Source organism: Legionella adelaidensis, assembly GCF_900637865.1.
Classification (GTDB): domain Bacteria; phylum Pseudomonadota; class Gammaproteobacteria; order Legionellales; family Legionellaceae; genus Legionella_A; species Legionella_A adelaidensis.
Window position 1 is genome coordinate 57,672 of the sequence record NZ_LR134422.1, and the last position, 57,430, is coordinate 115,101.

The window sequence follows — 57,430 nt, forward strand, 5'->3', positions numbered from 1 at the left end:
TGCAGGCAATGGGTTTAACAGCGCTTGCTAAAAAGAAATTTAAAGTCACTACTGATTCAGAGCATAGTTTGCCTATCTATAAGAATCATTTAGGACGCGATTTTTCAGCTACGGCTATTAACCAAAAATGGGCATGTGATATTACCTATATCCGCACCCTAGAGGGTTGGTTGTACCTTGCTGTAGTAATTGATTTATATTCACGCGCAGTAATTGGTTGGTCCATGAATAAGCGAATGAAAAAGAATTTGGTATGCGACGCACTGTCGATGGCTTTATTTAGACGTAAATTTCCGATAGGAGTTATTGTTCATTCTGATCGTGGCAGCCAATATTGCTCATTGCAATATCAACAAATGCTCAAGCAATATCAACTCATTGGGAGCATGAGTAGAAGAGCTAACTGTTGGGATAATGCTATCGCTGAAAGCTTTTTTCATACGCTAAAAGTAGAATTGATTCACAACTATAGTTATCAAACCAGGGAACAAGCTAAGCTTAGTGTATTTCAATATATTGAAGGGTACTTTAATCAGCAGAGAATACATTCTGCACTTGACTATAAAGCTCCATTTGAGTTTGAATGTGCAGGGTAAATTTTCAGAGAACAGTCTCCATTAAATCGCGGTAAGATTAAAACTAGAACGAGATATGGTTCGTATTTATAAGGGATTAGCGCATTTTTTTTGGGAAAACGGGAAAGAAATTGTGATCCTCATTGACCGGACTGGATATTGTAGCAAAGGGTTCCATGCACTTGAAGCAAGTGTTGTGGAACATGGGCGCTCCATACCGATTTATCATGAAGTGCATTCAGAATCAGATTAAGAAAATGATCAGGTTACTCTTATAAAGAGAAATTGTCGAAGAAAGTGCGAAAAAGAAAAATAAATATCCTTCTCATGATAAAGCTCACTCTGAGTATTACAAGAATGGGTTTTTCCGCATATCTAGCCCAAACTGGCAATGACATGACTCAAGGACTTACTACGGGAGAGCAATCGATCTATTCGTTATAATTTTCTACACAAAAGTATGCCTTGTCCAATAGGTACTACTAAAGAATCAACCCTTGCATCTTTTAGTGCATAATCAATCATTGGCTGAAGATCCGATTTATGCGAAATAACATTATCTGCCATTAATATTCCACCAGACACCATATTGCGAATGACGATGTCATAGCAGTCGGCATAGAGTTCTTTTTCGGTATCAAGGAAACACAAAGACAGATCCTGATAATTTGTCAAATAATCAAATACATTCCCTTCAACTAGCTCAACATATTGTTCAACCTGAGCTGAAGCAAATGTTTTCTTTGCTAAAGTAATTTTTTTCGGATCTAATTCAAAGGTTGTTATTTTAGTTTTTAAATGCATACATGCCAACGTTAACCATAATGTCGAATATCCTGCACTTGTACCTATCTCTATCCATTGCCCCTTCGGTGAGGTCGCTGCAAGTAAACTAATGAATCGCCCTGTTTCTGGTGGTATCTGGCGTAATTTATCAAAATGCTGCATTTCAATCTGACCGGACATTTCTTCACGATCTCTATCTTCCAAATCGTTCATTCGCTCTAAGATTGCAGACGATATATTGTGAAACATTTAAACCCCTTGTTTGATTTATCAATAATTGCTTTTAGCGACAAATACTTATCATAACCCAAACTGCTTTCGCTATCACAGCGTTAAAGACAAAAAGCTATTGCCAAAAACATCCATATTTTATGCGGCAATTTTAAGGATGGATGCAATATAGGCATCAGCAAGATGGCCAATGTTTCCAAGAGTATCACAGAAGATTTTCTGAAAAATTTTGTAAACTGGTACATAAGTCTTGATAATATTAATGCAGCCAATCAAAGCATTCTTGATCTGCTTGGCAAGCTATCATTAGCCAGCATCTATCATTACATACATCCAGCGACGGGCGAAAAGTCAATATGATTTTACTCCAAATATTTAAGAATAGGATATGTTGTTCAATATGGAGAAAATATTAGCACTAAAAGTGCATAGGACATAATTGCTACACCATTCTATGAAAAACTATTCATTTCAATTTGACACCCGTAACGTTATTGGTTACAATTGAGGTGTGTGTGAAGCGGAATTTTCATGATAAAAACAATAAAACATAAAGGGCTGGGTCGATTTTATCACACGGGTAGTCTCTCAGGGATACAGGCCCATCATGCAAGACGGTTGCAATTAATACTTACACGGCTTAATGCAAGTACTTGCCCTGAAGATATGGATTTACCAGGATTACACTTACATAAATTGAAGGGGCAGCTTAAAGATTTTTATTCTGTCACAGTGCAAGCAAATTGGCGAATTATTTTCCGATTTGAGAGCGATAATGCTTATGATATCGATTATGTTGATTATCACTAGGGAGGTTAAAAATGTTTAATCCAGCGCATCCAGGTGAGGTTATACGTGAATTATGTATAGAGCCTTTGGGATTAACTGTCACAGAAGCTGCAAAAGCATTAGGTGTTACTCGGAAAACGCTTTCAGAGTTATTAAATGGTCATTCTCGTATTAGTCCTGAAATGGCGATCAGGTTGAGTATTGCATTTAAGACATCTGCAGAAAGTTGGATAAATCAACAAGCTAAATATGACTTATGGCTTGCAGAAAAAAATCGCAGCCAACTTAAAGTGAAATGTCTTGTGAATCACGCGGCTTAAGACCTGTTAAATTGTCATTACCAGTTTGGGCTGGATATGCAGTAAAACCCAAAATTCCTTGGTTTTATTAGAAAAAACGGATGCAAATCGAGCAACATTCAAGGATGTAAAAAATGAGCAGTTAGGCCTAGGGTTGCGACGAAATTTATCTTCAGGAAAACACGTGTTAATATGCTTTTCTTTCTTGCCACTTTATTAATTATAATCGCTTGGTGGTTTGGTCTTATGATTGAAACACTCCGCAAACACCGTTCTTATCAGGCTAATACAATAAAAAATAAACGTGCTCGATCTTTTATTCACCTTGCCAGAATGGCTTTTAGACATGAACCTCAGTTATTAAATTGGAATATCTTTCGAAAAGTGATGAGTGATTTGCAATCACAATATCACTCATTTCACGTTGCATCTAATGAATCGAGAGTGCCTAAGGCCCAACATCATAGATGAGATCTTTTGTTAAAACTGCTTGCCGATAGAAATACCTGCAACCCATTCACTCTTTAGTGCTTCAACCGTATCAAAATTAATGTTGGGGGTAACTTCAATATCATTCGCAACTAAGGTTATGTATCCCAGATTCAATCTCCCCATCGTTTTGGTTGAGTGATTTTTTTCAAACTTCAAACCAGGACCAATGCCTGCGGTAAAATGGTTTAAAAAGTTCCACGTCATTAACGAAAATATTTCTACTTCATGATTTTTATCTTTATTGGGGGTATCTTCCATCTCTAAAGTAATACCCAGTGGAAAAGTTAAAACGCGGTGGTATTCAACCCCATAAGTAAAATAGCTTTTATTTTCAATAAGCGAATTGCCAAAAAAACTGTTTACTACATTTTTTCGTTCTTCTGCTCTGGGATGTATGTTTTTACTGTTTTCCGCCTTGCAAAGCGAAAAAAACAAAAGAATGGTAATGAAAAGAAATACCTTTTTATTTTTATGAGGTGCACCCATTATTATTTAATAAACCTATGCGAAGTGGCCTAATTTTCTTCGCCAATGTTAGAATCAAAATTCAAAGCTTCCAAATTTGCAGCGTCTTTTTCTTGATCAGGGCGATATTCTGGAAGATTTTGAATTATTTCTTTTGCTTTTAAAATAGCATCATAAAATTGATGACGTAAGTCTCTTAAATTGGCAGTTTTTGCATTAGCTTTATCTAAATAAGTTTCTAATAACTCTTCAACCGATTTTCGGTGGGCACTAAAATCTAAAAGCACCCCACTTAATTTTTCTTTAGAAGATTCGCTAAGTGTTATTGATAATTGTTGGCCAAAAATATCCCAAAAAGAAGAGTTTTTAGCAAACATATCTCCTTCCTCACCCCTATACATTACAAAGGAGCGGCTAATAGCTGCAGTGATTTCATTAACGGGTTTGCTCGTATTTTCTTGATTTAAAATTTGTTGAATCTTCTGGGTGGCTGATTGAATAACGGCTTGAATTTCTGCCGCATGTTTAATAAAACTATTTTGGCTTTCCGCAATTAGCTTTTGTTGCTCTAACTCCTCTTTGCCAAACTCCTCCCCCAAATGAATAATAAAATTTGAATGCTCTTTTAGTTCGTCTCGGGTAGCACTACCGGGAGAGTTTTCATCTTTGTCATTTTGACCGGATAATAAAAAATCAATGAACAATTTTTGTGCGTACACTTGGTAATCATGAACCTGCTGCAATACGATTCCATTAAAGACATTTTTTAAGGGAACTCGCAACAGCTGATAGTAAATGCTTCGCGGGTTATTAATTGCCGCCAACAATTCATCATTTTGCAAACGAATTTTAAAACCTTCAAGAATACGTTGTGCGGTAAGGAATCCATAGGTGGAAAACCACCCTGACATTTCAGGCTCTTTTACTTCTTCACTCATATTGTTAATCCATAACAAAAAATTCAGGGTGATTTACTATATTTAAGGTCTACTTGCGTGCGTGTGCTCAACGGTCATATCAAAACGGCCCGTTAGAAATGCCATCATTCCATCGTGAGGATCATCGCGCAACGCTGCAAATCTTTCTTTAGTAAGTACTTCATTGGTATCTTTATGGACGAATCGATTTGTTTTTTTACCTGTTGTGTCGGCTTCTGGTTTAAAGCCCATCTGGTTGAGCCAGGCCACAATTCCTGCTACAAATGTTTCTTTGTCTTTAACATCTAACGCTTTGCCATCAGAAGTTTGTAGACTTCTATCTAAAGCATGTAAATCAAGCTTATTGTCGTCAGTAAACTCCATGGTCCCTTTTAAGCTGGGTATCGGAACATCTTCTGGAACTTTACCAAACTTGTCTGTAATCCGGTCTTTAATGTCATATCCCACTTTTAATAATAAGCCTTTTACGGGCTGGACGACCAAGTCAACCAGGCCACCTAACACGGCCTCAGGGCCAATTTGTACAAATTTTAGCTGCAACACTACGACAGAGCTCATGGCAGAAACCCAGGTATCATAACCGCGTTGACCTTCTTGAATAATTTGCTCAGCCGCGTCGTAATAGGCTTTTTCTCTCTCCGCCACTTTATTTAATTCTTCCTGTCTTTTGGCTTGCGCTTCTTTTGCTCTCAGCTGCCGCGATTTATCGCGCATCTCTTTGTAGGTTTGTTCTCGTATGTGATCTCGAATTTGGGTGTCTTTATCCACAGGCATTTTCAATCCCCTTTAATAAGGTCAAAATAAAAACCATTTGCTTTATCATAACACAATACATGGGGGTTGTCATCCCAATCACTTAGTATAAATTGCTTATAGGTGCCGTTATTATGCAGCCTTAATCCGGGTTGATGGGTATGTCCATGAATAATTGTTTTGGCATTAAATTGATCCATATGTTTAATCATGCAATCTGGAACAATAGCTAATTTTTCATAGGATTTGGAACGATTTATTTGGCTACGGGTACGCACTGTTTGCACCATTTTTTTTCGTATAAAAAAAGGGATAGCTAGAAATACAGTATAAAATATACGATTACGCGTCAGGCACCGTAACCATTGGTGGCTTTTATCATTAATACAATACCTGTCACCATGGGAAAGAAGAACAGAAGCATCACCTAGTTGCATCACATAAGGATCTTTAATTCGTTGCACTTTAGCTTCTGTAAAGAATTTTTTGCCCAATAGAAAATCCCGATTTCCGGCCATTAAGTATATTGGCATCGTTTCACTTAGAGATGCCAATGACTGCGTAATGCTTTGGCTCCAACTATTTAGTGCCTCATCACCAGGCCACACATGTAAAAAGTCCCCGAGAATATAAAGAGACCGAGTATTTTCTTTCGCCCATTGGATAAAGGTATTGAAACGTTGTGTAATCAACACATCGTCAGGGCTTAAATGCAAGTCAGAAATAAAAACTGCTTCAATCATAAGCGTTCTATTTGTATGCGATCATCTTGAATATAAACTTGGCACGGACCATTTATTTTCTCTATTGCATCACTTAAACGGTAAAATCCTGCAATGGAAACTAATTCGGCATCTAATGACTGGCAAAAAATTCGCGCTTGTTTATCTCCGGCAATGCCGGCTAATGCACGGCCTCTTAGTACGCCATAAACATGAATATTTCCATCTGCCAACAATTCAGCCCCGGGGCTGACAGAAGCATTGATGATTAAATCTGTTTTACTCACTACCTGTTGTCCGGAGCGGACCGGTGTATTGAGTAACTTTGATTTAAGAATGGTACTATTATTTATTTTCGGTTCTGTTCTTTTCTCGATTATCTTTTTGTCTTGGGCAGCTGAAGCTTTAAGAATGGCAAGGCCAAAGTGATGGGCCAATTTTTCTAATTTTGCATTGGCTCCTTGCAACCCCACAGGAATTAACCCTTGATTACGAATAATCTTGCAGAGTAAGCCTAAGTCAAATTCATCATTTTTTATTGCAGAACAATCCAAAACAACTGGGGTATTCGCAAACAACTTGGGCGCCTGTGTTACAATTTCCTCTAATTGTTGTGCAAATGAAAAACTATCTGCATTTAACAGGGAAATTACAGTCAGCGTGTAAAGTCGACCTTTCAGTTTAAAAGCTTGTGTTTTCAATACATTCTCTGTCATAACTGCAATATGAACCGATATAGTTTTTGAATTTCCTTGGGTATATACTAGCACGCTCCCAATAATAACAGAAGGTTTATAAAGCGTGGATAAACTGTGGTTGCAACAATATCAGCAAGGTGTTCCCCATGAAATCAATATCAATGAATACCCTTCTCTTGTTGCTATGTTTATTGAAACTTGCGATCGTTTTAAAGACAAGGAAGCATACGTTAATATGGGGTGTGCCCTTTCTTTTCAAGAGATAGAAGAATTAACGCGCGATCTCGGTGCTTATTTTCAAAGCCTGGGTTTAGAGAAAGGAGCAAGGATTGCCGTAATGATGCCAAACCTGTTGCAATACCCTATTGCTATCTTTGCCATTCTAAGAGCAGGTTATGTGGTCGTGAATACCAATCCACTTTATACTAGTGACGAAGTAGCTTATCAATTAAAAGATGCAGGAGCTGAAGCTATTATTATTTTAGCGAATTTCGCTAAAACTTTAGAAAATGCGCTTTCCAGGCTCCCGCAATTAAAACATATTCTTATAACTCAAATTGGCGATTTTTTTCCTTCCCTCAAGCGCCACATTGTCAATTTTGCTGTAACTCATATAAAGAAAATGGTTCCAGACTATCACCTCCCCCAAGCGATTAGCCTACGTTCTGCCATATCCAAAGGGAATGCCCTACCATTTGCACCTGTTGAGCTAAATCATAATGATATTGCTTTTTTGCAATACACGGGGGGTACTACCGGCGTTTCTAAAGGTGCGATGCTTAGCCACGGCAATATGGTCGCGAATGTTTTGCAAGCCACTGCCTGGATTAAACCGGAAGGTTTAGGGGCTCAAGATATAATTGTTACCGCGCTACCGCTTTATCATGTCTTTTCTTTAACTGCTAATTGCCTCACATTTTTTAAAGCAGGAGCAAAAAATATCCTTATTACCAACCCGCGTGATATACCCAACTTTATAAAAGAAATTAAAGATTTAGGCTTCACAGCAATTACGGGTGTTAATACACTTTTTAATGCGCTTTTAAATCACTCCCATTTTAAGGAAATAGATTTTTCCAAATTAAAATTAGCACTAGCGGGCGGCATGGCGCTACAGCAAAGTGTTTCGCAACGCTGGAGAGAAAAAACGGGGTCAAAAGTACTGGAAGCCTATGGACTAACTGAAACCAGTCCAGCAGTTACGATTAATCCTCTTTGTTTAGAAGACTATAATGGAAGCATAGGCCTACCTATCCCCTCTACAGAAATTTCGATTAGAGACGACGAAGGCAACGAAGTGCCTCTAGGGGAAAAAGGGGAACTTTGTGTGAGAGGTCCACAGGTAATGCTCGGTTATTGGAAAAAACCCGAGGAAACCGAAAAAGTTTTTTGGCCTGACAGGTTTTTAAGAACCGGGGATATCGCCACTGTGGATAAACAAGGCTATGTATTCTTGGTCGATCGTAAAAAAGATATGATTTTGGTTTCTGGTTTTAATGTCTACCCAAATGAAGTAGAACAAGTCATCAGTATGCACCCAGGCGTTATGGAGGTGGGAGTTATAGGGGTTGAAAGCGAAGAATTTGGAGAAAAAGTAAAAGCTTGCATAGTAAAAAAAGATGAGAAACTCACTAAAGAAGAAATAGTTGCCCATTGTCGTCAACATCTGACAGCTTATAAGGTACCAAAGATTGTTGAGTTCTATAATGACCTTCCTAAAACCAATGTAGGAAAAATTTTACGCAGGGCTTTAAAGTAAAAGTCGAAGATAGATGGCCCAAAGGCCATCTATCCATACAAGTCAGCAAGGTAGAGCCTGGCTGAGAGCTTTTTCGTAAAAATAATGTAAAATTTCTAAAAAATAAAAATTAATAACCCAACTACTTGCATAATCCCTTGCTTTGCAGATTTAATGGGTTTTTATGAAAAAAGACAAAATAGTACCTAATTCCATATCAATTACAGAAGCTGAACCTGCCATCTCTTCAGCTACTATCACTTTACAACTCCTTGCCAAAGAAAAAGAAAAAAATAAAGAAGCTGAAAAAAAAGAGGTTGACGAGGAAAAAGCAAGAGTACGTTGCAAGGTTTGTTTTAGAGAGGTAGCACCTAAACGTCTTTGTTCAGGACACGGCAGTGGTGGTGGTGGCGGTAGTGCCGTTTCCGATAAAACTTCTGATAAAAAATTTGCCGAAGCCCAGTCGCTTTCTCAACCACACAAATTTGTGGAGGCCGAGGATGAGATGCTAGAGCAATATAGTCCAGAAGCTTTGTATTTAGAGTCTGGTTTTGATCCAGAGATAATTGCCGAGCTGATTGCCAAAGGATTATTGTTAGTTGATTGTGACCGCGAATCAAAGACTATTACCATTAAATTACTTTGTGAACTAAAAGTATTAACTAAAGAGCAAAAAGAAGAACTAAAAAAGTTCCTAGAGGCGGTTATAAAAGAATTTCATACCTTTCAAAAAGAAAATAATCTGGCGAATGATTGCATAAAAACAATACAAGACAGAGAAGGGAACACCCACTCTCTTCGTATCACTCTGCCTACATTAATTTTGTTCGATGCATTCATCCAACGGCTGGCGACTAATTTAGTTCCAATACCAAGTTTGAAAGCACAGTCAAGAGATGAGGTTACGAAAGATAGAAGCCATTCTCCAAATCCTTTTTCGATGGAGCCTCAACTAGCCCCTCAACCGGCTGAACAAACAGCAAATAAAAAAGACGAGCAAAGTATTTTTAACCCATCTCCTTTTAATATAAAACCTTGGTAAAGAGCCAAGGGCTTAGAGGTGGATGAGGTCAAAACAAATTCTGGGTCAACTGCTTCATAATGCGAGCAGTTGCCCCCCATACAAAGTAGTTACCAGGGATATAACGACAGCTTTCAAAACTCCTTCCATTTTTTTCTAAAAAAATGGAACAATAGTTATCCATCTTCTTTACTTCCTGCATAGGTAAAAGAATTACTTCATCTACTTCGTTTTTATTCATCGCATACGGTTTTATGTTTGCTATGGAGGCCAGCCAAGGATAGATAATTACGTTATTTAAAGTTATTTCCGGTTGTAAATGATCAATTAATTGCACTCGTGTACTATCAATCGCCAACTCCTCTTTTAATTCTCTTAGTGCGGTAAACCATAAGCTAGAGTCTTGCGCTTCCCATCGACCTCCCGGAAAACAAATTTCCCCCGGATGATGATTTAAGTGCGCACTGCGCTTGGTAAGCACAATGGAGTCAGTTTCTTGATCGTGTAAGACAATAACAGCAGATTGCGTAGACATAAATATTAATCATTAAGAAACGCTGCAATTTTAGTATAGCATTCTTCGTATTCTTGCTCCCATTCCGAGTCTATAACAATTCCCCCTCCCGCAGCTAAATACATTTTACTCTCATGAGCGATGATAGTTCTTATCGCTATATTAAAATCAAAACGGGGATGGTTTGAAAAGTATCCTATTGCCCCACAATAAACCCCTCGACTATATTCTTCCATCTCGGCAATAACCTCCATCGCTTCTTTTTTTGGGGCGCCGGTGATAGATCCTCCTGGAAAACAATTTAAAAATACTTCCCAGGGAGAAACATTTTTCTCACATTTTGCTTCGATATGACTTACCAGATGGTGAACAGAATTATAACTTTGTAATTGTAATAATTGGCCAACATTGACTGAACCGGGGATAGCAAATTTACCTAAATCATTACGTAGTAAATCAACGATCATTATATTTTCTGCTTTATTTTTTGTTGATTGTTCTAAAGCTTGAGCCAACTGATGGTCTTGGTCTCGGTTTTGGGAGCGCGGGGAAGAGCCTTTTATGGGCGAAGTTAAAACGTCACCATGATCATATAGTAAAAATCTTTCTGGGGAAAAACTGAGTATATGGTATGGATGGCACTGCAAAAAGCTTCCATAAGGCACTCGATTAATACTAATTATTCTTTGATAATAATCCCAAAGGCTCCCTTCATATTCCGCAAGAAAGGGCTGCGTAAAATTAACCTGATACACCCGCCCTCTTTGGAGATAGTTTGCAATCTTATTAATTTTTTGCTGATACATTTTTTTACTAATGATAGCAGTGAATTTTTCTTTGAATAATCCTTTCGTTTTTTCAAAAACCGGTTGATTCCATAAGGCGATAGCTTGGCCTATTAAATCTTTTGTCTCTTTGTTTTGATTGGCATTAACTACTAACACTTCCTTTAACTGATGATCCACAATGATGCCCCAATCGTAATACTTCATATCAAGCAGAGGCATTTTTTCCAAGAGCGGATGTGGCTTTTTATAAATTCCAGCGCACGCAGCGCCAAAATCATAACTGACATACCCAATTGCCCCGCCTTGAAAGGGAATATTAAAATGAGAAGTTTGGTTAGCCAGCGTTTGTTGTATTTTTTCAAAAGCGGCACCGGAGTGGGTAATATTCTGATCTACTTTCAATTCATCATAAGGAAAAGCACTCAGAATATCATAACGCCCTAACTCTTTATTCCCGCTTTGAAGCAATACAAAGCCTGGTAAAGAATGAAGTGCACTATAATGCGCTAATAAATTACGCGGGTAAGGTAATTTTTGAATAGAAAGATTCAAAGTTTATGCAAAATTATAAAAGATAAATTATAACGTAGATTGGCTCTAAAGGGTCAATAATCCTTTGCGAAAACATTTATTGGACCTACCGGCGCGAGCCTGTATGAAATATCCTAAAAATTTTGTTGCTAACGATTGTAAAGCATAGGAATATGGTATGACTTTTTTCATGGAGAAATCGTTGTGACCCAAATTGTTGCTCGATTCGAGATACCTTTTGTACAAATTCTCGATTGTCATGGTGAACTTTGTAACCCTCTTCCCGCTTTTGCCAATGATGGCAATACTCTTATAAAGTTATATAAAACTATGGTTCTTACTCGTCTATTTGATAAAAAGGCCATTGCATTGCAGCGAACCGGCAAAATGGGTACTTATGCCCCTATTAATGGACAAGAGGCCATTTCCACAGCAATTGGCAACGCCTTGCGCAAAGAAGATGTACTTATCCCCTATTACCGAGATTATGCGGCGCAATTTCAACGCGGCGTAAAAATGTCCGAAATCCTTGCCTATTGGGGAGGCGATGAACGCGGTAGTCAATTTGAATGCGATTCCGAAGATTTACCTATTTGCGTTCCAATTGCCTCACAATGCTTACATGCCGCAGGAGTAGCTTTTGCCTTTAAGTACCGGAAACAAAAAAGAGTGGCCATTGTCTCTATAGGAGAAGGTGGAACCTCGGAAGGGGATTTTTATGAGGCCATGAATGTAGCCGGCGTTTGGAATTTACCCGTTGTTTTTGTAGTAAATAATAATAAATGGGCTATATCCGTCCCAATTCAAAAACAAACGCATACCAAGACCATTGCTCAAAAAGCAATAGCCGCTGGATTTAACGGTATTCAAGTAGATGGAAATGACATTTTAGGCATGCGTCAAGTTGTCGGGGAGGCGTTAGAAAAAGCAAGAGCAGGGGAAGGTCCTACGCTCATTGAAGCAATTACCTATCGCCTCTGTGATCATACTACCGCTGATGATGCAACACGCTATCAACCCAAAGATGAAGTGGAAAGTGCGCAACCGAATGAACCGATTTCACGATTCAAAACATACCTTGAGAAACAAAACCTTTGGGACAGCAGTAAAGAAGAGGATTTATTAAATACTTGCAATCAGGAAGTACAACAAGCTGCTGAGGAATATTTAAAGCGCGAAGGTCAGGCGATTACCAGTATTTTTGATTACCATTATGCAGAGCTGCCTGATTATTTAGTGGAGCAACGCGCCACCGCAATAGAGGAGACTATACGTGCCTGACATTACTTTAGTTGAAGCAGTAACCCAAGCACTCGCCTATGAATTACAACATGATGAGAATGTCGTTGTATTTGGAGAAGACGTGGGTAAAAACGGCGGAGTTTTCAGAGCAACCGCAGGTTTGCAAGATCGCTTTGGTGAGCATCGTGTTTTCGATTCCCCTTTAGCCGAATCCATGATTGCTGGTTTGGCAGTGGGAATGTCTGTACAAGGGATTAAACCTGTAGCAGAATTTCAATTTATGGGTTTTATTTACCCTGCCATGAATCAAATTGTTTCTCATGCAGCTCGTATGCGCAATAGAACACGTGGCAGGCTGCACTGTCCCATTGTTTTTCGCGCACCTTTTGGAGGTGGAATCAGGGCCCCCGAGCACCATTCCGAGAGCACTGAAGCTTTATTTGCCCATATACCCGGTCTACAAGTAGTGATTCCGTCTTCTCCTAAAAGAGCGTATGGATTGCTTTTAGCAGCTATCCGCAATCCTGACCCTGTCATTTTTTTAGAACCCAAAAGGATATACAGATTGGTAAAACAAGCAGTTGCTGATGATGGGGAAGCATTACCCTTAGGTAAATGTTTTACTTTACAAGAGGGTGAAGATGTTACTTTAGTGAGTTGGGGAGCCAGCATCCATGAAACGATGCAAGCAGCTAAACAATTAACCGAAGAAGGTATTTCTTGTGAAGTCATAGACGTAGCAACTATTAAACCTTTAGATATTGAAACCATTATTACTTCTGTAGAAAAAACTGGTCGTTGTGTGATTATTCATGAAGCGGCTAAGACTTGCGGCGTAGGGGCAGAAATATCAGCGCAAATTATGGAAAATTGTTTCGATATCTTAACGGCTCCCGTACAAAGGGTAAGCGGCTATGATACGGTCATGCCTTATTTTCAACTAGAAAAATATTACATCCCTAGTGTAGCGCGCATTAAGGATACTGTTTTAAGTATAATGGAGTGATCATGAATATTTTTAATTTACCCGATTTAGGCGAAGGTTTGCCAGATGCCGAAATTCATGAATGGTATGTAAAAGAAGGCGATACCGTTAAAGCAGATCAGCCCTTAGTATCTATGGAAACCGCTAAAGCAGTTGTAGATGTCCCCTGTCCACAAGATGGGACCATTGTTAAATTCTATGGTAAACCAGGAGATGTTATTAAAACAGGTGAGCCATTGGTGGCTTTTTCCGCAGAAGGAAATGTAACAAAAGACAAAGGGACAGTAGTTGGTAATTTGGAAGAAAGCACAGAAATTAGTGAAGACAACTTCATTATCGGCTCCGCTCTCTCTACTGGTCGAATAAAAACAACTCCTGCCGTACGCATGCTTGCCAAGAAACTTAATATTAATTTAGCTACTGTACAAGGCTCTGGAGACCATGGAGTTATTACCAAAGAGGATGTAGAGCGCGCAGCCGGCCAAAAAAATAAACTAGGAGAAGGCTTTGAGCCGCTTCGTGGTGTTAGGAGAGCGATGCTTCAAAGTATGGTTCAATCACATCAAGAAGTAGTACCTGTTAGTATTTTTGATGAAGTGAATATTAACGCCTGGAAGCCACAAACTGATATTACAGTCAGGTTAATACACGCAATTGTTGCTGCCAGTGAAAAAGAACCCGCATTAAATGCGTGGTTTGATACAGCAAACAGTGCCAGAAAATGTTTTTCCGAGGTTCATTTAGGCTTGGCAATGGATAATGAAGAAGGGTTATTTGTTCCGGTGATTCACAATGCTGGCAGCTACTCTGATAAAGAATTACGAAATATTATCAATACATTCAAAGAACAAGTCGCCGAAAGGACAGTTCCCGCAGAGAAATTAAAAGGCGCCACTATCACGCTTTCTAACTTTGGCAAATTTGCAGGTCGATTTGCTAGCCCTATTATAGTACCACCCATGGTTGCTATTCTTGCTGTAGGTAGACTATATGAAGGTGCAGTAACCATACATGGCAAAATAGAATCACAACGGTTATTACCATTATCTTTAAGTTTTGATCACCGAGCCGTAACAGGTGGTGAAGCCACACGCTTTTTGGGAGTGGTTATTAAAGAATTGGAAAAATCCAATTAAATGCAAGTTGGGCCTGCCGGCCCAATACGATTAAGCAATGTAGCCCTGATGAAGCGTTAACGTAATCAAGGTTTCATTCTTCAAAATTAATTGGATCATCTGGCTCCTTGATTACGCTTCGCGCAAGCAAAGGTTACTTGGGATGTGGCTCTCACAGCCAACCGCCCTCTAACCATCACTCAACTCAACCATATGTTCTCTTTGCATCAACTTTGCGTCAATTCCATTAAGAACAGAAGCTAAGCGACAGCCTGCGAGACTTATACGCTCTTCGCTTATGTTTTTTACAGTTTGTTGATATTGAGAGGAGGGGATTTCACCTACCCCTAATTGATAGGCTACCTCTTTGGCAAGTCTATGCGATTCATCCCCCCAAAGTTTTGCCGACTTTGACTCTTGATTTAACTTTGCGCAAGGCCATTTGCGTTCAATTTCCGCTACAAACGTTTCAAATTGGTGATTGGAATAGTGCTGACTTAATAACCCTCCTCCTTTGTCCCAATAAGAATGGAGGTTATCCGCTACTGGGTTTTCTCCTAAGTGAAATAAATTCCCACCTAAATCTCCTTTCGGATGCTCTTTACTGACTAACGTTGCACTATGAAGTGGCTGATGTATATCGCCCACGACATGAAGAAGAATACGTAAAGCTAAACCTTTGTCCTGGGCATTTGCTCTGTTGCTCAAAAGGGTATGTTTGGCTTCATTAATTCCCCAAATTGCATTGATATAAGGTACAGACGGCAGCGGAGTCTCATCATAAGCAAACGCTAAATCGCAATAATGAATGGTATTAAACCAATTACTATCGTGAAAACGTAAATCATCAAGCCAGGTTGCCGCATTTACTAAAGATTGGTATTTCTGATCAGTATCTAATGCTTGATTAAATGAAGCAAACGTATGTTTAGCATGAGGTGTTAAATGATGCATTGCAATTTGAACAATGGCTCTATGTCCTAAAGCATTCCATGAAAAAATTTGAAAAGTAATTAAGAAAAGAACCACTGTTAACGCTACTTCGAAAAAAGTTTTTGTCTTCAATTTTATTCACCGTAGCAAAAATAGCATCAGCGCATATCACCCCAAATAAGGTGACCATGCAGGTTCCTGCACATCTCCATCCTTAGAAGGTAAACGCATCTTAATACGTCCATCAATAGAGACAATAGCTAACACCCCTTTGTCATTTTCGTGGGTAGCATACAAAATAAGTTTACCATTTGGGGAAAGGCTGGGAGATTCGTCCATAGAGGAGAAAGTTAAAGTGGTAATATGCCCGGAGTCTAAATTTTGTACTCCAATATTAAAATTTCTGTCTTCTCTGTGTAGCATAACTACTTGTTTTTGATTGGGAGTAAAAGAGGCCCGCGCATTATAGTTACCTTCATAGGTGACTCTGGAAACAGAACCATCTGCCAGAGTTAGACGATAAACTTGTGGCCTACCGCCCCTTCCTGAGGTAAATAAAATATATTTACCGTCTGGAGAGTATCGTGGTTCTGTATCGATAGCATCGCCAAATGTTAGTTGTTTCATAGAACCATCTGCCAGGCTTACGCTATAAATTTTTGGCGCACCTCCTTTAGATAGTACTACGGCGAGTTCTTTTCCATTAGGAGACCAGGAAGGCGCGCCATTAATTCCGGGGAAATTAGTTAATAAACGCCGCTTTCCCGTTTCTACGGAAACCGTAAAAATTTGTGCACGTTTCTTCTCGAATGAAACATATGCGATTTGGCGTCCATCAGGTGACCAAGTAGGCGACATGATGGGTTCTGAAGAGACTAAAAGGCTTTGCGGATTATAACCATCCACGTCAGCTATCTCTAATGAGTACCGCGTTTTTTCCCCATTTCTTTGCACAACAATATAGGCAATACGCGTAGAAAAGATTCCCTTTTCGCCAGTTAACTTCTCATAAACTTCATCGCTAATATGATGGGCTAAATCCCTTAATTCATTTGTGGAAATCTGATAGCTTTTGGTTAATAGAGGTCGTTGTGCGGCCGCATCCATCAATTGATAGCTCACATCCAACTGATTTCCTCCTAAAGAATTTACTTTCCCGGATAATACGCTATCAGCCCCCGCTTGTTTCCACATGCCAATAGGCATCGATTCGCCCCCTTGCGGTGCAACAAGTCTAAACTGGCCTGAAAATCGCAAATCATTTTCAACAATCGATTTAATAGCTTGTGAAGGCTCCCCTCCGCCAAAAGAATTTATCCCTATAGGAAGAGCAGCATTAATACCTTGAGTCAGCTCTAAGTCGAGCGCATTAGCCGCGCTACAAAAAAAGAAAAATAAAAGTACGAATAAACGATTTATCACAATATTACCCCCTCGCATTTTCTGGCCGTACCGTTAAGCTAATGTCCCGAAACACATCAAACATTTCTGGATCTTTAGGTACGGGCAAAGGCGATGCCTTATATATTGCAGCTTGGGCAGACCTATCTAATATAGGATCTCCGCTACTGCGGGTTAAATTTACTTCCAACACCGCTCCATTTGGAGCTAAGCGAATACGAAATTGGCTTGATACGCCACTATTAATATTCTCGGGTAAAATCCATTGTCTGCTGATGGCGCTGATAATAAGCGCTTTATATTTATCTACTTCCCCCGCAATTCTAGCGTTCCTTTCATTATCAATGGCTGCTTGCTGTAAAGCAGCTTGACGTTTTTTCTCCAATTCAGCTTGTTCGCGCGCAAGCTGAGCCGCTTTTTCTTTTTCCAATTTTTCTTTTTCTAATTTCTCTTTCTCAGCTTTGGCTAGCTCTTCCGCTTTCTTTTTCTTTAGTACTTCTAATTTTTCCGCTTCTTCTTTCTGCTGCTTTGCCAACTGCTCTTGTTTCTGTTTCATTTCAGCAAGGCGTTTCTCCTCTTCCTTTTTCTGCTTGGTAATTTGTTCCAACCTTGCCTTTTCTTCTGCTAACTCTTTTTCACGCGCCAAAGCAAGTTTTGCCGCTTCTTCTTTAAGTTTTTTAACTCTGTTTTGTTCTTCCAAACGTTGTTTTCGGGCATTCTCTGCTTGTTGTTTTAAAGCCTGTTGTCTTTTTTGTTCTGCGTGTTGTTTTTCTATTTGTTCTTGTTTTAAACGATTAACCGTTTCCATAATTTCGGTATTATCGACTGCGACCGCTTTAATGGGTTCTTCTTGGGGTTCAACATCCAAAGGCAATGCCTGGCTAGACTCTTTTTCGGCGGTTTGCATAACTAAGGGTTGCTGACTGCTGGGGTCGATTAGCAATAAAATGGCAATAGCTATATGAAAAGCAAATGCTATTCCGAAAGCAGTCCGATAACTACGATCCTGCATCATCCCACATCTCCTGTGTCTTCACTGGAGTCAGTAATTAGTCCCACCGTTTCAGCGCCAGCTTGTTTTAAAAGACTCATGGCAGTAACCACTTTCCCATAATTAACACCTTGGTCGCCTTTCACTAATACGTTGAGTTTTTGATGGTTTTCTTTGGATAACTCAAGTTCGGCAGCGACACGAACCATTAAAGCTTTCGGGGCCATTGGAGTATTCGGTGCATCACTGATATTTAAAAAGTACTCGCCTTGTTGATTAACCGATACAATAATAGGTTCCCTATCTGTTTCTTTAATGGTTTCACTAGCGGCTTTTGGTAAATCAACGGTTACTCCCTGCGTCAGCATAGGTGCCGTGATCATAAAAATTACTAGTAGTACTAACATAACGTCAATGTAAGGCACTACATTAATCTCAGCGACGGGCCTTTCCCGAACATTTTTCTTTTTTAACATATAAATTAACCTCGCACCGTATTACTGGTTTGCTGGGCTATTAAAGAAATAAATTCCTCCTGAAATACTTCATACCTATCTAATAATCCGTTAGCGCGGGTAGTATATCGATTGTATGCAATAACAGCAGGGATAGCAGTAAACAGGCCTAAAGCCGTGGCTACTAATGCTTCAGAAATACCCGGGGCAACCATCGCAATAGTTGCTTGCTGTGCATGCCCTAAAGCTTGGAAAGAAGTCATAATCCCCCAAACCGTACCGAATAAACCTACGTAAGGCGCGATAGAGCCTACGGAGGCAAAAAAGGGCAAATGCTGCTGTAAACGCTCTGCCTCTTTGGCATTACTAATTTGCATCACCCTTTGTATAGGCTCCAATGCAATCTCACCTAATTTGCTGACACGCAAGAACTCTCTAAATCCCGAATGGAAAATGGCCGCCAAACCCTCTCTGTCATTCACCTTACTGTCTAAATCCGTAAACAAACGACTTAAATCGGTGCACTCCCAAAAACGCGTACTAAACGCGTCGTATTGCTGTTTTAATCTTTTAAAAAACCAGGCGCGCTGAAAAATGAGAGTCCAAGAAATAATGGATGCGGCAAGTAAAATCAGCATAACTGTTTTTACTACAAGCCCAGCTTGCATAAAATAACCTAATACACTGGCATGATTCCCCACTTAATTTCCTCCAATAAATTCTTTCGGCAAACGTTTTGGCTTTAATTCATTATTCACACAAACAACCCGAACAATGGCCTCACACAATAAATTTCCTGATTCATTATGTATGAATTGATTAAATACCAGAGTTGAAGCCCTAATATTCTCACAGCTCGTTTTAATAGTTAATAGATCATCCAAACGCGCTGGAGCATGATATTTCAACTGTACTTCATGAATGGCGAAGTGTGTACCATGTTTTGCCATCATAGTCAAAGATAACCCAGCATTGCGAAACATTTCTGTACGTGCTCGCTCAAAAAAATAAAGATAATTGGAATGATATACAATACCCATAAGATCAGTATCTTCCACATATACCCGAAATGTTGCAGCACTCTCTGTAGCTAAAAATTTATTCACTAACATTAAAAACAAAACCAAAATGTTGATAAGCCGATTGCGTTGCCGTACGACCGCGTGGTGTGCGCATTAAATATCCTTGTTGGATTAAATAAGGCTCTAACACATCTTCTATTGTATTTTTTTCTTCACCAATGGCAGCGGCAATACTATCAATACCAACAGGACCACCGTCAAAACGTTCAATAATAGCAAGCAATAACTTCCGGTCCATTACATCAAATCCCAAGCGGTCTACATGCAGCATCTCCAAGGCACTTTTTGCTATAGCAGCAGTGATAATTCCATCCCCTTTAACTTCCGCATAATCCCGCACCCGTCGTAATAAACGATTAGCAATCCGCGGTGTCCCTCGCGATCGCTGTGCAATCTCGTGCGCACCCTCCTCATCCGTTTTTACCCGCAAAAGTCGGGCAGAACGGTTTACTATATGAGTAAGTGATGCTATCGAGTAGAATTCCAAACGTTGAACAATACCAAAACGATCGCGCAAGGGAGAGGTTAAGGAACCAGCTCGTGTAGTAGCCCCTACTAAAGTAAATGGGGGTAACTCAAGTTTAATGGAACGCGCTGAAGGCCCCTCACCTATCATTATGTCCAACTTGTAATCTTCCATTGCCGGGTAAAGTATTTCCTCGATGACAGGGCTCAAACGATGAATTTCATCAATAAATAACACATCATTTTCTTGCAAATTGGTAAGAATAGCAGCAATGTCTCCTGCTTTTTCTAACACAGGACCTGAAGTCTGCCGTAAGTTCACACCCATTTCATGGGCAATTATATTCGCTAAGGTAGTTTTACCAAGGCCTGGTGGGCCAAAAATAAGAACATGATCGAGCGGTTCAAATCGTTTTTTCGCTGCATCAATGAAGATACGCATTTGCGTACATACTTCCTCTTGACCAATATACTCTGCTAAAGATAAAGGTCTAATCGCACGATCGAATGCCTCTTCCGAATCAATAGTCTGCGTGCTTATCAAGCGATCACTTTCCAACATTATAATTATTTTTATAGAGATGAATTTCGCAATTTTACCACGGGTTTTCTTGTGTCTCTAATGAATTTGTTAGCATCTTAAATTTCCTTGATCACGCTTGGTGGCATCAAGGCTGCCTATTCAGGTATTCTTAGTATCAGTTTTAGACGAAAGATTGGACGGCAAAGGGGCGAGATAAGTGCAGCATGATGCGGGGAAGCCTTAATTTAAGCTCCTGGTTTTTTATAATTATTTGCCTTAATTTGTATATTTCTGTACAATTTGTTCACTAATGGTCACCTGGTTTATGATGGATCCACTCTCTAAAGTCTCACGCTTAATATCTCTCGATGTGTTTCGCGGGTTGACTGTATTTTTAATGATTCTGGTAAATAGCCCAGGTAATAATGTTGCCTATACTTGGCTTGAGCACTCAGCGTGGAATGGTTGTACCCTGGCCGATTTAGTATTTCCTTTTTTTCTCTTCATAGTAGGCGTATCTTTGGTATTTGGCTTGTACAAAAACAGGGGTTCGAAGCGCCCCGCCCTTCTCATTTTTAAAATTCTTAAACGTACTCTTTTTATATTTTCCCTCGGTTTGTTATTAAATTTTTATTCTGCCCATTTTGAATGGGAGCAGATACGATACTTTGGAGTTTTACAGCGTATTGCTGTTTGTTATGGGGCCGCCGCACTCCTTTTCTTAACTTGTACCATGAGAACACAAATCATAATAACAGGCGGAATCCTCTTAACTTATTGGCTCATATATCTATTATTCCCGGATTTAACCCTTGCAAATAATCCTGCGGCTTATGTGGATCGATGGTTTTTTTCTTCACAACATTTGTATGGAAAAGTATATGATCCAGAGGGTATTTTAAGTACACTCCCCGCACTTGCCACTACGTTAATAGGCGTGTGCATTGGTTATTGGTTAATTTGCATTACCAACGAAAAAGACAAATTAACAGGGTTGGTATTATTTGGAGTCTGTCAGTTAGTATTAGGATGGCTATGGAGTTTTTCATTTCCATTCAACAAAGCCTTATGGACTAGCTCTTATGTATTATGGACTGCAGGTATGGCTACACTCTTGCTGGCCACCCTCTACTGGTTAATTGAAATTAAGTCTTGGCGATTTTGGACAGCCGGCTTCATCTTGTTAGGTACGAATGCGATGTTGGCGTATGTTCTTCATGTATTTTTTCTAAAGCTACAGAGCAGAATATACCTCTATCCTGATGTTAACTTAAAAAATCACCTCACTAATCAATTATTTGGATGGGCAAGTCCACTAAATGCTTCTCTTTTTTATGCACTCAGTTACACAGTGTTTTGGATTATAGTCTTGTCTACTTACATCCAAATTAAAGTAGGTTGGTGCCGACAGCCCTACAAAAGATGTTAAGAAGGAGTGTTAGGTCGGTACCAACCTACATTTTTCACATTTCATGATTGACTATAAGATGCAATTTTTTATTCGTTTCCAGGGTTATCTGGTCTAAAAAAATAACTAGATTTTTTCTCTTTTTATCCTTTTTTAAAGTTAGCAATAAAAATAACCCACATTCAAAACTAATACGGGCCTTACTGAACTCCATAAATGGCTTGTCATTTGCAGATAAAACCCATTTTTTTCCAATATATTGTAGTTTTTTATAATGATAAGGAACTTTATCTTTGATTTGAATGAAAAAATGATAAGAAAGAAAAATGGTCCATAAAAAGGTAATATAACCGGGAAAAGAAGAACAGATTAAACTGTATAAGCCTAATATATAAACTACAAAAATAATTTTAATATAATCTTTAGAGAGGTTAAAATCTATGCAAAGCTCGGACGGTATTGACAATTTCCGCTATGACCTCGTCATCAGGCTCTTCCTGTCCCATTAACCAAAAATATAACTGTGGATCGGAATAGGTTAGTAGTGTTTCAAAATTAATTACTTGCTCGTCGGAAAGCAAAGCAAAACCATCGTTTAAAAATCGATTAAGAATTAAATCCAGTTCCAGCATACCTCGACGGCAGTTCCATTTAATTTTGGCCTTTTGTTCGGGTGTAATCATAGTTCAACTCAAAACATTTTTTTGGGATTATAGCTATATCGAAGAAACTAGAAAATAACCAAATTAAGGCAGGGTGTTAATGCACAATATTCAAGTAAATGAAAGAATCTATACCAGCTATACAAATACGGTTGAGGAATTTAATTTCCTTCCGTATAAAAACTATTTATTTGAAATTCCTTACTTAGGGTTAATCAATGTAGAAGGTGATAAGTCTAAAGATTTTCTGCAAGGCCAATTATCATGTGATCTTCGAAAGGTAACCACAGAGCAGATGCAACATGGTGCGCTCTGTGATTTAAAAGGACGGGTATTTGCCTTACTGGATGTAATAGCACCTAATTCGCAAGGAGTGACACTTGTTTTAGCAAATGATTTAATCCCGGCGACCATACAAACATTAGCGAAAGCTGCGGCATTTTCTCGGGTAAAATTAAGCCCCGCAAACGCTAAAATTTATGGCTTTTATTTACAAAATCCAAATGATATTTTTCCTTCCCTAAACCATTTCCCGCAACAAAATTTTGCTATCACAAGTGATAATCAGCATTTTATGTATCATTTAGGTAATAATTTTTATGTGATTATCACCAAGGAGGGATTGGACAATTCAAAATTTATAGAAATGAATCAATTTCGCGGCTCCCTTGCATGGCATGTTCTTCGCTTGAAAAACCATGAATTTCAGATTTACCCTACTACTAAAAACTTATTTTTGCCGCACCGATTAGATTTACATTTACATGATTATTTAAGTTTTGATAAAGGGTGTTATAAAGGGCAAGAAATCATCGCGAGAACGCACTACCGCGCGAAGTTAAAACATGAAATGAAAGTATTTACAGTTAAAACTTCCTCCCCACCTGTTTTAGGTAAGCGATTATTAGCTATTCCCGATAACAAAGATATAGGGGAGATAGTAGACTACAGTCCCATTAAGGAAGATGAATATTTAATTGCTACCAGTATTATCTTCGAACACCCTAAAAAGGTAAAAATAGAAGGTAACGAGGAAGAAATAACCCTAACTTAACTATTCCTTCTTCCCCACATATAAAAAATGCTCAGAGGTGGCTATACCTTCAAGGGTTCGCGCGGTTTTCTCCGGTTATTTTTTATTCCCACCCGGTAACATTGTTTGTAATACGTTATCTTTGTCTATCAAGAAATGTTTTAACGCTCCACCTACGTGCAAAACAATTAAAGTGATTAAAGTCCAGGCAATAAATTCATGAACTTCTGCCATAAACTCTGCTAGCGCTTCATTAGGCGCTATAGGTAAAGTGACCGTAAATAAGCCAAAGAAGCTTGGAGGATGATCTGCTGCCACGGACATAACTAGCCCCGAAATAGGCATGAGAATAAGAAATAGGTACAAGGAGTATTGTACTATTCTTGCAACCCACTTTTGCCAGGTGGGTACGGTTTTTGGCAAAGGGGGTTTACCGCGGTAAAAAATCCATAGTATTCGAATAATCATTAACAGAAAAATTAAAAGGCCAATCGATTTATGAATGAAATAGGCTTGAGGCTGGTATTGCTCCTGAATATCTTCCATGAAAAAACTCAAGGCAAGCATAAGAAGCACTAATAAAGCAACTACCCAATGGAAAACCTTGGATGGGTTTGAATAGCTAATAAGATTTTTTTTTGGCACTTTCAAAATCCTTTTAAAAATGGCTAAATGTGGCATTTAAATAAAATGCCACTCCGACGTTTATTATACCTCTTCAAACTCTTTATGATTCTGATTCATTTGTAAAGTAGTTTGGGTAAGATCTAACAGCTCACGAATAGCGACAAAAAACATAGTGTAATTTAAAACTCCCGTTGAACGCAGGTTTGATAAAACCTCTTTCCATCGTTGAATCAAAGATCCTTGCTTTTCGGCCCAATTTTTTAGGCAAGTCGCGACATCGTTTTTCTTAGAATTCCCCTGTAAAATACCCGCAGTTAATTGTCTTTGCTGCCAATCAAGATCATCGCGCAATGCCTCTCTGGACAGAGCTTCCCAATGATTTTCAGTGGAGTGGACAATCACTTGCGTACGGATCCATGCCAAATCGAGGAACTCACCTATACCAAAATAAGCTTCTGCCACTTGAGTTATATTCATATCCAACTCATGAGCAACTTCAATGATATCCATAGCTGCAAAAAGCCCGCGAGTAATTGTAAGCTCATGCGCAAGTATCTCAGAAAGCCCCATTTCCTTATATTTATTTAAAACTTCTTTGTATTGCTTATAGTTTTCTTCCCCAAATACGGCCGGCATGGAATTTTTTAATTCTTGAAGTCCGGGCGCATAAAGTTTGACGGTTTTACTAATATTTAAACGAGTACGTTGAGTTCGCAAGAACCAACGAGTAATACGTCTTAACAACCTTACATACGTCATCATTATTTCATTTTGCGTACTCACATCGACTTGGTTATCCAGATTTTCAATTTCTCGCCAAATAGTATCCATATTCAAAACGCTACGCGCAATCATATAAGCGCGCACAATGGACGCTGTTGGAGCACCGGTTTCATCTTGCAAGCGATAAATGAAAGTGAAACCCATTTCGTTAATTATGATATTACTGACTTTAGTAGCAATAATTTCACGTTTTAATGGGTGGTTTTGCATTTCTTTGCTAAAACGATCTTGCAAAGGCCTGGGGAATGAATTCACCAAAAATTGCTTTAAAAAAACATCTTCGGGCACATCAGACGCTAGAATGGCCTCTTTTAGAATTATTTTGCTATAGCAAAATAATACAGCCATTCCCGGTCGGCTCAATCCTTTGCCGATAAGCTTATGCTCCATAATCGTTTTTTCATCAGGCAAGAATTCTAAATTCCTGTCAATTTTACCGGTGCGTTCTAATTCGTTAATGTAACGGCTTTGCAGTTCAACCGAACGCATCGCTTCAGACGACAGCAAGCTTAAAGCACGTGTTTGTAAATAATTATCACGCAAAACTAAATGAGCAACCTCATCCGTCATTTCCACTAATAGCTCATTGCGCTGTTTAGGCGTCATATCACCTGAGGAAACGATTGAATTGAGAAGAATCTTAATATTTACTTCTTTATCGGAACAACTTACACCCGCCGAATTATCAATAAAGTCAGTAAATATTAATCCACCATTTAGTGAATACTCCATTCTGCCTAGTTGTGTTAATCCTAAGTTACCACCTTCACCCACAACGCGACAGCGAAGCTGATTGCCATTAATTCGAATAGCGTCATTAGTACGGTCACCCACTTCGGTATTTGATTCAGTGTGTGCTTTTACAAAAGTACCTATTCCAGCACTCCAAAGAAGATCAACCTTAGCCTGCAGAATTATTTTTATTAATTCATTGGGTTCGATGGTATTTTGTTTAATATCAAAAAGTTTTTTCATTTCCGGGCTAACAGGAATCGATTTTGCATTGCGATTGAAAACCCCGCCACCAGGAGAAATCAGATGCGGATCATAGTCTTCCCAAGTAGAGCGTGGTAAATGAAATAAACGATTACGTTCTTTTAAACTAACTTCAGGATCGGGAGTTGGATCAATAAAAATATGAACATGATTAAATGCCGCGACTAATTGAATGTGATTCGACAAAAGCATCCCGTTACCAAACACATCCCCGGCCATATCACCAATACCCACTACCGTAAAATCAGTAGTTTTTATATCAACGCCCAGCTCATAAAAATGACGCTTAACCGATTCCCAGGCGCCTCTCGCCGTAATCCCCATTTTTTTATGGTCATATCCAACCGAGCCACCCGAAGCAAATGCATCCCCTAACCAAAAGCCATACTCCAGGGAAATAGCGTTCGCAATATCGGAAAAAGTTGCTGTGCCTTTATCTGCAGCAACTACCAAATAAGGATCGTCTTCGTCATAACAAATAACTTCTTTTGGCTTTGCAATTTGTCCACCGTCGACATAATTATCGGTAATATCTAATAAGCCACGAATAAACTGTTGGTAACAAGCAATACCTTCTAAGGATATTTCTTCGCGCGTCGCATTAGAGGCAATTTGTTTCGGTACAAAACCTCCTTTAGCGCCACTGGGTACAATCACTGCATTTTTTACTTGTTGAGCCTTCATTAAACCCAAAATTTCCGTGCGGAAATCTTCTTTTCTGTCAGACCATCTAATACCACCCCGGGCTACTTTACCGCCGCGTAAATGAACGCCTTCAAAACGTGGTGAATAAACAAAAATTTCAAACAGAGGATACGGCTTTGGCATTCCCGAAATAGCTTTGCTATTTAATTTAATGGAGATGTAATTCTTATACTCTCCCTCTTTATCAACTTGATAGTAATTCGTGCGCAACGTAGAGGTAATTGCTTGCACGAATTGACGAATAATTTTATCTTCGTCTAAATTTTCAACACTATCCAGGTCTTTAAAAATTTCTGTAATAAGGTCGTCTGCCTTTTTCTCTCTATTGCTTGACTTCCCTGGCTTAAATCGAATTTCAAATAGATTGATTAATTTTTTAGCAATATGTGCATTATTATTCAAGGCGCCCTGAATATAATCTTGGCTGAAAGTAAATCCTATTTGCTTGAAATACTTAGAGTATGTACGCAGTACAGCAACTTGGCGCCAACCCAAACCTGCAGCTAAAACCAACTGATTAAAACCATCATTTTCCGCATCACCAAACCATACGCTCGTGAATGCGTTTTGAAATAACTCCCTTATTTCATCGAAATTAATTTGCTCACCGTTTTTATAATACAGTGAGAAATCATTAATCCAGGTAACCTTATCGTCCTTAAATTTAATAACATAAGGGCGCTCGCTAATCATGCGCAGCCCTAAATTTTCAATAATTGGCAAGACATCTGACAAGGGCAAAGTTACATCATGCTGATATATTTTAAGGCGGAAATTCTCAGCAAACTCATCTAAGGGCCGGTAAAAATTCATTCCCAAAGAATGCTCTTCGTTTAGCTCTTCCACATGTTTAATATCAAACACGGCGGTTCTGGGGGAAAAACTTGCTGTGTAAACTGCAGGAAAAGCATCTTTATACTTATTATATAATCGATTAGCTTCCTCTTCTCCATAGGTTTCATAAAGAAACTGTTGTAAATCATCAATCCAGGAGCGCCCGATTTCAATTAACTTTTTCTCTATCTCTTTAAAATCATATTTTTTGGTATCTTGTGGATTAATACGAATAATAAAATGAATGCGAGCCAAAGCCGATTCGGAGAAGTGAGTTGAGAATGTTATTTCTGTAGCATTAAACGCTTTCTCTAACTCGTCTTGCATAGCTTGACGCAATTCTGTATTAAAGCGCTCCTTGGGAACATATACCAGACAAGAAATAAAACGACGATAAACGTCTGTTCGTGCGAACATCCGAATTCTACGCCGCTCCTGCATATAATAAATGCCCATTGCCATTTCTAATAACTCATCCTCAGAAGCCTGGATTAAGTCATCCCGTGGTAAAGTTTCAAGAATATTTAATAAAACTTTGCCCGCATGGCTACGTGGATTAAGATTTGAGTTTTTCATAATCTGCGCCACTTTATGACGCAAAAACGGGATATGTTTAGGATTGGTGTTATATGCTGCAGAGGTATACAAACCAATTATTCGGCGTTCACCAATCACCTCTCCTTTATCATTAAAGCGCTTTACACCAATGTAATCTGTATAAGCATCCCTATGAACCGTTGCTAGAGTATTCGTTTTTGACATAACTAATATGCGAGGTGACAGTGTTAATTCTCTCGCTTCAGGTGTCATCGCGGTAATACTGCGGGCATTTGATTTACTTAAATTCTGGCGCAAAACCCCAAAACCTGTTTCAGGGACTGCTTGCAATATGGTTTCTTTCCCTTTCTGCACTAATTCGTAATCTCTAATGCCTAAAAAGGTGAAATGGTGATCTTCAATCCAGTGTAAGAAGGCTTTCGTTTCTTCAACTTCGCTAGGATCCAGACTCGCGGGAGCATTATCAAGTTCAGAAATAATACTACGAACCCGCTCACGCATTGGCATCCAGTCTTCCACAACCGCAATATTATCTTCCAGGACTCTTTCAAAATTTTGATGCAGCTCATCTAAAATTTTTGGATCCGTTTGGCGATCAATTTCCATAAGAATAGGTGCATCCGTTTCAGCCCCAGGAGGTAATTCACCATGTTTAGGGAGAACAGCTGTCACTTCATGATTGGGTCCTCGCATTAAGTGAAGCCCTCCCATGGAGATAATCAAGTGGGAAGAAATCCCCATTCGACTAACAACCATACGGATGGAGTCAACAAGAAAGGGAATATCCTTACAAATAATTTCAACTACGGTGTGGGTAGTTTGCCAACCGTGTCGTTCATAGTCTGGATTATAAATGCGAATTTTTGTTTCATTCGGAGCTCTAAACTGAATAAGGCTCCAAAAATTAACAGCCGCCCCATATAAATCTTCTATTTCCCATTCTTTTAAATCATCTAAAGCGACTCTGCCGAAAAATTGGCGAACAAATTCGGCACAAAATATGGCTTGATCACCCACCATTTTTTGCTTGATCTTTTCTACCACTTCTTCAATTATTTGGTCTTTACCCTCTTCAAACTTATAAGACATTCACTCTCACCTTTTGGCATGTCACTCAATAAACTGTGCGCATTATATACCTATTTCACAATGCAACAAAACAATTAGGCGCTGATTTCTTAGGCAATTGAAACAACTTTTGTATTAACAAATTCTAGTATACCTTCGCGCGATAATTCACGGCCAAATCCTGATCTTTTAATCCCGCCAAAAGGAACACGCGGATCCGAAGCGGCATACGTATTAATAAAACAGGAACCGGAATCAATTAAGTCAGTGGCAATTGCCTCCCCTTTTGCGATATCACGCGTAAAAATCGCAGCACTCAGACCAAATCGGGTTTGATTTGCTAAACGAATGGCTTGCGCTTCATCTTGAGCCTCTGTTATAGCAATCACAGGTCCAAATAATTCTTCATCAAAAGCTGGCATACCAGGACACACATTAATAAGCAAAGTTGGGGGGTAGTAATATCCTTTTACATTTTTGGGGATTTCTCCACCTACAAGCAAGATGGCCCCTTTTTTAATACTATCTTGTACTTGCTTATGCAAATTATCACGTAAATCCGCCCTTGCCATTGGACCCAATAGAGTATTTGCATCCATAGGATCACCTACCGTGAAATTTTTCATCACTTCTTTAATACTGTTTAATAACGGTTCGCTTACCGACTTTAATACGATCGTGCGTTTAGCAGCTATGCATACTTGGCCGGTATTACTTAAACGAGAAGTTACAATGGTTTTAGCAGCAAGATCGATGTCTGCATCCTCTAAAACTATATAAGGGTCACTTCCTCCAAGTTCTAATACAGACTTTTTTATGTGGCTGGCAGCATTAGCCGCTACAATACTTCCTGCGCGCTCACTACCAGTTAGGGTAATCGCTTCAATTTTATCATGCGCGATTACTTTAGCAGCTAAATCATTATCAAGAATCAAGTGTTGAAATAAATGCTCCGGAAATCCCGCTTCTATAAAAAGTTCCGCAATTTTATTTCCTGAACCTGTGGTTATAGGAGCATGTTTTAGAATAATGGCATTTCCGGCCATAATCGTTGGGGCGGCAAAACGAAAGACCTGCCAGAAGGGATAATTCCAAGGCATGATGCCAAAAATTACTCCTAAAGATTGATAACATACTTTCGTTTTTTTCATTTCTGTTTTAATTTCACGCGGTGCTAAATAATTTTCAGCCTCATGAGCAAAGTGCTCACATACCCAAGCACATTTTTCAATTTCACCCACTCCTGCCTTCAGGGGTTTTCCCATTTCTTGTGCAATTAACACTGCCAACTCTTCTTTTTTCTGACGCAATAAATTAGCTAAAGCGATCATACGCTGTGTACGCTGAGAAAAGGCCGTTTTACGCCACACGCAATAACACAAGTGTGCTGCGTCAATTGCAGCATTCATTTGCTCCAATGTAAGCAAAGGATAGTTTTGTAATATCTCTTCAGTCGCAGGGTTTATTGTTTGAATTTGCATAAAAAATCCTTATTTCTTTAAGTATTATCCGTTTTACAACTTTCTTCTTTTCTTGCGTATGTCTTTTGATTGTTGTTACTATTCACTTGTAATTATATAACTCAGCTTTTCAAGTAGGATAACTGATGAGCAATAAAAAAAAAAATTATCATCCGCTCCATTATCTTTTAGCCTGGGCGGTACATATATTTACCGCTAGCGCTTCATTCTTCGGCGTTTATTCTTTATATGAAATATACCACCATCAATATATAGCTGCTTTTTGGTTAATGGGAATTACGGTTTTTATTGATGCTATAGATGGTACATTGGCACGATTGGTTAAAGTAAAAGAAATATTGCCGAAATTTGACGGCGCCCTTTTAGACAATATTGTTGATTTCCTTAATTATGTAGTTACCCCCGCTTTTTTTCTTCTAGTAAAAGAAGACATGCTGCCACCCGGATTAGAAATAGTAATTATATTAGGGATAACCATTACTTCCTCTTACCAATTTTGCCAGGAAGATGCCAAAACCCCCGATCATTTCTTCAAAGGTTTTCCTTGTTATTGGAACTTTGCAATTTTTTACATGTTTATTTTTAATACATCCATGGTTACTAATGCATGGATTTTAAGTGTTTTGTGTGTACTTATTTTTGTTCCGGTTAAATATGTTTACCCTTCCCGCCTTGATTATTTAACCCAATCAAAAAGGCTTAAGTTGCTGATGCATTTGTGTTCACTTCTTTTTGGTATCAGTTCCGCTTTAATTCTCTGGACTTATCCTGAGCAGCATCCTGCACTATTAGCAATTTCATTGGGTTATGTGATTATGTATTTAATATTGAGTATATACAGAACCTATTCTCCTATGCTCATTGCGAAAATAAATGCTATTAAGGACTAATTAACACCCAAAGTTTCTAGACTTTGGCTTATTTTTTATTAAAATACGCAAAAAATTTTAACAATAATGTGGGGTTCGTAATGTTACGTTTTATTTTGATTTCTAACTTTTTAGTAATCTCTTTATTAACAAAAACGTTTGCAGCCTCAACATTTCCGCGCGGATGTGAAGTAACGGGTTATGGTTTTAACCAAAACCTTTTGGTGCTTAACGAAACCGGAAATCAAACGCTTTATTTAATTCAGAATCGCTCAGACGCGCAAATTGAACTAGAACGGCAAGATTCCAAAGATACTTTTATGAGCCCACAATTACAAAGCAAATTAGACCCCAATAACTGGGCTGCTTTTGCTTCGGATGAAGCAAACTTTCAATTTCGATGTTTTGTTCACCAAAATAATAATACCGCGATAGTTAATTGTAACGACGTTTTAGAAGTTTGCCAGTATCCTAGAGTAAAATTTGCCCTGGCAAATATGGGCAACTACTGGGTTTCAACTAATAAACCACAATCACAGGTAATCAAAGATGCTACAGATAAAGGCATTTACCTTAAATGGTAAATCGCCTGCAGAGGTATTCTTCACCTTAATTGGCATTATTGGGGCTATTACTGTTTTATTTGGCTTTTCCCAGCCTTTTGCGCAAATTTATTACATTGTTGGTGCCAGTTTACTGCTCTTCACCGCCCTATATTTTAAGCTGGTTTATTTCATTGCTTTAGAATTAATTCTTATAGCAGGGCATGGAGCTATTCTTTTGGGTATAGGGCCTATTCAACAAATTATTTTACCCAGTTTATTATGCCTGCAACTATTCGTTTATTATCTTTTAAGCAATGAATTAAAAAATATTTTCCGTGTTATCGGAGTCATAGGAATCGCTTTGGTTTCTATTGGGCTCTCATTAACCCATATTTGGGTTTCCCTTTTTGGGGCACTCAGTGTGGCTATTTATGCGGGTTATGAAGTGCACCTTGGGAAATCAGCTGCAGCCATTTGGTTTTTTCTTAACCTAATATTTGTGTTAATAACGGGATTTCTTATTTTTTATTGAAAGGATTGGAGAATTTTTATGGTTAAGACTGCTTCAACCATGATTGACCTGGGAACAAATGCCCCACAGTTTAAATTAATTGACGCTGTTAGTGGAAAACAAATAAGTTATTCGGATAATAAAAATGCAGTTGCCACTGTAATAATGTTTATATGTAATCACTGCCCCTATGTGAAGCACATCAACCATGAATTAACGCGCCTGGCAAATGATTATCTAGCAAAGGGTATCCAATTTTTTGCCATCAATTCAAATGATGCAACCCAATACCCTGAAGACTCTTTTGAAAATATGAAAATGAATGCAAAAGTTCAAGCCTATCCCTTTCCCTATTTATACGACGAGACTCAAGAAGTAGCTAAAGCGTATCAGGCAGCTTGTACTCCTGATTTTTTTATTTTTAACCATCTTAACGAATTAGTGTACCGCGGACAGCTAGATGATTCGCGCCCGGGCAATGGTATACCAGTAACTGGAAGTTCCATTCGAGACGCTCTTAATTGCCTGCTTTCAAATAAAGAAATCACTAAAGATCAAAGTCCTAGTCTTGGATGTAATATTAAATGGAAAAGTTAGAATCGGGTTCTAATCTACCCGTGGCCATCACCAATGATCTCTTGCGAGCAGCACAGTTAAAGATGTTAAGCATGCTTAAAGTCATTGATGCCATTTGCAAAGAGCATGACATCGACTATTGGTTGGATGCCGGAACATTACTGGGTTCAATTCGCCATCAAGGTTTTATCCCTTGGGATGATGACATGGATATTGCCATGCCAAGGAAAAGCTACGAGAAATTTTTACAAGTAGCACCTAAAGAATTACCTGCTCATATGTATTTGCAAAAAGCAGGCGGTGAAAAAGGATATTACAATTTAGGTACTCCTTTAAAAGTTAGAGACAAAAAAAGCTATTATCTTGAAAAGTACGAACGGGGGAATGAAACTTATACACAAGGCATTTTTATTGACGTATTCGTTTACGATAAGATGCCGGCGCATCCACTTATCCATAAATCAATGAAACGCATTTCCCGCAAACTCCTTCGCATCTTGGGAACCAAGTACTCCTCCTTACCTATGGGCAGAAGCCATCAGCTTTATAAAACGTTAGGTTATTTTTTTCCGAAAATATTTTTAAATAAATGCCTGGATCTAATGGTCCACTACGCTAATAAACAAAATACTCCTTACTTGGGAAGAGGATATCATTGCAAAAAGGTAACACATATCAAGTTTGAGGAAGTATACCCGCTGAGAAAAGGAGAATTCGAAGGGGAGTCTTTCAATATACCAAATAAAGCCGAATTCATTTTAAGAAAAGAATATGGCGACTACTTAACTCTGCCACCAGAATCAGAGCGCACGCTAAGACATTGCAAAACATTAATTATGAAACAATGATAATGGGGGAGTTTAGGTATTTAACGGACGTTGAAAACCAGGTTGCAAAACCAACTACTAAAATGCAGGGCTGAGCCGAGAGACCCACCCTACATTAAATTACTATTTTGCAGGAGTGATTTCCACTTGCACTTTAGCAATTACATCACTATGCACATGGATTTCAATTTCGTATTGGCCAACAGAGTGGATAGGACCTTCTGGCATAACGATTTCTCTTTTGCTTACTTCAACAGACTTAGCTGCTAAAGCATCTTTCACTTCGTTTGGGCCGATAGAACCATACAACTTTCCTTCGTCACTTGCTTGCGCAGAGATAACTACCGCAGTGTCGTTTAACTTGGCAGCGCGTTGCTCTGCCGCAGCTAATGATTGCTGTGCTTTCTTCTCTAATTCAGCACGTTTTTCTTCGAAAAGTTTAATATTTTCTGGTGTAGCGAAAACTGCTTTACTTTCAGGGATTAAATAATTACGTCCATAACCAGGTTTAACGTTAACCTTATCCCCTAAATTTCCTAAATTTCTTACTTTTTCTAATAAGATAACTTCCATCTTAAAAACCCCTTATGCTCGATTATCTGCATTAACCGCAAGATAACTTCTAAAATTAAAAATACTATCTAATGAACCAAAAATCACATAGAGTGGCAACATAACAAACGGCAAAAATATCAGCGGAGTCACTAGTAAGAAAAGGGATGTAACAGGTTTTTTATTATAAAGTATATGGGACCCTAAACTTAAACCGGCTAACATAAAATAAACCATTAACATGGGAAGTATATTCATAGCCAACACGTTTCCACCATGCGCAGCAAATAAACATACCAGCAATATTAATAGACCTATTTTATCGCCCCGAAATGTTTCCATTTCTTTTTTAAACCCTCCAGGATAAAATAACTCGGCTTGCACTGAACGCGCAAGCATAAGTGCGGAAATCCCGGAAAGTATGACTCCAACCGCTTGAACACCAACTAAATAATTAGCCAAAGTAGTTTGATTCAGTCCCCTATTCATTAATATATCAAAAGCAAAATTATCATTTTGAACTTCCGACAATAAATGCTGAATAAACTGAAACTGAATTTCAATATATTCAGGGGCAAAGGTTTGTAAACATAAGGCCGCAATACTAACTTGTAACAAGCAAATAATTGCTACCCAACGCCAACTCTTCGTTAAGCGCAAAGTAATTGCCGCAAAAAATCCCGGCAGAAAGGTTAACAATGTGTTAGTCAGCCCTATAGTTAAGGAGGAAAAAAAGCCTGCACAAATAAAATAGGCAATCATCCCAGCCAGCAACAAAGGAAGACCCTCACGTATACCTTTTCTTAAGGTAATCAGAGCAATCACTGCTAACGAGAGCCAATCTGTATAGGGGATAACCGCTAAAAAAACAGTGTGCAAAAATGCATTTTGCTTTTTTCCTAAAACAAATTGGCCTTGTTTACGAATAAAACCACTAAGCAAAGTCATTATTATTTATGGCTATCGCAGTATGGCAATAACCCTATGAAGCGAGCATGCTTAATAGCGCTAGCTACTTGACGCTGCACTCGAGTTGAAATGCCGGTTATACGACTGGGTACTATTTTGCCGGTTTCACCAATATAATTTTTTAAAAGATTAACGTCTTTATAATCAAATTCATTAGCACCTTCGGAGGCAAAACGATTCATTTTTTTACGACGAAAATGGACTGACATTTTTTTCTCCTAAGCAGCACGCGTTTCTTTTTCTTTCTTCATCATAATCGATTCAGAAGTAATGGGACCTTTACGTTTTATAATTAAATGACGCAATATAGCATCATTAAATTTGAACGCTGTTTTCAACTCTTCGAGTGCCGCTTCATTGCATTCAATATTCATTAAGATATAGTGGGCTTTATGAACGTCATTGATAGTATAAGCTAATTGCCTACGTCCCCAATCTTCTTTGCGGTGAATTTTACCATCATGCTTGCTAATGATCCCTTCATAGCGCTCAACCATTGCTGGAACTTGCTCGCTTTGATCAGGATGCACCAGAAACACAATTTCATAATGTCTCATAGTTAAACTCCTTATGGATTATAAAAGCCTTCCCAATAACATGAGTAAGGCAAGGAACCTTTAAAACTACTTAATAGAGTGTAAAGGTATAAAAAGCGCACAATAATACCTTATTTAAGGGACAGTAGCAATTATATAGGTGATGCAAACCGCACAATAGTACAATCGCTCAACATACTATGATCGTCATTCAGCACCATTTCCCAGTGATATTTTTTTGCACAGAGTTTAATTATTTTTATTTGCAATTACCTAGCTAATCGGTTATAACATATTAAAAAATAAGAAGGTTTTTTATGGACATCGTAACCATACCTTTTGAAGAATCCCTCGTTATTTGTATTGGTGGTGAAATCGTTAAAGTGGTAGCTTTTAAAACCCAAGAACATGGAAATGTAAAATTTGGGGTTCAGGCGCCACGCTCTATTAATGTGCATCGCGAAGAAATTTACCATGCCATTAAGCAAAAACAGCAAGAAGCCGTGGTGGAATAACCTTCGCGCATGAATGCCATTTCTTTTTGGAATCTTTTACTAAGTATACTTCTATGCGCTTTATCTTCCCTTGTATTTGGCGTTAATTTTTTATTTTTTAAATATCCTGGAAATAACTATTTTCCTCCTAATACCCTCTTCATTGCCATTGCTTTATTACTTATGTATTTTGGATTTTGGTTGCAATATGGTAAAGAAAAAAAAATTACGCAATTGTTGAAAGAAACGATTTATTTTTTTCTCATCATGTCCATCTTAGCGCTTACCACAACCGCTGCGCAATTTACTCCTTATACTCCTATAGACAAATGGATAGTCCAATTAGAAACCTATTTTGGTTTAAATCTTTCTGCGGTTATTGCATGGACAAACCAGCATACATATTTTAAAAAATTTCTAGGATTTATATACGATACTTTACCCTTCCAAATGGCTTATATTCCTTTATTAGTTATACTGTTTGGGAAAAAGCTCTATATTCGAGAATATTATTTTCTATTGCTCTTAAGCGGTTTGATTGGTTTTACTATTTATTATTTTTTCCCTACCACCGCGCCGGCAAGTATTATTACAAGTCCTTTTTTCAGCCAAGAACAATATGCGACAGGTCTAAAATTTTTTCAAATTCATCATCACATCACCCCGAGCACACTTGATGGAGGGATGGTGGCTTTACCCTCTTTTCATGCCATTTGGGCTTGGTTCTGTTGTTATTTATTAAGAGAATGGAAGAGTATGTTTTACGTGTCCCTTTTTTTAAATCTGTTTCTTATCCTTTCCTGTGTTTTACTCGGGTGGCATTATCCCCTTGATATAGTGGCAAGTGGGATTATCATTCTTTTATCCCACAGTGCTTACTGGCTCATTAATAATTCTTACCGAGGTACCCACTTTTACTTGTTCAAATAAATATTCTATATCTTGTGGTAACATGCGAATACACCCTGCGCTTACGCGTTCACCTACTCCCCCATGACTGTTCGTTCCGTGGATTAGGTAGGTAGACCAACCTAAACGTAATGCATAACGCCCTAAAGGATTACTTTCATTAGGGGGAAAGGACTCAGGAATAACCAGGCCATTCTTTTCACCTTCTTTTTGTAATTTAATTGAAGGCCTCCACGTAGGATCTTTTACTTTTGCAATAATTTTTGTAATTCCCAGGGGAGTACTCCACCCTTTTCGCCCAATTCCCACAGGGAATGTAAATACAACATTCTCATGGGGAGGAAAATAATATAGCCTGAAGGTTGCCAAATTAATAATAATTCCGTGCCATGGCCCTTTCGGGAGTTGAAATCGAGTGGGGAGTGTAATTTTAACTTGTGGGGAAAGTATGTGATCACTGGGTAAGTTGGGATTGGCGAGCATCATTTCGTTAAGGCCTAAATCATTACGAATACCTACCTCTCTTAACGTTTCTCCATACTCAGCATGGTCATATGTAATTTTTCCTATCGTAGAAGAGCCTGGTTGGATAACAAAAGTTTCAGCATGAACACCAAAAGAAAAAAATAGACTGATAATAAAAAACGAAAAAAAAGACGTTTTATAAAAGATTAAATGAATAATACATTTCTCCATTTGCATCATTTTGCACAAAACCCTGCATATTCATTTTCATTAATAGGGAATCCGGGATTACATTGATTTTTTGTGGCCATTTAAACAGCATAATTGTCAAAACATTTCTATGTTCGCCTTTAATTAAATCAAAAGAATGTTCCTTATTGGGAATCATTCGATGTTTTTTATCATATACGCTTTCTAAATAGTTTTTTATTTTTATCACTACATTTAAATGTCCCTTATTCATTAACATAAAGCAAACTCCTACTTCAACAATAACATCGTTTTCAGTACGCCGAATTATTTCATCAATATTTTTTTCAAAATAATCAATGATCCAATTTAGCATTTGCTCATCCGCTTCATTTTGATAATAGTTACTAGAGGCAATAATAAAATGCGTCAGTGCATATATTTTGATAGTGTAATCAGTCGCTGACAGTCTTTTGTCTTCTTCATCTGGAAAAACTTTCCTGAATTTTTGGATGAACCTCTTTCTCAAATCAGCAACCCCTAAATCGTAAAGATAATAAACATAATTGACACACTGGGCACCACAAACCTTTATTGTTTTTTCATCAACCAAGAAAGGTTCAATGGTATTCATTTGAGATTTAATATAATTCAGCCCTTGTTCACTGGCAGGGAATAATGGAGTTTTCTCAAATTTGTAATAGTTAATTTTTTTAATTAACAATAACAAATTTAAATAAAAAGCCGCCCTATTCCATTCTTCAATTTTTTTGAATCGTAATTTTTTTCGAACTGCATCGTTGTCATGTAGAGTTAACAGACGTTTATTTTCTTCATCAATTAGAAAATCATTACTCAAATTACTCACTAAGTACTTAAATCTTTCACTTAATGCATACATATATAGAAAGAGTGGATTCAGGTAAGAAGTATTCCCTGTAATAATAAACAACCGGGTTGAGAAATGTTCTTGCAGGCTAAGGGGGAGTATATATAAATGGGACTGGTAGTTATCCAGGATCTCATCACCAATATTAGCATGGCCAATTGAACTAAATAAAAATAAGCTTAATATCAATGATTTCATACGTTTGCTACTATCATTTTGGGGAAATTATTCCCACTCTATCCAAAAACCTTTAAAGATAGCGTTGTTAGCTAGAATGGGAGCAAGCAAAATACCCTATTATAACCCAGAATCTGTTTTAAACCTCTCTCCATACAGGGTTTCCAATCGGGCAAATAGCGCATTTAGCTTATCTTTTCCGAATTGACTAGCATAATGCATAGGCCCTCCTCTAAATGGAGCAAAACCCGTACCAAAGATCATCCCTGCATCCAACAAATCTGCATCTGCCACAACGCCTTCGCGCAAACATGCTGCGGACTCATTTACCATGCGTAAAATTAATCGATTGGCAATTTCTTCGGTATTTTCCGTTTCTGCGACTGGCATTTTAACCGGTTTTCCATTTTTATAGTGATAAAACCCCTGGCCTGTTTTCTTACCTAACTTGCCTTCTTTTACCATTTCCCTTAAACGCTCAGGTACAGTACCGCCAAAGTGGCTGGTAAGATTTTCAGCCACCGCCAGGCAAACATCCATACCAACAGTATCCGCTAATTCAACAGGGCCCATAACCATCCCAAAATTGGTGGCAGCTTTATCAATCGCTTCCGCTTTATATCCCTCCTCGAGAAGTTGGACGCACTCCATCAAATAAGGCATTAAGATACGATTAATTAAAAACCCGGGGCTTGATTTTACCGGCAAGGGAAGTCTGTTAATTTGATTTACAAAAGCGGCTGCCTTTTGCGCAATCAGACTCTCTGTCTTATCGTTACTAACGATTTCAACCAACTCCATTTTGGCAACCGGATTGAAAAAATGAATCCCTACTAATCGATTTGGCTCCTCCATAACCTGTGCAATCTCATCCAGAGGAATGCTAGAGGTATTGGTAGCAATAATAGCCTCTTTTTTTGCCTTCTTTTCAACTGCTGCAAATATTTCTTGCTTGATTTTTAAGTTTTCAAAAACGGCTTCAATAATAACATCTGCTTTTTCAATACCAAACCCTTGTGGATCAGGAATTAAATTATCACTGGCTTCCTGAATTAGTCTTGGCTTTTTTAATTTCTTTTTAAAAAGTGCATGCGCTCTAGTGATAGCCGGCGAAATTTTTTCATAACCTTGATCTTGTATCGTGACACGAATTCCGCGTAAAGCGCACCATGCTGCAATATCGCCGCCCATGATTCCTGCCCCTATAACATGAACATGCTTCGCGTGGAATTCAGTCTCTTTTGCAAAGGATTTTAATCGCTCCCGCAATAAAAAAGCGCGGATTAAGTTTTTAGCAGTTTCCCCGCCGGTAACTAATTTTTCAACTGAATCAGCTTCTTTTAAATAAGCGCGTTCATCAAAACCACTTTCCTTCTCCCATAAGTCAATAACTGCATAGGGTGCTGGATAATGTTTTTCTTGCACACGCTTACTAACCTGGCGGCGCAATAACTTTGCAATAAGAGGTCGAAGCCAACCATAATTAGTAAGCGATTGAAGGAAGGTAGGAGTATGCTTTGCTGGCTTGTTATTAATATAATAGATGGCTGCTCTTTTTAATTGTCGTAGTGGAACTACTTCATCCACAAAACCTAAAGCTTTAGCTCTTTTAGCAGCCATGGGAATCCCTGGCAAAATTACCTGCGCTAATGCATTAAATCCTCCGATTAATCGCGGTAATCTTACCGTTCCACCCCAACCAGGATGAATACCTAACATAATTTCTGGCAAACCTAATCGAGTTTCTTTTTCATCTGTAGCGATACGATAGTCGCAAGCCAAAGCAAGCTCTAAACCGCCCCCCAGACAGAAACCATTAATCATAGCTACAGAAGGAATATTTAAATTCTCAATTCGGGAAAATACCGCCTGTCCCTTACGTAGGAAGTCCAAAGCTTGTGCAGAACTATCAAATTGACTAAACGCATTCACATCGGCCCCAGCAATAAATCCATTTTTAGGCGAATAAATGACCAGACCTTTAGCATCAGATATTTGAGAGACATCATGCAATATACTATTAAGCTCGTCCAAAACCTCATCATTTAAGGCATTAACAGAGGTGTCTTTCCTGTTTATAGCCAACCAGACGATGTGAGCATCATCAATTGCAACTTCCCAATGTTTATATTTATTCATTTCCACTCACCTCAGTCACGCGCTCCAAGTACATAGCTCCCCCTTGACCACCACCTATACAAATGGCTGCCATACCTCGTTTTCCCTTGTTTTGTATCAAATCTTCCAAAACATGTAAAACGATTCGCGCACCACTCGCACCAATGGGATGTCCTACGGCAATAGCTCCTCCATCTTTATTCAAACAATCTAATGACGGCGCGCCAAAAGCTTCTTTTAAGCCTAAATGATTTTTGCAGTATTCCTTATCATCCCAAGCTGCTAAACAGGCGAGCACTTGAGCAGCAAAAGCTTCATTAATTTCCCAGCAATCAAAATCTTTTGCTACCAGCCCATGCCTTTTCATAATAGGAGTAGCTGCATGTACAGGACCTAGTCCCATTTCGGAAGGATCTAAGGCTGCCCATTGAGAATCTACAATTTTCCCCATCACCGGTAAATTCCATTTTTTTATCGCCTCTTCGCTTGCTAATAGTAATAAACAAGCACCGTCGGTGATCTGTGAACTATTACCTGCTGTGACCATTCCATATTTTTTGTCGAAGAAAGGCTTTAAAGTGGAAAGTTTTTCAATGCTAGAATCCGCTCTATATCCATTATCTTGACTATATAATCTACCTTTACTATCAAAAATCGGAGTAACTTCCGTCATCTTGCTTTCTTCATAAGCGTGCGCTAAACGATGGTGACTCTGGTTAGCAAAAGCATCCATTTGCTCTCTACTAATATTGAAGCGAAAAGCTAATTTTTCAGCTGTTTGTCCCATATTTAGTCCTACTATAGGATCAGTCAAACCGCGAATCAAAGCAATTACTGGCGCTAAGTAAGATAATTTAAATTGGGTAATTAAACCTGCTTTTTGTTTAAAAGACTTTGCAGCAAACCATTTTGCTAACCAATCAGCCATTTTTTCGCTAAAGAGTAAGGGAGCATGGCTCATCGCATCTGTACCCCCCGCCAGTACTAAATTACTCCTTCCGCTCGCGATTTGAATAGCCGCATTATCCAATGCTTGCATACCAGAAGCACAATTTCGCATTACAGTAAAAGCAGGGACCTGATGCCCACATCCCAAACGCAAAGCTACCACTCTGGCTATATTAACTTCATCAGGTCCAGGCATTGCTGAACCAATAATTACTTCATCCAAATCCGTGGGTGCAAAAGGTTGCCTATTTAATAAAATTTGTCCCGTTGCTACAGCCAAATCAGACCCTGAAAAAGGCCCTACACCTTTTGCTTTTAAGAAAGGGGTACGGCTGCCATCCACAACATAAACCGCCCTACCCTGCAAATTTGATTTGTGCTTCATTACTCCTCCTGAAAACCTGCTTATATACACGAAAACCTAAACTGCCAGGTTTTGAAGTTTCCTGGGTATATATCAAGCAAACACTTAATTTTTATGCCAAACTAAGATAGCAGCATTCCTCATTTTTGGGAAATCTAATCGTAGGTCTCTAATTCAGGTTGACGCCCTAAGAATACCTGTTATACTTCGTCACCATTGACTGGAGAGATGGCCGAGTGGTCGAAGGCGCTCCCCTGCTAAGGGAGTATGGGTCAAAAGCCCATCGAGGGTTCGAATCCCTCTCTCTCCGCCAGATCAAAAAGAACACGCGCCCGTAGCTCAGTTGGATAGAGTATCTGGCTACGAACCAGGGGGTCGGAGGTTCGAATCCTTCCGGGCGCGCCACCTTCAAGATCGAAGCAAGAAAGAAAAAATCACTCCGTAATCTAAAACAGTGCACAAATGTCATTGGCCCGGAAGGATTTGAACCGAAAGAGGTTCGACAAAATACGTAGCGAAGAGCACGAAGTGCGGCGAAGTATTTTGGACGCACACAGTGCGCCCCGAAGGGGTGAGGAAGGAACGCAGTAACTGACGAATCAATCCTTCTCACCAAAACCCACAAATCTCGAATAGATCATCAAGCCAATACCCACATTTAAAAAACAGATCACAAATCTTGGCCCGGAAGGGTTCGAACCGAAGGAGGTTCGACAAAATACGGCTCACCCCCAAATTCGGGGGCGCTTCTAATCAAAGAAACCCCCATTGATCTCCCTACAGCAAAAGAATAGTATGAAATTCTCGTCAACGTAAGGAGCGCGCTGTGTTAAAACGAGATATTTCTACCATCAATATATTAGTGGCCTCTGCAGGAGGAATGATTGGTTCAGGGTGGTTATTCAGTCCATTTATCAGCGCTCAAATGGCTGGAAGTAATGCTCTTGTTAGTTGGGTTATTGCAGCAGTCTTCATGCTGTTTATCGCTTTACCCTTATGCGAATTAGGCACTATGTTTCCCATCTCGGGTGGTATGTCTAATTACCCAACTTTCACACACGGAAGAGAGGTGGGTTTTTTATTTGCCTGGACTTCCTGGTTATCTTATGTGGTAATGACCCCGATTGAGATTCAAGCCATTTTACAATACTCCAGCCATTTTTTTCCCATTTTAATAAATAGTAAAACCGCGACGCTTTCACTCTCCCCTTATGGATATATCGCCGCTATCGTGATTATGTTTTTTGTGGTTATATTAAATTCTTATGGAATTAAATTCCTCACCGAATGCAACAAATACGCCAGCATTATTAAATTTATTTTGCCAAGCGTTGCTATTTTTGCTCTTTTAAAAGAAACCCCTTCCCTGGCTAATATTAATATTGATTTATCCACAAAAGAAAATTGGACAGATATATTTACCGCTCTTTCTGCTGGGGGTATTGCATTCGCATTTACAGGGTTTCAAAACGGACTAATGTTAGCTGGAGAAGTTAAAAATCCGCAGCGCAATATTCCTATTGCAATCTTAGGTGCAGTTTTAGTTGGGTTTATTCTCTACTTTATGTTGCAGTTTAGCTTTATTGCCGCAATCCCCCAGAAGTATCTAACAAATGGTTGGCATGCATTAACCTATCCTGGAGATGGAGGCCCCCTGGTAGGGCTCACCTTATTATTAGGTCTTGGCGTTATTGCTACATTACTTTTGTTCGACGCTGCATTTTCACCTTTTGGAACAACCTTTGTTTACACCGCTGCTACATCCCGAATTTTATATGGTATGGCATTAAATAATCACTTGCCAAAACTGTTTCTCAAAGTAAATCGACATCAAATACCCTATGTTACTTTGTACGCAAATTTTTTGGTAGGTGCCCTGGCTTTTCTACCATTTCCTGGCTGGCAAAAATTAGTTGGTTTTTTATCTTCAGCAAGTATCCTTTCCTATGGGATTGGACCCATTTGTCTTTTAGCCTTAAGAAAATTGCAACCAGCTGCCCCGCGTCCTTTCCGACTTTCTTATAGTGTTTTTCTATCTCATATAGCATTTTATGTTTGTAACCTTATGTTATATTGGTGCGGCTTCTCAATAATCTGGAAACTGGATATAGCCCTGCTTTTAGGATTAATTATTTATCTTTTTTATCAAGATAAACGTGCGATTAAAGATATTAAAGCGCTTGTCTGGTTTATATTATATATGGGGTCGCTCAGTATTATTTCTTATTTAGGAACATTTGGTGGTATCGGCATGTTACATTTTCCTCTGGACATGATTTGCTTTATACCTTACAGCATTTTTTTCCTTTCTCTATCACAAAATTTAGTTAGTAAAAATAGTGATGTGCTAATAAGTAGTGCCACACTAGAATCGAGTTAATATAAGGAAAGCGAAGATTAAGTTATTTAAGTACACTTTGCTCTTCACTAAATAAAGAAATGCAGATAGACTCAGACTCTACGTCCCAGTGGCGCAGCTGGATAGCGCGGCCCCCTCCTAAGGGGCAGGTCGCAGGTTCGAATCCTGCCTGGGACGCCAGTAAAACCAAGGCTATAGTTATGTTTTTTCGAAATTAAAATAAAACGACTGTATAGCCAAAAATTTCCTTTTAATAAAAACGAGACTAAGGCCCGATTGGAATCCATGTAATTGTGCCCGTGCTCGCGGGATCGTTTGCGATGTTAGGCACACTGTTACTAAAGATAGCGCCAGTATAATTAATAGTAGTTGATGTGTTTACACCAGCCAGTGCATATGCATAAATTCCCCCGGCATTATTATTTAGGAAAGTGGTTCCACTTAAGTTGCTAATATTAATCATACTATTACTAATGACACCACCATCTGCCCCGTTTGAAACCCATAGAGCGGGAGCACCATTCGTGCTATTGCTAATTATAGAATTTGTGGCCGTAAGATTAATGGCCCCTTGACCTAAAGACCAAACACCAATATTTCCAAAAGGAAAGGGTGGTCCTATATTGCCTCCACTCCTGTCAAATAGTGCGTTTTGTATTGATACATTTACTGTATCGCCAAGATTTGGATTCAAGTCGCCATTAACAACTAGTAAACCATAAGTGCTTCCTAGACTAGAGGTACTATTAATAAAACTAAAATTTATAATTCCACTATTATTAGCTTGGAGGTATATATTTCCGGTATTATTCGCTTGACCATTATTTTGAAGCAATGAATTTTCCACAGTTACATTTATTGCACCCCCAAAACCTACGGATCCATCTCCATTTCCCTGATTACGGATTTCAAATCCATTATTTCCGCCCGATCCAGCTCCTGTTATAGTTGAATTACTAATCGTGGCATTTATCTGTCCATTAAATTGATTGAGAAAACTTAAAGCCGAATTAGAATTATTATTATTGAGGTTTATTTGTAATTGATCCGCCGTAAAGGTGACGGTCCCAGCCCCCGTATTAATTAACTGAATCCCACCAGGTTGCGTCCCTTGAAAATCAAAGTCGCTATCTGCCGTAATTGTCGAATTTTGGATACTAAAGTTATTTTCGCTTCCACTGGAATTTATGACTGTATTATTATTGGTGAAAGTGGACCCAGTAATGTTTAAATCACCATTATCAGGAAGATATATAGCCGTTCGGAAATTGGAAAAAGAGCTATTATTTATTGTGGTATCAGTAAAACCACCCCCCATGAATATCCCTATACCTGCATTAAGGCCGCTTTCAAAATTGGTGGTAAATTGTAAATCTGAAAAAGTACTCGTCGTGCCATTTACCCCCAAGTGAAAAATCTGGTAACCATCAGTATTATTGACCAAAAACAAAGTAGGCCTATTATTTCCGACAGCAGTAGAGGTGTAGTCAAAAGATCTGCCATAAAAATTTTGTCCATTAAAAGGCTTTAAACCATCAAGCAAAGTAACATTATAGATGGATCCGGTTCCTCCTTGCAGATAAAGACGGGCATCATTAGGAGAAGAATTATTAATATCGTTTAAAGTTTCTTGGGTTAACGGGGCAGGATTACCATAAGTGCCATTACCTGTTCCATCGGGAGAGATAAAATATATATTAGAGTATACTAATGACGTGGATGATGATGTACCGTAATCTCTATAAAGTTCACTTTTTTGATCATAAGTTCCAGCTCCTGTGGCAATAATACCAATATGACGTTGTACCGGATCTAATTCTCTATCGTGCAGATCATTTGATAAAATATTTACTGCTCCACCAAAAACTACATTAAACCCTATCCCTATAGTGTATTTATTTATCTGGTCATAACTATTAAACAATGAAAAACTAAATGTTTGATTAATGGGCTGATTACAACCAGCAGCTACGCCCCCAATATTTTTAATATTATATTTTGCTGGAGGATTATAATAATAACCACCAAGATAAAGATGAGAACGTAGATTTTCTTTTACTGCAAGATTGAATCCCAATGCTGCATCAAATCCATTACCAATCACTGCATATTTAGAAACCAATTGATGATTATATGTTAATTGGGTGAATTGGTTATGCGTGCCAGTTTCAAATTGATCTACTTGGTTAACTAAAGTTTGTTCGACATTTGAGCCTAGAGGTTTACTATTATCGGAAAAATAACCATTAACATGCAAATCCCAGCGGGTGCTTATTAATTCTACTCCCGGACTTATAACCCAAAAATTTTTATTTAAGTTAGTACGATCATAATCGCCAAACAAATATCCCCCAAAGATTACATCACGTATTATTCCTCTATAACCTAATCCGGGGCTGACTAAATAGGTATTATTGGTTCCATATCCTCCTAACAAATCCCCATAAAGGAATTTTTCCTTATTTCCTACGAGGGGCAACATTCCGTCCCCACCAAATAAACCAATATTGGTAATTGCGGCGGCACCCAGAATGCGACTAGATAATGGAAATATTTGGCTAGATTGACCTGATGAAGAGAGATCAGATGAAGTAAACCTGGGCATCTGAGCATAACATAAATCTTTGCCTAGAAATAAAATAACAAAACTGCCGATAGATATTCTCTTCATTTAGCCTAAATCCTTTAGAAAAAAGCATAACAAATTCCCTAGTGTGAATTCTAAAGGTAACCTTATAATTCTAAAGGTAACCTTATACTAGGGCAATGCTCTAATGTGAAATCATGTTTATGGAGAAAATTTAGTGCGCCATTTTATGTATTTTATTCTTATTTGCATAAGTTTATTCAACCAATTTGTTTATTCTCAAACGCTGACCACAAAAATTGATGCTCTTATCTCCCAACAATTGCCCCATGCAACTGTTGGGGTTCTTATAAAAGAAGCGGATACGGGAAAAATTATTTATAGCAAAAATCCAGATAAATTACTTTCTCCAGCTAGCAGTATGAAATTATTTACAGCTGCTGCAGCACTTTACCACCTGAAGCCTACCTATCATTTTTTAACTACGTTCTCGCAGAAAAATGAAGATTATTATATTACCTTCAGTGGATCACCATCGTTGACTGAAACGGACTTAACAAATTTATTACATAGTTTACAAGAACAGAATATAAAAATAATTCGTGGGAATATTGTTTTAGATACGTCCCGATTTAAAGCTCCTTTTATTCCTGGCGGAAACTCTGTTGATGATCTTGGTTGGTACTACTCCGCTCCTGATACAACAGCTATATTAGATGAGAATGCCGTATCTTATGATTTCTTTAGCGAAAAACCAGGCGAATTAATACAAATTAAACCGCAAAAAGTCTCTAATGCATTAACTATTATAAATCAAGTCATTACGGTGACCAAGGAAGAAGAAAAAGAGCATTGTAATTTGAATATTGAAATAAAAACCAATAATACATTACGACTTTATGGATGTTTGGCTCAAAGTAGCCAACCCATGAAGATGCAATTAGCTGTTCCTGATCCTATTTTATATGTCAGAAAAGTTGTTAAAGAGATACTCCATAGAAACAATGTTTTATTAGAAGGACATATTATCAATGGACATACCCCTTCCGGTGCTACTATCCTTGCGCAAAATCAGTCTGGGGATTTAATACAACTAATTACGCATATGCTTAGAGAATCCGATAATCTCTATGCTAGCAGCATCACCAAAGAATTGGCCTACTCTTTGACTAAAGATGGGACAAACAAGCAAGGTGCTTTTGCCCTTAAAACGATTTTAGCGGAACATACTCATATTAATATGTCTGAAATTGAAATAGCTGATGGAACAGGCACCCGATATAACCTGGTAACGCCAAGACAAATAATTACTCTTCTCTCAGATATTTATCATGATAAAAGCATGAAAGATCTATTTATAAAGGCACTACCACAAGCTGGTGTATCAGGAACACTAAAAGAGCGATTTAAAAAGACGATTTTAGAAAAAAATGTATTTGCAAAAACAGGAACAATGCACGATGTCTCCTCTTTATCCGGCTTTGTTGTGGGTACAGATAAAAAACCTATAATTTTCTCCATTATTATTAATGGAGTTAACAAACCCATTAGCGTAGCCAAATCGCTTGAAGAAGAAATCCTTCATGTTGTCACTAAAAAGAGGTTCAGATGAATTTAGTAAGGTCCAAAAACCACAAAAGCCACGGAGTGGCTTTGTGGAGGAAGGATGACCGTAAAAACGATCATATAAACCCTTCACTTTAACTATAGTATAAGTTCTTTGAATGTGCAAATTTTATACAATTTGGTGATTGGCATATAACTACTAAATATCACTATAACGCTTATATCTTGCAGGGGCCAAAAATCGGAATTCATCCGCCGTTTTTTTGTTATCTCTCGTGAGTTCTCAATTTCCCCCGCAAAGATACACTTCTCTTAGGAAGGGCTTATTTTTCAAATCTAATCCAGCCTAGCTGAGCAAACTCATAGAGAAATAACAGATTTTCTTCTTTTTCTAAATCGTGTTTACATTTGGCAATCGGAAAAGTTAGGTTATTAACAAAATGTTTAATCAAATTTTTGCTTACTCCCTCAATGTTCCATTGGGTTCCATTAACAAATAAAGTAAAAGGGTCCTCTATATAAGCGAGTCTGCAAGCTCCATCCAGGATTATATATTCACAATTTTTTATCTTTTTACTAAATGCCGTCAGATTTTTAATGCTTCCATCGGGTTCTGGCAATTGATATTCAGCTTGTTCATCTAGAGAAGTAACGTAACTGCCAAACCAGTTTTTAACTGTTTGTTCATCTTCCAAAGCTTTTTGCATGAGCGATTTTGCTAATTGCCATGCATAAGGAACAATCTCCCCAGAAGCAATATTTTTCCAGCAGGGATCTTTGTAAAGTTGTCCCCTCAGGGAGGTTTTTTCTAAAAAAACCGCAAAACTCTCCCACATCTCTTGTAACCCATAACTGCGGTATCCAAATGAATAAGTCATACATCGTTCGCTTAATGACACCCCATAATGGCCCACGTGGGGTGGTAAATAAAGCATGTCCCCTTCTTCCAATATATATTCCTCTTCCACCATAAATTCTTTCATAATCCGCAATGGCACCTCTGCCAGGTGATTTTCTGGAATACAATTTTGCGTTGTCAATTTCCAATGCCTTCTTCCTATGGCCTGGTAAAGAAACACATCATAATTATCATAGTGGGGGCCTACACTACCGCCTTCAACTGCAAAACTAATCATTACATCATCAAAACGCCATTGCGGGATAAATTGAAAATTTTGGCGTAATAAAAAAACGTCGGGGATAAGTCTATCCACCCCGTTTACCAACAAGGTCCAATGTGATTTAGGCAAAGAGGAAAAATCTTTATCCGAAAATGGGCCTTTTTTTAGATGCCAGAATGGTTTTTCCCCCGGCGTTTCGATAACCAGTCGACTTTCAATATTCTCATCCAAAGAGAGCCCCGCTAACTCTTCCGGAGAAAGGGAATTTACAAAGTCCGGCATGGCATTTTTTATAACTAACGGTTTTTTCTGCCAATATTCAGCTAAAAATGTATCAACTGAAATAGTTTTAAATTGAATCATTCTTACAAATTCCAGATTAGTTAGGTGCCATTGTAAAGGACACTAGCGATAGAACGCTATCTGTATAGATAAATTTAATATAATTGCCAACGGACGAGACAGGCAAAACTTTGAGAAATATGCCAAACAAAGGCTGTAATTAAACAGCCTTTGTTTTTTAAAGCTTTTAAAACGGAATTACTTTTAGTAGGAATAAAACAATTAGGATTACCAACAACAACCCTACTATACCAGAAGGGCCATATCCCCAAGCTGAGCTATAGGGCCAGGTCGGTAAGGCTCCTAATAAAAGCAAGATTAGAATAATTAGCAGTACTAAACCCATTTTAATCTCCTTTTAAAAGAGTTTCTGAAACAACAAATTTACAAATTACTCGTTTATCTATAAAAATCAATTAAATATTACACTTTAAGTTTAGTAAGGATTTAAAAAACTTGCCATTTACCTCTAAAAACAATCCATTTTAACCTTTGTCACATGGAGGCAGACATCTCTCGAAGGAGTAATAAAATGCACTAATGTCTATATCAGACTCTTGGTGTTTTTTTTAAAATCAAGTTTTGTTGGCAGGATTAATAATTATTGTCTATTTATATATTTATGCTAGATTAATTTTGTATGTCGTTCTCATTTAATATTTTTTTCTTTAATTTAAGTTTTAAGGATTTATTACCATAGGAGATTTAAATGCTGAAATATATCATTGCTTGGCTTTTAGGCGTTCCTCTCAGTATATTAGTTTTAATCTGGTTGGTTTCACGAATTTTCTAATATTACACACTCTTTCATGTTTTAACTTTTACAAGGACTAGTATTATGATTAAAGAAGCCGTAGTTACAACACATGCTCATCATGATCACGCAGCGTGTTTTCATTTTAAACGCATTTCATGGTCTGCAATCTTCGTTGGCGCTCTCATCGCAATTGGTTTAGGATTTCTTCTAAATCTTTTCGGCATGGCTATCGGGATTACTGCTTTGAATATGGATGACAACGGTGCTTTCATGGTCTCTGTTGGGGGATTGATAGCTATTCTAATCGGAGTTATTGTATCCATGTTGGTTGCAGGCTATGCAGCCGGTTACCTCGGTCGTTTATACTGCCCTCAGAGAAATTTAGGTATATTATATGGCTTTGCTACCTGGAGTCTTGCTTTATTATTAAGCGCTATTCTTGCCGCATACGCTGCTGATTACGTTGCGAATTATACTAGTAATTTAACCAACACCAGCGTTGTTGGCTCAAACTCAGATAATACCGCCTCATTACAAACAACCAATACTGATCAAAATCAGAAACCTGCAGCCAATGTAAAAGCATCACCTGGAACTTTGGCCTGGGGAGCATTTATAGTATTCGCACTCTTTTTCATAGGTGCTTTCTCCTGCTGTGTAGGAGCGCTTTGGGGTATGTCTTGCAGAAGGGATGATTAAACAGGGTGAGCGAAAAGCTCACCTCGAAGCGATTGGAGTTTCTTATGCCATACTCATCAAAAAATGAAAAGAAAAAAAATTCTATCCCTAATGATGATTCCTCAAATCCTGGTAATAAGTACCAAGAAAAAAATCAAAAACCTAAAAATATAGAAAAACCCGGATTAAAAGAGAAGAAATAATTTTACTTATGGGAGTTTTAAATTGAGAACCTGGTTGCATGCAACCAGGTAATTTTTTTCTATAAATCAGTAAAATCTTTCACTGCCTTTTCTGCCTCTTCCCTTGTATAACCATAATGTTTTTGCAGTTTTCCATATATTTCTTGTTGATTGCCTTCTATGACATCCAAATCATCGTCGGTTAATTTTCCCCAGGTTTTTTTCATTTTGCCTTTAACTTCTTCCCAACTTCCTTGAAAAATATCCTTATTCATAATGTTCTCCTTCCAAATGACCTATTTAAAATATATGCAATGAATTCAATATTCGCAAAGCAATGAGCAATATTTTAGCTTTAATATATACTTGGATAAGGAGCCACAAAAAGGATTTGTATGCGTGCAATATGGTCTGGAGCTATTACATTTGGATTAGTGAATATTCCTATAAAAATTTATAGCGCAACAGAAAGTCATTCCCTAAATTTTGATTTATTGCGCAGGAAAGACCTATGTCCCGTTAAGTACGCCCGCGTTTGTAGTACCGACGGGAAGGAAGTTGAGTGGGAAGATATCGCCAAGGGCTATGAATACCGCGAAGGAGATTATGTCGTACTAGAGAAAGATGATTTTGAAAAAGCCAGTCCCGAGAAAACGCATACTATAGACATTACCCAATTTGCCAATGAACAGGAAGTAGATTCTATATTTTATGAAACACCTTATTATCTTGAACCGCAAAAAGAGGGACAAAAAGCCTATGCGCTTTTAAGAGAAGCTTTAAAAGAAAGCAAAATGATTGGAATTGGTGAATTTGTATTGCGTAACCATGAAAGTCTGGTGGTCCTAAAACCTTATGGTGATCTGATATTATTAAATAAATTGCGCTACAACGATGAAGTGCGCGACACTAAACATTTAAGTTTAGCAAAAGCGGAACTTATTAATCCAAAAGAATTAAAAATGGCTATGCAACTTATTAATCAATTAAGCGAGTCATTTAAACCCAAAGAATTTAAAGATACTTATATTGCTGATTTAAAAAAAATAATTGAAGCCAAGGCCAAGGGCAAGAAAGTTAAAAAAGGTAAATATCTTTCTGATCGCGGTAAAGTAACCGATATCATGGACTTATTGAAGAAAAGTTTAAAACCGGAAAAAAAAACCAAGCGTGCTTAACAAGCATTTACCAGATATAAGCAGAGGGATTTTCTGGACATTCCTTTATTCCGCACTCTTTCAAAGTATAAACAAAGTTTACTACAGTCACTAATAACATTAATGCAAATAATATATTTGCCCAAAAACGAATTTTTAAAATTTCCTGCGCGGTTTCTTTATATTGTCTATCTACTCCTAACATTATGGTCGCCGCTACGACAATTAGCATAGAGAGAATAAATGACCAGGTATAAAGATGAAATCCTAATATGCTCGAACCATATGATCCTGTTCCAGGAACCACATGCAATGCTATTTGTCTTAAAGCAACAAAAGAGGTATATAAAGCGCCAAGCAATGCAATGGCGTAGTGGCTGGGTCTAAAACCATAACGTAAGTTAAGCAAAAACCCTACAGAAATAATTACAAAACCAACCCGTTGCAATAAACACAATGGGCAAGGAAGTTCTGAAAAATAAAATTGAATAAATAAAGATAGCGCCAATAAAAAAAACAACCCTAAAACTGCTAAAGCATTTAGTCCATTCTCCAGGCCAATTACATTGATTTTTTTCATAATATCCTTATAAATTTAAATTCAATGATGAAGTGATATGATAAATAAAAGCTATTGTTGATAAAAGGATGGTTATATACACGGAGTAAAGGGAAAGCGTTCTCTTGTTAAGCCAAGCTAGTAACAAGACAATGATTAAAAGAATCCAGATTAAAATAATCATTTTTTTCATCCTGAAAGTATTAAACTTAAATTCATCGACCGAATTTAGGTTTAATAAGCATATCAGAAGAGGGGCAAATAAACACCCCTACATCTTATTTTGCAAGCGAGCATTTTCCTTTTGCAACCGGCGGTGTTTTATTCAAGTATTTACAAATGATAGTAAGTTTTGGTGAAGGCAAACTGGAAGCGTTACTATTTAAACGATTAATTTCCAATGCCAGTTGCGGCTTAACCAAGTTATACAACATACGTGTTTTATCAAATAGAGTTCCACACCCGCCGACTTTATAAACTGCAGTACACTGTCTATTAAAACAATTATGAGTAATATTCGACGAAGTAGAATTAAACTGATTAAACCACGTAAAATAACCAGCCGCTGTTTCTATAGGTTTTTTATTTGCTTTTTCTTTATAGTTTGCGATAGCGTTTTGGCACTCGAGAATACTTTTATATTCAATGTCATCGGCAAAAAGATTAAAACTTATTAATAAAGAACATACCAAAAATATTTTTTTATACATACCAGCTCCTCTAAAAATTAAAGAGCAGAGGGTAAGAGCTACTCGAAAAAATTGCAATGCAGTTAGGCCTTAATATATTTCTTTTTTAGAACCATAAAATATGCACTCACATAATCGGGCGTGCCCCGCCAAGTTTTATAACAAATTTCCTTGCTTGGATAGACTCCACTCAAAAAATCAATTTGATATAAGTTCTTAGCAAAAGCCCCACCTGTATCAGCAAAAATACCAATTCTTGATAGGGATTTACCTTTGTTATCATTAAATTGAATTAATAAAATTTTTCCAAGTCCAAACTGCTCAAGATCCGCTGCAAAAGTCACTTCTGGATATACACTAATTTTATATTCGGCATCTTTCCCATAACCTTTTATGCTATTCACTTCCTTAAAATACCAATAGCGTTCTTGTTCATAAGGACTCTTTTTTCTATCATAAGCGATATTATTCACTCTGCTTACATTATATATTTTCTTATCTTCTCCGGTATCAACTACGATAGTCCCTTGTAATAAGGCCGCTTCCAGATCTTCTCTTTGCAAATAAACGAGGGGTTTAACCGCTTCTCCTTGCAAGGCTCCTTTTAAAATTGCTTGTTTGCCATATTGGAAACGTAACAATCCAGGTTTTTTGTTGGCTTCTTCAATCGAGTAATCTTTTTCATCGGCGGGAATACCGTAAAGAGCATAGGGGAATTTCTTTGAAGGGATTAACGACCCTTTCGCACTATGAACATAGTAACGCGTCATTAGTATTCGATCAGAAGGTATATTTTTTACTAGTGGTTTATTTTTTGAAAAAAGCTTTGCTTGCACTAAATCAGGCCGCCACTGAATAAAATCAAAGTGTTCTTTAATAAAATCGGGATCTTTTAACTGGTCTTTATGTAAGCAAATAAAATCCAGGGTTGCTTTAAGATCATGCAGGGATATAGGAAGTATTTTACCAGAGTGTATTACTTGTGGATCATAAGCAGAGCCTTTATCTAAATATTCACGGGTATTTTTTGCGGTTTGGCAAAGTGCTGCCGGATCAGATAAAAATGTGCTGTTAAAATGAGGGCTTTTTTTTACAAAGTTGGGAGCCGCGATAGCTGAAGCCTGTAGGATGCTATAAAGGCAAAGAAGTAAAATTATTTTTTTTACAAACAATGTTATTTCCTGGTAGGTTGGGCCTAATAGGCCCAACAATTTTTGATGTTATTATTTAAGAAATAATGTTCCGAGGATGGAACTTCAGGTTACGACATTTACCTTAAAAATCTTCACTGCCGTCGTCTGGAACTACCCTCGTCGTTCTTCCATAAATTACCAATATACGTTGTTTTGTTTTCAATTTAATATCTTCGGCCTGTACTACAGATATTATTCCACCACTATTTAAACGAATTACATATTCATATCCATGGCTTTTACCTACATTTTCAGAGTAGTTATCCTGGCTTGGAGCGTTCGTAGTAGTTCCAGCAGCCAACATTTCGCTTCGACTATGTAAGCGCACAGGTCGCATGGAGATAATAGTTCCCGGCACTACTTTTTTAATTTTCCCTACTTCAGCGGCATCATAATCGCCTATAGCTACTTTCTTGCTACAACCTGCAGCAAATAAACAACAAAGTAATACGACGATGCCACTTAAAATTTTATGCCTGTGCATTTCTTATCCTCCGATAAAGTGATAAAGTGAATTTGCTAAAAATTTTTGCGTAGATAATATCACGCTGTAGCTTTGAAGAGGAGGTTTATGAGAATAGTTTTTTATGCTATTTCATATATAGCCCTACCCTTTTCCCTCACTATTTTTTCCAACAATACTATGTCTTCACAAAGTAACATCCAGCCAATTAGCCTTGGCACTGAACAAAAGATGCGTTTATATACCTGGAAACCCTCTTGCCCTATCAGTTTATCAGATTTACGCGAAGTCTACGTGCCCTTTTGGGGATTTGATAATAAAAAACACAGGGGCGTTTTAATTGTAAATAAAGAGTTAGCTGAAGAAGTGGTCGACATCTTCACAGCTATCTATGAAGCTAAATTCCCCATCTCCCGGATGGAAATGATAGAAGAATATAAAGGCAACGATGAAAAATCCATGGCTGCAAACAATACTTCCAGTTTTAACTGCCGTGAAAGAACCTCGAAAAGAGGAGAATATTCTCAACATAGTTATGGCAGGGCGATTGATATTAATCCCTTATTAAACCCCTATGTTTCTCAAAATGGGGTACTGCCTGTAGAGGCATTGCAATATGCCAATCGCCGACAAAATTTCCCTGGAAAAATTGACAAAAAGAGTATTGTTTACAAAGTTTTTACCCAATACGGATGGGACTGGGGAGGTAACTGGCATAATTTAAAAGATTATCAGCACTTTGAAAAACGTGCGAATAATAAAAAACGAAATCCCTATGGGTAGAACCTCCGTGTTTCTTTAAAGACTTTATGAATACCTTTTGTCATCAGATTTTATAAAAATTTGCGTGTAATATCCCCATCCTTTTTTGCCATGCGCAACCCCTATGCCAGTCAGGTTATAGCGTCCCTCAATATTTCTTCTATGCCCAGGACTTGCTATCCAGGCTTCTACGAGTTTTTTAGCATTCATTTTATAATAAGCCACGTTTTCAGCAGCTGCCCTGCAGTTTTTTATTTCTTTATAAATATGCTTGATTCGGGTATTGAACCATTGATGCCCGAAAGGAATACGTTGGCTAGCCATATCTTGACTGTGTTGAGCAGCTTCTGTTGAAATATTGTTAACCAACCTTAAAGGCGGCAAATGTTT

General features: G+C 38.1%; 62 protein-coding genes, 3 tRNA genes and 2 pseudogenes (2 of these 67 only partly in view). 29 read left to right on the forward strand and 38 right to left on the reverse strand.

The genetic code is table 11. The features are described from left to right. Together EL206_RS04855 and EL206_RS04860 are read left to right on the forward strand one after the other, a co-directional pair. The gene (locus EL206_RS04855) for an IS3 family transposase (RefSeq protein WP_415098187.1) occupies positions 1-596 on the forward strand (it extends 543 nt beyond the left edge of the window). Within the gene, positions 1-596 belong to an annotated coding region that runs on past the window's edge; the region does not span the whole gene. A gap of 40 nt (positions 597-636) precedes the next feature. Further along, positions 637-961, forward strand: a pseudogene (locus tag EL206_RS04860) (hypothetical protein); the annotation flags it as partial. A 52-nt stretch (positions 962-1,013) separates the two neighbouring features. Here EL206_RS04860 and EL206_RS04865 read toward each other — a convergent pair. Next, positions 1,014-1,610 carry an O-methyltransferase gene (locus EL206_RS04865; RefSeq protein WP_058462715.1) on the reverse strand — a complete coding sequence of 199 codons (597 nt, stop codon included), beginning with the start codon at positions 1,608-1,610 and terminating at the stop codon, positions 1,014-1,016. A gap of 117 nt (positions 1,611-1,727) precedes the next feature. On the opposite strand from EL206_RS04865, the gene EL206_RS10220 reads away from it, so the two are divergent. The 4 genes and pseudogenes from EL206_RS10220 to EL206_RS04885 all read left to right on the forward strand — a co-directional run. Then, on the forward strand, positions 1,728-1,952 hold the full coding sequence (locus EL206_RS10220) for a Tn3 family transposase (protein ID WP_411711142.1): 225 nt from the start codon (positions 1,728-1,730) through the stop codon (positions 1,950-1,952). 171 nt (positions 1,953-2,123) lie between these two features. Continuing rightward, positions 2,124-2,402: a type II toxin-antitoxin system RelE/ParE family toxin gene (locus EL206_RS04875; RefSeq protein ID WP_058462714.1), complete on the forward strand. Its 279-nt coding sequence runs from the start codon at positions 2,124-2,126 to the stop codon at positions 2,400-2,402. An 11-nt stretch (positions 2,403-2,413) separates the two neighbouring features. Next, the gene (locus tag EL206_RS04880) at positions 2,414-2,701 is read left to right on the forward strand and encodes a HigA family addiction module antitoxin (protein ID WP_058462713.1); all 288 of its coding nucleotides are present in this window, start codon (positions 2,414-2,416) and stop codon (positions 2,699-2,701) included. Between the two features lie 71 nt (positions 2,702-2,772). Next, a pseudogene (locus EL206_RS04885) lies at positions 2,773-3,151 on the forward strand (hypothetical protein); the annotation flags it as partial. A gap of 9 nt (positions 3,152-3,160) precedes the next feature. On the opposite strand, the gene EL206_RS04890 reads toward EL206_RS04885, so the two are convergent. The 5 genes from EL206_RS04890 to minC are packed head-to-tail and all read right to left on the reverse strand — an operon-like array spanning position 3,161 to position 6,766. Next, positions 3,161-3,658 (reverse strand): hypothetical protein, encoded by a 498-nt coding sequence (locus EL206_RS04890; RefSeq protein ID WP_058462711.1) that lies wholly within the window; start codon positions 3,656-3,658, stop codon positions 3,161-3,163. Positions 3,659-3,687: 29 nt separating this feature from the next. Next, a complete protein-coding gene (locus tag EL206_RS04895) occupies positions 3,688-4,575 on the reverse strand; it encodes a hypothetical protein (protein WP_058462710.1) in 888 nt (295 codons plus the stop codon). Positions 4,576-4,617: 42 nt separating this feature from the next. Beyond that, entirely contained in the window at positions 4,618-5,349 is a 732-nt protein-coding gene (locus EL206_RS04900) for a hypothetical protein (protein ID WP_058462709.1), read from the reverse strand. 2 nt (positions 5,350-5,351) lie between these two features. Further along, a complete protein-coding gene (locus EL206_RS04905; protein ID WP_058462708.1) occupies positions 5,352-6,071 on the reverse strand; it encodes a UDP-2,3-diacylglucosamine diphosphatase in 720 nt (239 codons plus the stop codon). Beyond that, positions 6,068-6,766, reverse strand: coding sequence for a septum site-determining protein MinC (gene minC / locus EL206_RS04910; protein WP_058462707.1), 699 nt, complete (start codon positions 6,764-6,766; stop codon positions 6,068-6,070). The genes EL206_RS04905 and minC overlap by 4 nt, the downstream gene beginning before the upstream one ends. An 85-nt stretch (positions 6,767-6,851) precedes the next feature. On the opposite strand from minC, the gene EL206_RS04915 reads away from it, so the two are divergent. Beyond that, positions 6,852-8,507, forward strand: coding sequence for an AMP-binding protein (locus EL206_RS04915; RefSeq protein WP_058462706.1), 1,656 nt, complete (start codon positions 6,852-6,854; stop codon positions 8,505-8,507). 163 nt (positions 8,508-8,670) lie between these two features. Then, positions 8,671-9,528 (forward strand): hypothetical protein, encoded by an 858-nt coding sequence (locus tag EL206_RS04920; protein WP_058462705.1) that lies wholly within the window; start codon positions 8,671-8,673, stop codon positions 9,526-9,528. A gap of 28 nt (positions 9,529-9,556) precedes the next feature. Here the strand turns inward: EL206_RS04920 and EL206_RS04925 are convergent, their stop codons facing one another. Continuing rightward, on the reverse strand, positions 9,557-10,042 hold the full coding sequence (locus EL206_RS04925) for an NUDIX hydrolase (protein WP_058462704.1): 486 nt from the start codon (positions 10,040-10,042) through the stop codon (positions 9,557-9,559). Positions 10,043-10,047: 5 nt separating this feature from the next. Then, complete coding sequence (gene pabB / locus EL206_RS04930) at positions 10,048-11,361, reverse strand: aminodeoxychorismate synthase component I (protein ID WP_058462703.1); 1,314 nt, start codon at positions 11,359-11,361, stop codon at positions 10,048-10,050. Between the two features lie 183 nt (positions 11,362-11,544). Between pabB and pdhA the strand changes: the two genes are divergently transcribed. From pdhA to EL206_RS04945, 3 genes are read left to right on the forward strand one after another with little or no spacing between them, the layout of a single operon-like run. Continuing rightward, positions 11,545-12,621, forward strand: a complete 1,077-nt coding sequence (pdhA, locus tag EL206_RS04935; protein ID WP_232048522.1) for a pyruvate dehydrogenase (acetyl-transferring) E1 component subunit alpha — start codon at positions 11,545-11,547, stop codon at positions 12,619-12,621. Next, positions 12,614-13,588, forward strand: coding sequence for an alpha-ketoacid dehydrogenase subunit beta (locus EL206_RS04940; protein ID WP_058462702.1), 975 nt, complete (start codon positions 12,614-12,616; stop codon positions 13,586-13,588). Before pdhA ends, EL206_RS04940 begins: the two co-directional genes overlap by 8 nt. Before the next feature lie 2 nt (positions 13,589-13,590). Further along, positions 13,591-14,703 carry a dihydrolipoamide acetyltransferase family protein gene (locus EL206_RS04945; protein ID WP_058462701.1) on the forward strand — a complete coding sequence of 371 codons (1,113 nt, stop codon included), beginning with the start codon at positions 13,591-13,593 and terminating at the stop codon, positions 14,701-14,703. Between the two features lie 168 nt (positions 14,704-14,871). Here the strand turns inward: EL206_RS04945 and EL206_RS04950 are convergent, their stop codons facing one another. From EL206_RS04950 to ruvB, 7 genes are read right to left on the reverse strand one after another with little or no spacing between them, the layout of a single operon-like run. Beyond that, the gene (locus EL206_RS04950; RefSeq protein WP_058462700.1) at positions 14,872-15,747 is read right to left on the reverse strand and encodes a S1/P1 nuclease; all 876 of its coding nucleotides are present in this window, start codon (positions 15,745-15,747) and stop codon (positions 14,872-14,874) included. A gap of 36 nt (positions 15,748-15,783) precedes the next feature. Then, positions 15,784-17,037 carry a Tol-Pal system beta propeller repeat protein TolB gene (gene tolB / locus EL206_RS04955; protein WP_058462724.1) on the reverse strand — a complete coding sequence of 418 codons (1,254 nt, stop codon included), beginning with the start codon at positions 17,035-17,037 and terminating at the stop codon, positions 15,784-15,786. A gap of 4 nt (positions 17,038-17,041) precedes the next feature. Next, positions 17,042-18,031, reverse strand: coding sequence for a cell envelope integrity protein TolA (tolA, locus tag EL206_RS04960; protein WP_058462699.1), 990 nt, complete (start codon positions 18,029-18,031; stop codon positions 17,042-17,044). Beyond that, positions 18,028-18,483: a protein TolR gene (gene tolR, locus EL206_RS04965; RefSeq protein WP_058462698.1), complete on the reverse strand. Its 456-nt coding sequence runs from the start codon at positions 18,481-18,483 to the stop codon at positions 18,028-18,030. The genes tolA and tolR overlap by 4 nt, the downstream gene beginning before the upstream one ends. A gap of 5 nt (positions 18,484-18,488) precedes the next feature. Beyond that, positions 18,489-19,163, reverse strand: a complete 675-nt coding sequence (tolQ, locus tag EL206_RS04970; RefSeq protein ID WP_058462697.1) for a protein TolQ — start codon at positions 19,161-19,163, stop codon at positions 18,489-18,491. Beyond that, a complete protein-coding gene (gene ybgC / locus EL206_RS04975) occupies positions 19,164-19,568 on the reverse strand; it encodes a tol-pal system-associated acyl-CoA thioesterase (RefSeq protein WP_267885274.1) in 405 nt (134 codons plus the stop codon). Then, the gene (ruvB, locus tag EL206_RS04980) at positions 19,561-20,571 is read right to left on the reverse strand and encodes a Holliday junction branch migration DNA helicase RuvB (RefSeq protein WP_058462695.1); all 1,011 of its coding nucleotides are present in this window, start codon (positions 20,569-20,571) and stop codon (positions 19,561-19,563) included. Before ruvB ends, ybgC begins: the two co-directional genes overlap by 8 nt. A 271-nt stretch (positions 20,572-20,842) precedes the next feature. On the opposite strand from ruvB, the gene EL206_RS04985 reads away from it, so the two are divergent. Next, the gene (locus tag EL206_RS04985; protein WP_084758881.1) at positions 20,843-21,961 is read left to right on the forward strand and encodes an acyltransferase family protein; all 1,119 of its coding nucleotides are present in this window, start codon (positions 20,843-20,845) and stop codon (positions 21,959-21,961) included. Positions 21,962-21,995: 34 nt separating this feature from the next. Here the strand turns inward: EL206_RS04985 and EL206_RS09970 are convergent, their stop codons facing one another. Beyond that, the gene (locus tag EL206_RS09970; protein ID WP_058462693.1) at positions 21,996-22,406 is read right to left on the reverse strand and encodes a hypothetical protein; all 411 of its coding nucleotides are present in this window, start codon (positions 22,404-22,406) and stop codon (positions 21,996-21,998) included. Continuing rightward, the gene (locus EL206_RS04990) at positions 22,372-22,623 is read right to left on the reverse strand and encodes an FAD assembly factor SdhE (RefSeq protein ID WP_058462692.1); all 252 of its coding nucleotides are present in this window, start codon (positions 22,621-22,623) and stop codon (positions 22,372-22,374) included. Before EL206_RS04990 ends, EL206_RS09970 begins: the two co-directional genes overlap by 35 nt. 79 nt (positions 22,624-22,702) lie before the next feature. Here EL206_RS04990 and ygfZ point away from each other — a divergent pair, with 79 nt between their 5' ends. Then, on the forward strand, positions 22,703-23,656 hold the full coding sequence (gene ygfZ / locus EL206_RS04995) for a CAF17-like 4Fe-4S cluster assembly/insertion protein YgfZ (RefSeq protein WP_058462691.1): 954 nt from the start codon (positions 22,703-22,705) through the stop codon (positions 23,654-23,656). A gap of 75 nt (positions 23,657-23,731) precedes the next feature. Here the strand turns inward: ygfZ and EL206_RS05000 are convergent, their stop codons facing one another. The 3 genes from EL206_RS05000 to EL206_RS05010 form a co-directional block, all read right to left on the reverse strand. Further along, on the reverse strand, positions 23,732-24,280 hold the full coding sequence (locus EL206_RS05000) for a cytochrome b (protein ID WP_232048523.1): 549 nt from the start codon (positions 24,278-24,280) through the stop codon (positions 23,732-23,734). Between the two features lie 63 nt (positions 24,281-24,343). Continuing rightward, positions 24,344-29,227 carry an NAD-glutamate dehydrogenase gene (locus tag EL206_RS05005; RefSeq protein ID WP_058462689.1) on the reverse strand — a complete coding sequence of 1,628 codons (4,884 nt, stop codon included), beginning with the start codon at positions 29,225-29,227 and terminating at the stop codon, positions 24,344-24,346. A gap of 89 nt (positions 29,228-29,316) precedes the next feature. Beyond that, positions 29,317-30,687, reverse strand: coding sequence for an NAD-dependent succinate-semialdehyde dehydrogenase (locus tag EL206_RS05010; protein WP_058462688.1), 1,371 nt, complete (start codon positions 30,685-30,687; stop codon positions 29,317-29,319). 125 nt (positions 30,688-30,812) lie between these two features. Here EL206_RS05010 and pcsA point away from each other — a divergent pair, with 125 nt between their 5' ends. The 5 genes from pcsA (at position 30,813) to EL206_RS05035 (ending at position 34,036) form a co-directional block, all read left to right on the forward strand. After that, positions 30,813-31,577 (forward strand): phosphatidylcholine synthase, encoded by a 765-nt coding sequence (pcsA, locus tag EL206_RS05015; protein WP_058462687.1) that lies wholly within the window; start codon positions 30,813-30,815, stop codon positions 31,575-31,577. Positions 31,578-31,657: 80 nt separating this feature from the next. Next, positions 31,658-32,140: a hypothetical protein gene (locus tag EL206_RS05020; RefSeq protein WP_058462686.1), complete on the forward strand. Its 483-nt coding sequence runs from the start codon at positions 31,658-31,660 to the stop codon at positions 32,138-32,140. Beyond that, entirely contained in the window at positions 32,106-32,633 is a 528-nt protein-coding gene (locus EL206_RS05025; protein ID WP_058462685.1) for a hypothetical protein, read from the forward strand. The genes EL206_RS05020 and EL206_RS05025 overlap by 35 nt, the downstream gene beginning before the upstream one ends. A gap of 18 nt (positions 32,634-32,651) precedes the next feature. Next, positions 32,652-33,209 carry a thioredoxin family protein gene (locus EL206_RS05030; protein WP_058462684.1) on the forward strand — a complete coding sequence of 186 codons (558 nt, stop codon included), beginning with the start codon at positions 32,652-32,654 and terminating at the stop codon, positions 33,207-33,209. Continuing rightward, the gene (locus tag EL206_RS05035) at positions 33,197-34,036 is read left to right on the forward strand and encodes a LicD family protein (protein ID WP_058462683.1); all 840 of its coding nucleotides are present in this window, start codon (positions 33,197-33,199) and stop codon (positions 34,034-34,036) included. The genes EL206_RS05030 and EL206_RS05035 overlap by 13 nt, the downstream gene beginning before the upstream one ends. Positions 34,037-34,138: 102 nt before the next feature. On the opposite strand, the gene rplI is transcribed toward EL206_RS05035, so the two are convergent. Genes rplI through rpsF form a run of 4 tightly spaced genes read right to left on the reverse strand, consistent with a single transcriptional unit; the run spans position 34,139 to position 36,093 of the window. Next, positions 34,139-34,588, reverse strand: a complete 450-nt coding sequence (gene rplI, locus EL206_RS05040; RefSeq protein WP_058462682.1) for a 50S ribosomal protein L9 — start codon at positions 34,586-34,588, stop codon at positions 34,139-34,141. Positions 34,589-34,600: 12 nt separating this feature from the next. Then, complete coding sequence (locus tag EL206_RS05045; RefSeq protein WP_058462681.1) at positions 34,601-35,515, reverse strand: hypothetical protein; 915 nt, start codon at positions 35,513-35,515, stop codon at positions 34,601-34,603. Positions 35,516-35,517: 2 nt separating this feature from the next. Continuing rightward, positions 35,518-35,745 carry a 30S ribosomal protein S18 gene (gene rpsR, locus EL206_RS05050; RefSeq protein WP_058462680.1) on the reverse strand — a complete coding sequence of 76 codons (228 nt, stop codon included), beginning with the start codon at positions 35,743-35,745 and terminating at the stop codon, positions 35,518-35,520. Between the two features lie 9 nt (positions 35,746-35,754). Next, a complete protein-coding gene (gene rpsF / locus EL206_RS05055) occupies positions 35,755-36,093 on the reverse strand; it encodes a 30S ribosomal protein S6 (protein ID WP_058462679.1) in 339 nt (112 codons plus the stop codon). A 296-nt stretch (positions 36,094-36,389) separates the two neighbouring features. Between rpsF and EL206_RS05060 the strand changes: the two genes are divergently transcribed. Both EL206_RS05060 and EL206_RS05065 read left to right on the forward strand, forming a co-directional pair. After that, the gene (locus tag EL206_RS05060; RefSeq protein WP_058462678.1) at positions 36,390-36,587 is read left to right on the forward strand and encodes a carbon storage regulator; all 198 of its coding nucleotides are present in this window, start codon (positions 36,390-36,392) and stop codon (positions 36,585-36,587) included. Between the two features lie 9 nt (positions 36,588-36,596). Then, entirely contained in the window at positions 36,597-37,496 is a 900-nt protein-coding gene (locus EL206_RS05065) for a phosphatase PAP2 family protein (RefSeq protein WP_058462677.1), read from the forward strand. Here the strand turns inward: EL206_RS05065 and EL206_RS05070 are convergent. The 4 genes from EL206_RS05070 to EL206_RS05085 all read right to left on the reverse strand — a co-directional run bounded on the left by EL206_RS05070 (position 37,428) and on the right by EL206_RS05085 (position 42,646). Further along, positions 37,428-38,171, reverse strand: a complete 744-nt coding sequence (locus tag EL206_RS05070) for a L,D-transpeptidase family protein (protein ID WP_131739769.1) — start codon at positions 38,169-38,171, stop codon at positions 37,428-37,430. The genes EL206_RS05065 and EL206_RS05070 overlap by 69 nt on opposite strands. After that, positions 38,137-39,216 carry a DUF3541 domain-containing protein gene (locus EL206_RS05075; RefSeq protein ID WP_058462675.1) on the reverse strand — a complete coding sequence of 360 codons (1,080 nt, stop codon included), beginning with the start codon at positions 39,214-39,216 and terminating at the stop codon, positions 38,137-38,139. Before EL206_RS05075 ends, EL206_RS05070 begins: the two co-directional genes overlap by 35 nt. Positions 39,217-39,315: 99 nt before the next feature. Continuing rightward, positions 39,316-41,334 carry a 3-hydroxyacyl-CoA dehydrogenase NAD-binding domain-containing protein gene (locus EL206_RS05080; RefSeq protein ID WP_058462674.1) on the reverse strand — a complete coding sequence of 673 codons (2,019 nt, stop codon included), beginning with the start codon at positions 41,332-41,334 and terminating at the stop codon, positions 39,316-39,318. Next, a complete protein-coding gene (locus tag EL206_RS05085) occupies positions 41,327-42,646 on the reverse strand; it encodes an acetyl-CoA C-acetyltransferase (protein ID WP_058462673.1) in 1,320 nt (439 codons plus the stop codon). The genes EL206_RS05080 and EL206_RS05085 overlap by 8 nt, the downstream gene beginning before the upstream one ends. A gap of 201 nt (positions 42,647-42,847) precedes the next feature. Here EL206_RS05085 and EL206_RS05090 point away from each other — a divergent pair. The 4 genes from EL206_RS05090 to EL206_RS05105 all read left to right on the forward strand — a co-directional run bounded on the left by EL206_RS05090 (position 42,848) and on the right by EL206_RS05105 (position 45,164). Next, positions 42,848-42,938, forward strand: a tRNA-Ser gene (locus EL206_RS05090). Between the two features lie 15 nt (positions 42,939-42,953). Continuing rightward, positions 42,954-43,030: transfer RNA gene (locus tag EL206_RS05095), tRNA-Arg, on the forward strand. Positions 43,031-43,451: 421 nt separating this feature from the next. Further along, positions 43,452-45,005, forward strand: a complete 1,554-nt coding sequence (locus EL206_RS05100) for an APC family permease (RefSeq protein ID WP_058462672.1) — start codon at positions 43,452-43,454, stop codon at positions 45,003-45,005. 82 nt (positions 45,006-45,087) lie between these two features. Beyond that, positions 45,088-45,164: transfer RNA gene (locus EL206_RS05105), tRNA-Arg, on the forward strand. Positions 45,165-45,249: 85 nt separating this feature from the next. Here EL206_RS05105 and EL206_RS05110 read toward each other — a convergent pair. Next, a complete protein-coding gene (locus tag EL206_RS05110) occupies positions 45,250-47,655 on the reverse strand; it encodes an autotransporter outer membrane beta-barrel domain-containing protein (RefSeq protein ID WP_058462671.1) in 2,406 nt (801 codons plus the stop codon). Between the two features lie 133 nt (positions 47,656-47,788). Here EL206_RS05110 and dacB point away from each other — a divergent pair, with 133 nt between their 5' ends. Next, positions 47,789-49,183, forward strand: coding sequence for a D-alanyl-D-alanine carboxypeptidase/D-alanyl-D-alanine endopeptidase (gene dacB / locus EL206_RS05115; RefSeq protein ID WP_232048517.1), 1,395 nt, complete (start codon positions 47,789-47,791; stop codon positions 49,181-49,183). Positions 49,184-49,460: 277 nt separating this feature from the next. Here the strand turns inward: dacB and EL206_RS05120 are convergent, their stop codons facing one another. Together EL206_RS05120 and EL206_RS05125 are read right to left on the reverse strand one after the other, a co-directional pair. After that, positions 49,461-50,621, reverse strand: a complete 1,161-nt coding sequence (locus tag EL206_RS05120; protein ID WP_058462669.1) for a cupin domain-containing protein — start codon at positions 50,619-50,621, stop codon at positions 49,461-49,463. A gap of 166 nt (positions 50,622-50,787) precedes the next feature. After that, on the reverse strand, positions 50,788-50,946 hold the full coding sequence (locus EL206_RS05125) for a DUF3309 family protein (protein WP_084758880.1): 159 nt from the start codon (positions 50,944-50,946) through the stop codon (positions 50,788-50,790). Between the two features lie 492 nt (positions 50,947-51,438). Between EL206_RS05125 and EL206_RS05130 the strand changes: the two genes are divergently transcribed. Both EL206_RS05130 and EL206_RS09975 read left to right on the forward strand, forming a co-directional pair. Then, positions 51,439-52,056, forward strand: a complete 618-nt coding sequence (locus EL206_RS05130; RefSeq protein WP_188331946.1) for a hypothetical protein — start codon at positions 51,439-51,441, stop codon at positions 52,054-52,056. Positions 52,057-52,100: 44 nt separating this feature from the next. Further along, complete coding sequence (locus EL206_RS09975) at positions 52,101-52,238, forward strand: hypothetical protein (RefSeq protein WP_157058194.1); 138 nt, start codon at positions 52,101-52,103, stop codon at positions 52,236-52,238. A gap of 59 nt (positions 52,239-52,297) precedes the next feature. Here EL206_RS09975 and EL206_RS05135 read toward each other — a convergent pair whose 3' ends face one another. After that, the gene (locus EL206_RS05135) at positions 52,298-52,492 is read right to left on the reverse strand and encodes a CsbD family protein (RefSeq protein WP_058462668.1); all 195 of its coding nucleotides are present in this window, start codon (positions 52,490-52,492) and stop codon (positions 52,298-52,300) included. 120 nt (positions 52,493-52,612) lie between these two features. On the opposite strand from EL206_RS05135, the gene ku reads away from it, so the two are divergent. Continuing rightward, on the forward strand, positions 52,613-53,395 hold the full coding sequence (ku, locus tag EL206_RS05140; protein WP_058462667.1) for a non-homologous end joining protein Ku: 783 nt from the start codon (positions 52,613-52,615) through the stop codon (positions 53,393-53,395). Between the two features lie 7 nt (positions 53,396-53,402). Here the strand turns inward: ku and EL206_RS05145 are convergent, their stop codons facing one another. The 5 genes from EL206_RS05145 to EL206_RS05160 form a co-directional block, all read right to left on the reverse strand. Then, positions 53,403-53,954 (reverse strand): disulfide bond formation protein B, encoded by a 552-nt coding sequence (locus EL206_RS05145; protein ID WP_058462666.1) that lies wholly within the window; start codon positions 53,952-53,954, stop codon positions 53,403-53,405. A 7-nt stretch (positions 53,955-53,961) separates the two neighbouring features. Further along, positions 53,962-54,126 carry a DUF5993 family protein gene (locus EL206_RS10225; RefSeq protein WP_411711139.1) on the reverse strand — a complete coding sequence of 55 codons (165 nt, stop codon included), beginning with the start codon at positions 54,124-54,126 and terminating at the stop codon, positions 53,962-53,964. 85 nt (positions 54,127-54,211) lie between these two features. Then, complete coding sequence (locus EL206_RS05150) at positions 54,212-54,643, reverse strand: hypothetical protein (RefSeq protein WP_058462665.1); 432 nt, start codon at positions 54,641-54,643, stop codon at positions 54,212-54,214. A 62-nt stretch (positions 54,644-54,705) separates the two neighbouring features. Continuing rightward, positions 54,706-55,794: a hypothetical protein gene (locus tag EL206_RS05155; protein WP_407637811.1), complete on the reverse strand. Its 1,089-nt coding sequence runs from the start codon at positions 55,792-55,794 to the stop codon at positions 54,706-54,708. Positions 55,795-55,897: 103 nt separating this feature from the next. Further along, positions 55,898-56,299 (reverse strand): outer membrane lipoprotein, encoded by a 402-nt coding sequence (locus EL206_RS05160; RefSeq protein ID WP_058462664.1) that lies wholly within the window; start codon positions 56,297-56,299, stop codon positions 55,898-55,900. Positions 56,300-56,386: 87 nt separating this feature from the next. Here EL206_RS05160 and EL206_RS05165 point away from each other — a divergent pair, with 87 nt between their 5' ends. Beyond that, a complete protein-coding gene (locus EL206_RS05165; protein WP_058462663.1) occupies positions 56,387-57,061 on the forward strand; it encodes a M15 family metallopeptidase in 675 nt (224 codons plus the stop codon). Between the two features lie 24 nt (positions 57,062-57,085). Here EL206_RS05165 and EL206_RS05170 read toward each other — a convergent pair whose 3' ends face one another. Further along, positions 57,086-57,430, reverse strand: the 3' portion of a protein-coding gene (locus EL206_RS05170) for a CAP domain-containing protein (protein ID WP_065310964.1). 144 nt of this gene lie beyond the right edge of the window; only the last 345 of its 489 coding nucleotides appear in the window; the start codon falls outside the window, past its right edge — the gene reads right to left on this strand; the stop codon is at positions 57,086-57,088.

Coding starts and splice junctions, on each gene's coding strand:
- EL206_RS05030 (WP_058462684.1), top strand. CDS start 32,652: ATGGTTAAGACTGCTTCAACCATGATTGACCTGGGAACAAATGCCCCA.
- rplI (WP_058462682.1), bottom strand. CDS start 34,588: ATGGAAGTTATCTTATTAGAAAAAGTAAGAAATTTAGGAAATTTAGGG.
- EL206_RS04945 (WP_058462701.1), top strand. CDS start 13,591: ATGAATATTTTTAATTTACCCGATTTAGGCGAAGGTTTGCCAGATGCC.
- EL206_RS05150 (WP_058462665.1), bottom strand. CDS start 54,643: ATGTATAAAAAAATATTTTTGGTATGTTCTTTATTAATAAGTTTTAAT.
- EL206_RS04880 (WP_058462713.1), top strand. CDS start 2,414: ATGTTTAATCCAGCGCATCCAGGTGAGGTTATACGTGAATTATGTATA.
- EL206_RS04895 (WP_058462710.1), bottom strand. CDS start 4,575: ATGAGTGAAGAAGTAAAAGAGCCTGAAATGTCAGGGTGGTTTTCCACC.
- ygfZ (WP_058462691.1), top strand. CDS start 22,703: ATGCACAATATTCAAGTAAATGAAAGAATCTATACCAGCTATACAAAT.
- EL206_RS05110 (WP_058462671.1), bottom strand. CDS start 47,655: ATGAAGAGAATATCTATCGGCAGTTTTGTTATTTTATTTCTAGGCAAA.
- tolR (WP_058462698.1), bottom strand. CDS start 18,483: ATGTTAAAAAAGAAAAATGTTCGGGAAAGGCCCGTCGCTGAGATTAAT.
- EL206_RS04925 (WP_058462704.1), bottom strand. CDS start 10,042: ATGTCTACGCAATCTGCTGTTATTGTCTTACACGATCAAGAAACTGAC.
- EL206_RS10225 (WP_411711139.1), bottom strand. CDS start 54,126: ATGAAAAAAATGATTATTTTAATCTGGATTCTTTTAATCATTGTCTTG.
- EL206_RS04985 (WP_084758881.1), top strand. CDS start 20,843: ATGGTCACCTGGTTTATGATGGATCCACTCTCTAAAGTCTCACGCTTA.
- EL206_RS04900 (WP_058462709.1), bottom strand. CDS start 5,349: ATGCCTGTGGATAAAGACACCCAAATTCGAGATCACATACGAGAACAA.
- EL206_RS05145 (WP_058462666.1), bottom strand. CDS start 53,954: ATGAAAAAAATCAATGTAATTGGCCTGGAGAATGGACTAAATGCTTTA.
- EL206_RS05065 (WP_058462677.1), top strand. CDS start 36,597: ATGAATGCCATTTCTTTTTGGAATCTTTTACTAAGTATACTTCTATGC.
- EL206_RS05130 (WP_188331946.1), top strand. CDS start 51,439: ATGATTAAAGAAGCCGTAGTTACAACACATGCTCATCATGATCACGCA.
- EL206_RS05075 (WP_058462675.1), bottom strand. CDS start 39,216: ATGAAATCATTGATATTAAGCTTATTTTTATTTAGTTCAATTGGCCAT.
- EL206_RS05025 (WP_058462685.1), top strand. CDS start 32,106: ATGCTACAGATAAAGGCATTTACCTTAAATGGTAAATCGCCTGCAGAG.
- EL206_RS09975 (WP_157058194.1), top strand. CDS start 52,101: ATGCCATACTCATCAAAAAATGAAAAGAAAAAAAATTCTATCCCTAAT.
- ku (WP_058462667.1), top strand. CDS start 52,613: ATGCGTGCAATATGGTCTGGAGCTATTACATTTGGATTAGTGAATATT.
- ruvB (WP_058462695.1), bottom strand. CDS start 20,571: ATGTTGGAAAGTGATCGCTTGATAAGCACGCAGACTATTGATTCGGAA.
- rpsR (WP_058462680.1), bottom strand. CDS start 35,745: ATGTCAGTCCATTTTCGTCGTAAAAAAATGAATCGTTTTGCCTCCGAA.
- EL206_RS04890 (WP_058462711.1), bottom strand. CDS start 3,658: ATGGGTGCACCTCATAAAAATAAAAAGGTATTTCTTTTCATTACCATT.
- EL206_RS05120 (WP_058462669.1), bottom strand. CDS start 50,621: ATGATTCAATTTAAAACTATTTCAGTTGATACATTTTTAGCTGAATAT.
- EL206_RS05125 (WP_084758880.1), bottom strand. CDS start 50,946: ATGGGTTTAGTACTGCTAATTATTCTAATCTTGCTTTTATTAGGAGCC.
- EL206_RS04905 (WP_058462708.1), bottom strand. CDS start 6,071: ATGATTGAAGCAGTTTTTATTTCTGACTTGCATTTAAGCCCTGACGAT.
- EL206_RS05080 (WP_058462674.1), bottom strand. CDS start 41,334: ATGAATAAATATAAACATTGGGAAGTTGCAATTGATGATGCTCACATC.
- EL206_RS04865 (WP_058462715.1), bottom strand. CDS start 1,610: ATGTTTCACAATATATCGTCTGCAATCTTAGAGCGAATGAACGATTTG.
- EL206_RS04990 (WP_058462692.1), bottom strand. CDS start 22,623: ATGATTACACCCGAACAAAAGGCCAAAATTAAATGGAACTGCCGTCGA.
- EL206_RS05060 (WP_058462678.1), top strand. CDS start 36,390: ATGGACATCGTAACCATACCTTTTGAAGAATCCCTCGTTATTTGTATT.
- pcsA (WP_058462687.1), top strand. CDS start 30,813: ATGAGCAATAAAAAAAAAAATTATCATCCGCTCCATTATCTTTTAGCC.
- EL206_RS04875 (WP_058462714.1), top strand. CDS start 2,124: ATGATAAAAACAATAAAACATAAAGGGCTGGGTCGATTTTATCACACG.
- tolA (WP_058462699.1), bottom strand. CDS start 18,031: ATGATGCAGGATCGTAGTTATCGGACTGCTTTCGGAATAGCATTTGCT.
- EL206_RS04920 (WP_058462705.1), top strand. CDS start 8,671: ATGAAAAAAGACAAAATAGTACCTAATTCCATATCAATTACAGAAGCT.
- EL206_RS05045 (WP_058462681.1), bottom strand. CDS start 35,515: ATGACTTTGCTTAGTGGTTTTATTCGTAAACAAGGCCAATTTGTTTTA.
- EL206_RS05010 (WP_058462688.1), bottom strand. CDS start 30,687: ATGCAAATTCAAACAATAAACCCTGCGACTGAAGAGATATTACAAAAC.
- EL206_RS05165 (WP_058462663.1), top strand. CDS start 56,387: ATGAGAATAGTTTTTTATGCTATTTCATATATAGCCCTACCCTTTTCC.
- EL206_RS05020 (WP_058462686.1), top strand. CDS start 31,658: ATGTTACGTTTTATTTTGATTTCTAACTTTTTAGTAATCTCTTTATTA.
- rpsF (WP_058462679.1), bottom strand. CDS start 36,093: ATGAGACATTATGAAATTGTGTTTCTGGTGCATCCTGATCAAAGCGAG.
- EL206_RS05005 (WP_058462689.1), bottom strand. CDS start 29,227: ATGTCTTATAAGTTTGAAGAGGGTAAAGACCAAATAATTGAAGAAGTG.
- EL206_RS05035 (WP_058462683.1), top strand. CDS start 33,197: ATGGAAAAGTTAGAATCGGGTTCTAATCTACCCGTGGCCATCACCAAT.
- EL206_RS05085 (WP_058462673.1), bottom strand. CDS start 42,646: ATGAAGCACAAATCAAATTTGCAGGGTAGGGCGGTTTATGTTGTGGAT.
- EL206_RS05135 (WP_058462668.1), bottom strand. CDS start 52,492: ATGAATAAGGATATTTTTCAAGGAAGTTGGGAAGAAGTTAAAGGCAAA.
- minC (WP_058462707.1), bottom strand. CDS start 6,766: ATGACAGAGAATGTATTGAAAACACAAGCTTTTAAACTGAAAGGTCGA.
- EL206_RS05070 (WP_131739769.1), bottom strand. CDS start 38,171: ATGGAGAAATGTATTATTCATTTAATCTTTTATAAAACGTCTTTTTTT.
- EL206_RS05160 (WP_058462664.1), bottom strand. CDS start 56,299: ATGCACAGGCATAAAATTTTAAGTGGCATCGTCGTATTACTTTGTTGT.